Source organism: Marichromatium bheemlicum (assembly GCF_012276755.1).
GTDB classification, from domain to species: domain Bacteria; phylum Pseudomonadota; class Gammaproteobacteria; order Chromatiales; family Chromatiaceae; genus Marichromatium; species Marichromatium bheemlicum.
In genome coordinates this window covers 57,672-112,857 of record NZ_JAAXKX010000011.1, presented here as the reverse complement: position 1 = coordinate 112,857, position 55,186 = coordinate 57,672, and the positions used below count along the sequence as shown (strand labels likewise).

Annotated in this window: 56 protein-coding genes (2 of these 56 only partly in view); 36 read left to right on the top strand and 20 right to left on the bottom strand. The window is 67.6% G+C overall.

Annotated elements, in window-relative coordinates:
* The 9 genes from ispC to rnhB all read left to right on the top strand — a co-directional run.
* On the top strand, window positions 1-536 hold the final stretch of the coding sequence (gene ispC / locus HF203_RS09475) for a 1-deoxy-D-xylulose-5-phosphate reductoisomerase (RefSeq protein ID WP_168669009.1). Its footprint begins 652 nt before the window's first position; the window shows 536 of its 1,188 coding nt (coding positions 653-1,188); its start codon lies off the left edge, out of view; it ends in the stop codon at window positions 534-536.
* A 6-nt stretch (window positions 537-542) separates the two neighbouring features.
* Entirely contained in the window at window positions 543-1,904 is a 1,362-nt protein-coding gene (rseP, locus tag HF203_RS09470; protein ID WP_168669007.1) for an RIP metalloprotease RseP, read from the top strand.
* A 78-nt stretch (window positions 1,905-1,982) separates the two neighbouring features.
* Entirely contained in the window at window positions 1,983-4,313 is a 2,331-nt protein-coding gene (bamA, locus tag HF203_RS09465; protein ID WP_168669005.1) for an outer membrane protein assembly factor BamA, read from the top strand.
* A 49-nt stretch (window positions 4,314-4,362) separates the two neighbouring features.
* Window positions 4,363-4,851 (top strand): OmpH/Skp family outer membrane protein, encoded by a 489-nt coding sequence (locus tag HF203_RS09460; RefSeq protein WP_168669030.1) that lies wholly within the window; start codon window positions 4,363-4,365, stop codon window positions 4,849-4,851.
* Window positions 4,852-4,891: 40 nt separating this feature from the next.
* Window positions 4,892-5,938, top strand: a complete 1,047-nt coding sequence (gene lpxD / locus HF203_RS09455) for a UDP-3-O-(3-hydroxymyristoyl)glucosamine N-acyltransferase (protein ID WP_168669003.1) — start codon at window positions 4,892-4,894, stop codon at window positions 5,936-5,938.
* Window positions 5,938-6,438 (top strand): 3-hydroxyacyl-ACP dehydratase FabZ, encoded by a 501-nt coding sequence (gene fabZ, locus HF203_RS09450; protein ID WP_168669001.1) that lies wholly within the window; start codon window positions 5,938-5,940, stop codon window positions 6,436-6,438. The genes lpxD and fabZ overlap by 1 nt, the downstream gene beginning before the upstream one ends.
* A complete protein-coding gene (gene lpxA, locus HF203_RS09445) occupies window positions 6,435-7,205 on the top strand; it encodes an acyl-ACP--UDP-N-acetylglucosamine O-acyltransferase (protein WP_168668999.1) in 771 nt (256 codons plus the stop codon). The genes fabZ and lpxA overlap by 4 nt, the downstream gene beginning before the upstream one ends.
* 33 nt (window positions 7,206-7,238) lie before the next feature.
* Window positions 7,239-8,396 (top strand): lipid-A-disaccharide synthase, encoded by a 1,158-nt coding sequence (lpxB, locus tag HF203_RS09440; RefSeq protein ID WP_168668997.1) that lies wholly within the window; start codon window positions 7,239-7,241, stop codon window positions 8,394-8,396.
* Complete coding sequence (rnhB, locus tag HF203_RS09435) at window positions 8,393-8,977, top strand: ribonuclease HII (protein ID WP_168668995.1); 585 nt, start codon at window positions 8,393-8,395, stop codon at window positions 8,975-8,977. The genes lpxB and rnhB overlap by 4 nt, the downstream gene beginning before the upstream one ends.
* Before the next feature lie 197 nt (window positions 8,978-9,174).
* Here the strand turns inward: rnhB and HF203_RS09430 are convergent, their stop codons facing one another.
* The 6 genes from HF203_RS09430 to ubiG form a co-directional block, all read right to left on the bottom strand.
* Window positions 9,175-9,669 carry a DUF4124 domain-containing protein gene (locus HF203_RS09430; protein ID WP_168668993.1) on the bottom strand — a complete coding sequence of 165 codons (495 nt, stop codon included), beginning with the start codon at window positions 9,667-9,669 and terminating at the stop codon, window positions 9,175-9,177.
* Window positions 9,670-9,997: 328 nt separating this feature from the next.
* Window positions 9,998-11,317 (bottom strand): MFS transporter, encoded by a 1,320-nt coding sequence (locus HF203_RS09425; RefSeq protein ID WP_168668991.1) that lies wholly within the window; start codon window positions 11,315-11,317, stop codon window positions 9,998-10,000.
* A 12-nt stretch (window positions 11,318-11,329) separates the two neighbouring features.
* Window positions 11,330-12,070 (bottom strand): SDR family NAD(P)-dependent oxidoreductase, encoded by a 741-nt coding sequence (locus HF203_RS09420; protein WP_123140401.1) that lies wholly within the window; start codon window positions 12,068-12,070, stop codon window positions 11,330-11,332.
* A 117-nt stretch (window positions 12,071-12,187) separates the two neighbouring features.
* Window positions 12,188-12,997, bottom strand: a complete 810-nt coding sequence (locus tag HF203_RS09415; protein ID WP_168668989.1) for a squalene/phytoene synthase family protein — start codon at window positions 12,995-12,997, stop codon at window positions 12,188-12,190.
* Window positions 12,994-13,677 carry an HAD family hydrolase gene (locus tag HF203_RS09410; protein ID WP_168668987.1) on the bottom strand — a complete coding sequence of 228 codons (684 nt, stop codon included), beginning with the start codon at window positions 13,675-13,677 and terminating at the stop codon, window positions 12,994-12,996. Before HF203_RS09410 ends, HF203_RS09415 begins: the two co-directional genes overlap by 4 nt.
* Window positions 13,664-14,389 (bottom strand): bifunctional 2-polyprenyl-6-hydroxyphenol methylase/3-demethylubiquinol 3-O-methyltransferase UbiG, encoded by a 726-nt coding sequence (ubiG, locus tag HF203_RS09405; protein WP_168668985.1) that lies wholly within the window; start codon window positions 14,387-14,389, stop codon window positions 13,664-13,666. Before ubiG ends, HF203_RS09410 begins: the two co-directional genes overlap by 14 nt.
* 202 nt (window positions 14,390-14,591) lie before the next feature.
* On the opposite strand from ubiG, the gene glyA reads away from it, so the two are divergent.
* The 9 genes from glyA to HF203_RS09360 all read left to right on the top strand — a co-directional run bounded on the left by glyA (window position 14,592) and on the right by HF203_RS09360 (window position 22,194).
* Window positions 14,592-15,848 carry a serine hydroxymethyltransferase gene (glyA, locus tag HF203_RS09400; RefSeq protein WP_168668983.1) on the top strand — a complete coding sequence of 419 codons (1,257 nt, stop codon included), beginning with the start codon at window positions 14,592-14,594 and terminating at the stop codon, window positions 15,846-15,848.
* An 86-nt stretch (window positions 15,849-15,934) separates the two neighbouring features.
* Complete coding sequence (gene nrdR / locus HF203_RS09395; protein ID WP_168668981.1) at window positions 15,935-16,435, top strand: transcriptional regulator NrdR; 501 nt, start codon at window positions 15,935-15,937, stop codon at window positions 16,433-16,435.
* Window positions 16,419-17,558, top strand: a complete 1,140-nt coding sequence (gene ribD, locus HF203_RS09390; protein WP_246221717.1) for a bifunctional diaminohydroxyphosphoribosylaminopyrimidine deaminase/5-amino-6-(5-phosphoribosylamino)uracil reductase RibD — start codon at window positions 16,419-16,421, stop codon at window positions 17,556-17,558. The genes nrdR and ribD overlap by 17 nt, the downstream gene beginning before the upstream one ends.
* A gap of 81 nt (window positions 17,559-17,639) precedes the next feature.
* Window positions 17,640-18,296, top strand: coding sequence for a riboflavin synthase (locus HF203_RS09385; protein WP_168668978.1), 657 nt, complete (start codon window positions 17,640-17,642; stop codon window positions 18,294-18,296).
* 338 nt (window positions 18,297-18,634) lie between these two features.
* The gene (gene ribBA / locus HF203_RS09380) at window positions 18,635-19,768 is read left to right on the top strand and encodes a bifunctional 3,4-dihydroxy-2-butanone-4-phosphate synthase/GTP cyclohydrolase II (RefSeq protein ID WP_168668976.1); all 1,134 of its coding nucleotides are present in this window, start codon (window positions 18,635-18,637) and stop codon (window positions 19,766-19,768) included.
* A gap of 14 nt (window positions 19,769-19,782) precedes the next feature.
* Window positions 19,783-20,253, top strand: coding sequence for a 6,7-dimethyl-8-ribityllumazine synthase (gene ribH / locus HF203_RS09375; RefSeq protein ID WP_168668974.1), 471 nt, complete (start codon window positions 19,783-19,785; stop codon window positions 20,251-20,253).
* A gap of 1 nt (window position 20,254) precedes the next feature.
* Window positions 20,255-20,764, top strand: coding sequence for a transcription antitermination factor NusB (gene nusB / locus HF203_RS09370; protein ID WP_168668972.1), 510 nt, complete (start codon window positions 20,255-20,257; stop codon window positions 20,762-20,764).
* Window positions 20,754-21,716, top strand: coding sequence for a thiamine-phosphate kinase (gene thiL, locus HF203_RS09365; RefSeq protein WP_168669026.1), 963 nt, complete (start codon window positions 20,754-20,756; stop codon window positions 21,714-21,716). The genes nusB and thiL overlap by 11 nt, the downstream gene beginning before the upstream one ends.
* A complete protein-coding gene (locus HF203_RS09360) occupies window positions 21,694-22,194 on the top strand; it encodes a phosphatidylglycerophosphatase A family protein (protein ID WP_168668970.1) in 501 nt (166 codons plus the stop codon). The genes thiL and HF203_RS09360 overlap by 23 nt, the downstream gene beginning before the upstream one ends.
* A 51-nt stretch (window positions 22,195-22,245) precedes the next feature.
* Here HF203_RS09360 and HF203_RS09355 read toward each other — a convergent pair whose 3' ends face one another.
* Window positions 22,246-22,620 (bottom strand): PilZ domain-containing protein, encoded by a 375-nt coding sequence (locus HF203_RS09355; RefSeq protein WP_168668968.1) that lies wholly within the window; start codon window positions 22,618-22,620, stop codon window positions 22,246-22,248.
* A gap of 110 nt (window positions 22,621-22,730) precedes the next feature.
* Between HF203_RS09355 and HF203_RS09350 the strand changes: the two genes are divergently transcribed.
* Complete coding sequence (locus tag HF203_RS09350; RefSeq protein WP_168668966.1) at window positions 22,731-22,874, top strand: hypothetical protein; 144 nt, start codon at window positions 22,731-22,733, stop codon at window positions 22,872-22,874.
* On the opposite strand, the gene HF203_RS09345 is transcribed toward HF203_RS09350, so the two are convergent.
* Both HF203_RS09345 and HF203_RS09340 read right to left on the bottom strand, forming a co-directional pair.
* The gene (locus tag HF203_RS09345; protein WP_168668964.1) at window positions 22,871-24,604 is read right to left on the bottom strand and encodes a cation acetate symporter; all 1,734 of its coding nucleotides are present in this window, start codon (window positions 24,602-24,604) and stop codon (window positions 22,871-22,873) included. The two genes, HF203_RS09350 and HF203_RS09345, sit on opposite strands and share 4 nt — an antisense overlap.
* Window positions 24,601-24,909 carry a DUF485 domain-containing protein gene (locus HF203_RS09340; RefSeq protein WP_168668962.1) on the bottom strand — a complete coding sequence of 103 codons (309 nt, stop codon included), beginning with the start codon at window positions 24,907-24,909 and terminating at the stop codon, window positions 24,601-24,603. The genes HF203_RS09345 and HF203_RS09340 overlap by 4 nt, the downstream gene beginning before the upstream one ends.
* Window positions 24,910-25,528: 619 nt before the next feature.
* Between HF203_RS09340 and HF203_RS09335 the strand changes: the two genes are divergently transcribed.
* Window positions 25,529-26,602: a DUF2333 family protein gene (locus HF203_RS09335; RefSeq protein ID WP_168668960.1), complete on the top strand. Its 1,074-nt coding sequence runs from the start codon at window positions 25,529-25,531 to the stop codon at window positions 26,600-26,602.
* A 46-nt stretch (window positions 26,603-26,648) separates the two neighbouring features.
* Here HF203_RS09335 and HF203_RS09330 read toward each other — a convergent pair whose 3' ends face one another.
* Entirely contained in the window at window positions 26,649-27,059 is a 411-nt protein-coding gene (locus tag HF203_RS09330; RefSeq protein ID WP_168668958.1) for a hypothetical protein, read from the bottom strand.
* Window positions 27,060-27,137: 78 nt separating this feature from the next.
* Window positions 27,138-28,112, bottom strand: a complete 975-nt coding sequence (locus HF203_RS09325; protein WP_168668956.1) for a hydrolase — start codon at window positions 28,110-28,112, stop codon at window positions 27,138-27,140.
* A 222-nt stretch (window positions 28,113-28,334) separates the two neighbouring features.
* On the opposite strand from HF203_RS09325, the gene HF203_RS09320 reads away from it, so the two are divergent.
* The 10 genes from HF203_RS09320 (at window position 28,335) to pufA (HF203_RS09275) (ending at window position 39,684) form a co-directional block, all read left to right on the top strand.
* Entirely contained in the window at window positions 28,335-29,684 is a 1,350-nt protein-coding gene (locus HF203_RS09320) for a TolC family outer membrane protein (RefSeq protein WP_168668954.1), read from the top strand.
* 81 nt (window positions 29,685-29,765) lie between these two features.
* On the top strand, window positions 29,766-30,872 hold the full coding sequence (gene aroC, locus HF203_RS09315) for a chorismate synthase (protein WP_168668952.1): 1,107 nt from the start codon (window positions 29,766-29,768) through the stop codon (window positions 30,870-30,872).
* Window positions 30,873-30,909: 37 nt separating this feature from the next.
* The gene (locus HF203_RS09310) at window positions 30,910-32,064 is read left to right on the top strand and encodes an MFS transporter (RefSeq protein ID WP_168668950.1); all 1,155 of its coding nucleotides are present in this window, start codon (window positions 30,910-30,912) and stop codon (window positions 32,062-32,064) included.
* Between the two features lie 114 nt (window positions 32,065-32,178).
* Window positions 32,179-34,275, top strand: coding sequence for a glycogen debranching protein GlgX (gene glgX, locus HF203_RS09305; protein WP_168668948.1), 2,097 nt, complete (start codon window positions 32,179-32,181; stop codon window positions 34,273-34,275).
* Between the two features lie 798 nt (window positions 34,276-35,073).
* A complete protein-coding gene (locus HF203_RS09300; protein ID WP_168668946.1) occupies window positions 35,074-36,309 on the top strand; it encodes a polysaccharide deacetylase family protein in 1,236 nt (411 codons plus the stop codon).
* A 66-nt stretch (window positions 36,310-36,375) separates the two neighbouring features.
* Complete coding sequence (locus HF203_RS09295) at window positions 36,376-37,143, top strand: hypothetical protein (RefSeq protein WP_168668944.1); 768 nt, start codon at window positions 36,376-36,378, stop codon at window positions 37,141-37,143.
* Window positions 37,144-37,146: 3 nt separating this feature from the next.
* Window positions 37,147-38,610, top strand: coding sequence for a glycogen synthase (locus HF203_RS09290; protein ID WP_168668942.1), 1,464 nt, complete (start codon window positions 37,147-37,149; stop codon window positions 38,608-38,610).
* A gap of 321 nt (window positions 38,611-38,931) precedes the next feature.
* On the top strand, window positions 38,932-39,249 hold the full coding sequence (gene pufA / locus HF203_RS09285; RefSeq protein WP_168668940.1) for a light-harvesting antenna LH1, alpha subunit: 318 nt from the start codon (window positions 38,932-38,934) through the stop codon (window positions 39,247-39,249).
* A 90-nt stretch (window positions 39,250-39,339) separates the two neighbouring features.
* The gene (gene pufB / locus HF203_RS09280; RefSeq protein ID WP_062277812.1) at window positions 39,340-39,480 is read left to right on the top strand and encodes a light-harvesting antenna LH1, beta subunit; all 141 of its coding nucleotides are present in this window, start codon (window positions 39,340-39,342) and stop codon (window positions 39,478-39,480) included.
* A gap of 48 nt (window positions 39,481-39,528) precedes the next feature.
* Window positions 39,529-39,684 (top strand): light-harvesting antenna LH1, alpha subunit, encoded by a 156-nt coding sequence (pufA, locus tag HF203_RS09275; protein ID WP_082806275.1) that lies wholly within the window; start codon window positions 39,529-39,531, stop codon window positions 39,682-39,684.
* Between the two features lie 87 nt (window positions 39,685-39,771).
* Here pufA (HF203_RS09275) and HF203_RS09270 read toward each other — a convergent pair whose 3' ends face one another.
* The 7 genes from HF203_RS09270 to hoxE all read right to left on the bottom strand — a co-directional run bounded on the left by HF203_RS09270 (window position 39,772) and on the right by hoxE (window position 45,617).
* The gene (locus HF203_RS09270; RefSeq protein ID WP_168668938.1) at window positions 39,772-40,251 is read right to left on the bottom strand and encodes a hydrogenase maturation protease; all 480 of its coding nucleotides are present in this window, start codon (window positions 40,249-40,251) and stop codon (window positions 39,772-39,774) included.
* Window positions 40,239-41,675, bottom strand: a complete 1,437-nt coding sequence (locus tag HF203_RS09265; RefSeq protein WP_168668936.1) for a Ni/Fe hydrogenase subunit alpha — start codon at window positions 41,673-41,675, stop codon at window positions 40,239-40,241. Before HF203_RS09265 ends, HF203_RS09270 begins: the two co-directional genes overlap by 13 nt.
* A gap of 27 nt (window positions 41,676-41,702) precedes the next feature.
* A complete protein-coding gene (locus HF203_RS09260; RefSeq protein ID WP_168668934.1) occupies window positions 41,703-41,993 on the bottom strand; it encodes a hypothetical protein in 291 nt (96 codons plus the stop codon).
* Window positions 41,994-42,015: 22 nt separating this feature from the next.
* The gene (locus HF203_RS09255; RefSeq protein ID WP_168668932.1) at window positions 42,016-42,555 is read right to left on the bottom strand and encodes an NADH-quinone oxidoreductase subunit B family protein; all 540 of its coding nucleotides are present in this window, start codon (window positions 42,553-42,555) and stop codon (window positions 42,016-42,018) included.
* Window positions 42,552-43,283: a bidirectional hydrogenase complex protein HoxU gene (gene hoxU, locus HF203_RS09250; RefSeq protein WP_168668930.1), complete on the bottom strand. Its 732-nt coding sequence runs from the start codon at window positions 43,281-43,283 to the stop codon at window positions 42,552-42,554. Before hoxU ends, HF203_RS09255 begins: the two co-directional genes overlap by 4 nt.
* 16 nt (window positions 43,284-43,299) lie before the next feature.
* Window positions 43,300-44,910, bottom strand: a complete 1,611-nt coding sequence (locus HF203_RS09245) for a (2Fe-2S) ferredoxin domain-containing protein (protein WP_168668928.1) — start codon at window positions 44,908-44,910, stop codon at window positions 43,300-43,302.
* Window positions 44,911-45,068: 158 nt separating this feature from the next.
* Entirely contained in the window at window positions 45,069-45,617 is a 549-nt protein-coding gene (hoxE, locus tag HF203_RS09240; protein ID WP_168668926.1) for a bidirectional hydrogenase complex protein HoxE, read from the bottom strand.
* Window positions 45,618-45,784: 167 nt separating this feature from the next.
* Between hoxE and pssA the strand changes: the two genes are divergently transcribed.
* Window positions 45,785-46,528, top strand: coding sequence for a CDP-diacylglycerol--serine O-phosphatidyltransferase (gene pssA, locus HF203_RS09235; protein WP_168668924.1), 744 nt, complete (start codon window positions 45,785-45,787; stop codon window positions 46,526-46,528).
* Between the two features lie 22 nt (window positions 46,529-46,550).
* On the top strand, window positions 46,551-47,453 hold the full coding sequence (locus HF203_RS09230) for a patatin-like phospholipase family protein (protein WP_168668922.1): 903 nt from the start codon (window positions 46,551-46,553) through the stop codon (window positions 47,451-47,453).
* Window positions 47,454-47,469: 16 nt separating this feature from the next.
* On the opposite strand, the gene HF203_RS09225 is transcribed toward HF203_RS09230, so the two are convergent.
* Both HF203_RS09225 and HF203_RS09220 read right to left on the bottom strand, forming a co-directional pair.
* Window positions 47,470-47,847: a dihydroorotase gene (locus HF203_RS09225; RefSeq protein WP_168668921.1), complete on the bottom strand. Its 378-nt coding sequence runs from the start codon at window positions 47,845-47,847 to the stop codon at window positions 47,470-47,472.
* 197 nt (window positions 47,848-48,044) lie between these two features.
* The gene (locus tag HF203_RS09220; RefSeq protein WP_168668919.1) at window positions 48,045-48,509 is read right to left on the bottom strand and encodes an Lrp/AsnC family transcriptional regulator; all 465 of its coding nucleotides are present in this window, start codon (window positions 48,507-48,509) and stop codon (window positions 48,045-48,047) included.
* Between the two features lie 414 nt (window positions 48,510-48,923).
* Between HF203_RS09220 and leuA the strand changes: the two genes are divergently transcribed.
* From leuA to bioA, 4 genes are all read left to right on the top strand, one after another.
* Window positions 48,924-50,591: a 2-isopropylmalate synthase gene (leuA, locus tag HF203_RS09215; RefSeq protein ID WP_168668917.1), complete on the top strand. Its 1,668-nt coding sequence runs from the start codon at window positions 48,924-48,926 to the stop codon at window positions 50,589-50,591.
* A 177-nt stretch (window positions 50,592-50,768) separates the two neighbouring features.
* Window positions 50,769-53,420 (top strand): DUF2868 domain-containing protein, encoded by a 2,652-nt coding sequence (locus tag HF203_RS09210; protein ID WP_168668915.1) that lies wholly within the window; start codon window positions 50,769-50,771, stop codon window positions 53,418-53,420.
* Window positions 53,420-54,859 carry a GTPase/DUF3482 domain-containing protein gene (locus HF203_RS09205; protein ID WP_168668913.1) on the top strand — a complete coding sequence of 480 codons (1,440 nt, stop codon included), beginning with the start codon at window positions 53,420-53,422 and terminating at the stop codon, window positions 54,857-54,859. The genes HF203_RS09210 and HF203_RS09205 overlap by 1 nt, the downstream gene beginning before the upstream one ends.
* A gap of 82 nt (window positions 54,860-54,941) precedes the next feature.
* On the top strand, window positions 54,942-55,186 hold the 5' end (the start) of the coding sequence (gene bioA / locus HF203_RS09200; RefSeq protein ID WP_168668911.1) for an adenosylmethionine--8-amino-7-oxononanoate transaminase. Its footprint extends 1,045 nt past the window's final position; 245 of the gene's 1,290 nt are visible here — the first part of the coding sequence; it begins with the start codon at window positions 54,942-54,944; the stop codon falls past the right edge of the window.

Here is a 55,186-nt window from a genome sequence, read left to right as displayed (position 1 = left end):
CGACGATGATGAACAAGGGGCTGGAGGTGATCGAGGCCTGTTGGCTGTTCGGCACCGATACCCGTCACATCCAGGTGGTGGTGCACCCGCAGAGCATGATCCACTCGTTGGTGCAGTACACCGACGGTTCGGTGCTCGCCGAACTCGGCAACCCCGATATGCGTACCCCGATCGCCCAGGCCATGGCCTGGCCCGAGCGCTTCGCCTCCGGGGTTGAGCCGCTCGATCTGTTCGCCGTCGCCCGGCTCGATTTCCAGGCCCCGGACTTCGAGCGCTTCCCCTGTCTGGCGCTGGCCTTCCAGGCCGCCGAACAGGGCGGAACGGCGCCGGCGGTGCTCAACGCCGCCAACGAGGTCGCGGTGGCCGCCTTCCTCGACGGGCGTATCGACTTCCCCGGTATCGCCGCCGTGGTCGGTGGTACCCTCGAGGCCATCCCCAATGCCTCGGTCGAGGGCGTGGATGTCGCCTTCCTGCTCGAGGTCGACCGCCAGGCGCGCGAACGCGCGGAACTGTTCGTCAGACAGCGGGTCAGCTAGTCGCATATGGATCTTCTCTTCACCATCGTCGCCTTCATCGTCGCCCTCGGGATCCTGATCGCGGTCCACGAGTTCGGCCACTTCTGGGTCGCGCGACGGGTGGGGATCAAGGTGTTGCGCTTCTCGATCGGTTTCGGTCGACCCTTGTTGCGTTGGCGCGGTGGCGACGAGACCGAGTACGTGATCGCCGCCATCCCGCTCGGCGGTTATGTACGGATGCTCGACGAGCGTGAGGCGGCGGTCGACGAGGCCGAGCGGCATCGCGCCTTCAACCGTCAGCGGCTGTGGAAGCGCACTGCAGTGGTGGTCGCCGGGCCGCTGTTCAACCTGCTCTTCGCGGTGCTCGCCTACTGGGGGCTGTTCGTCGCCGGTGACACCGGGCTGCGTCCGGTGATCGGCGAGGTCGCCGCCAAGTCGGTGGCCGCAGAGGCCGGCTTTGCCCCCGGTGACGAGCTATTGCGTATCGGTGATCGCCCGGTGCAGAGCTGGGAGACGGCGCTGTTCGCCCTCACCGCCGAGGCGCTCGAGGGTAAGGCCGTGGCGGTCCAGGTGCGCGAGCAGGATGGTGCCGAGGCGATGCGCGTATTGCCGGCCGCGGCTCTGGCTGCGATCGCCGAGTCGCCCGATCTGGTCGACCGGCTCGGGCTCGAACCCGAGCGCCCGCGGGTGGCGCCGGTGATCGGTCGAGTGGTGGCCGGGGAGCCGGCCGAACAAGCCGGGTTCATGCCTGGGGACCGCATCCTCAGCGCCGATGGGGTCGTCATCGCCGGTTGGCGTGATTGGGTCGACTGGGTGCGCGAGCGCCCGCAGACACCGATCACCGTCGAGATCCTGCGTGCTGGCGAGCCGCTGTCGTTGACGGTGATCCCGCGCGCGGTGGAGGACGCCGAGGGTGGGCGCACTGGCCGCATCGGCGCCGGGGTCGAGATGCCCGAGGACCTGATGGCCGACTATCGCGTCGAGGTCCATTACGGCCCGATCGAGGCACTCGGCAAGGCTGCCGACAAGACCCTGGACACCAGCGTGATGATGCTCAAGGTGGTCGGGCGGATGCTGGTCGGCCAGGCCTCGGTGGAGAACCTCAGCGGCCCGATCACCATCGCCGAGACCGCTGGGCGGACGGCCAGCTACGGGCTCGATGCCTTCGTCAAGTTCCTTGCCGTGGTCAGTATCAGCCTCGGTGTGCTCAACCTGTTGCCGATCCCGATGCTCGACGGCGGTCACTTGGTCTACTTCCTGATCGAGTGGGTCAAGGGCAGCCCGCTCTCTGAGGGTGCGCAGCTACAGGCGCAGAAGTTCGGGTTGGTGGTGTTGGCGGGGCTGATGTCGCTCGCCTTCTATGTCGATCTGTCCCGGCTCTTTGGCTAGATCCTCGCGATCCCTTATACTAGCGCCCCTCGACCGTCGACTGCGTCGCACACTCGGCTCGATCCAGAGGACTCTCTCTTGCGCGCGATATCTCCGAATCCACGCGGCCGCGTCCGGCGACCGATCCTGCTGCTCGTCCTGCTGCTGACGACTCCCGTCTCGGCGTTGGCCGAGGTGTTCCAGATCGCTGACATCCGTGTCGAGGGGCTGCAGCGTATCGCCCCGGGAACGGTGTTCAACTACCTGCCGGTGCAGGTCGGCGACACCGTCGGCGACGGCGTCACCGGCGGCATCATCCGCTCGCTCTATCGCACCGGCTTCTTCGACGACGTCCGCGTCGAGCGCGACGGCAACGTGCTGGTGCTGTGGGTGCGCGAGCGTCCGGCGATCGCCGAGATCGAGATCGTCGGTAACAAGGACATCGAGACCAAGGCGCTCGATGCCGCGCTCGCCGACATCGGCCTCAAGGAGGGGCGGGTGTTCAACCGCTCGGTGCTCGATCGTATCGAGCAGGAACTCGAGCGTCAGTACTTCGCGCGTGGCAAGTACGGCGTGTTGGTACAGTCGACCGTCTCACCGCTCGAGCGCAACCGCGTGGCGGTGCGCATCGAGATCACCGAGGGGCTGACCGCGCGCATCAAACAGATCAACATCATCGGCAACGCCGCCTTCAGCGAGAAGGCGTTGCGCCAGCAGTTCGAGCTGGGGCCGACGCGTTGGAGTTCGTTCTACTCGAAGAACGACCAGTACTCCAAGCAGAAGCTCGCCGGTGACCTGGAACGGCTGCGCGCCTTCTATCTCGATCGCGGCTACATCAAGTTCGAGATCAAGTCGACCCAGGTCTCGATCAGCGCCGACAAGCAGGAGATCTATGTCACCGTCGTCATCGACGAGGGTGAACCCTACCGCATCAGCGACATCCAGCTCGCCGGCGAGCCCTCGGTCCCGACCGAGAAGCTCTTCCCGCTGATCGAGCTTAAACGCGGCGCGTTGTTCTCGCGCAAACACGTCACCGAGAGCGCCGAGCGCATCTCTAACCTGCTCGGCGACGAGGGCTATGCCTTCGCCAACGTCAACACCGTGCCCGAGATCGACGAGGAGGCGCACGAGGTGGCGGTAACCTTCTTCGTCGACCCCGGTAAGCGTGTCTATGTTCGTCGCGTCAACATGAAGGGCAATACCCGCACCCGCGACGAGGTGCTGCGGCGCGAAATGCGACAGCTCGAGACCGCCTGGTTCTCCGCTGACCTGGTGCGCAAGTCGCGCGAACGGCTGCAGCGGCTCGGTTACTTTGACGATGTCAGCATCGAGACCCCGCCGGTCCCTGGCTCGCCCGATCAGGTCGACGTCGACGTCACCGTCGAGGAGAAGCCCGCGGGCAACCTCGCCGCCGGTATCGGCTTCTCGCAGTCGCAAGGCATCTTGCTCAACGCCAGCGTCACCCAGAACAACTTCCTCGGTACCGGCAAGCGCGTGGCGCTCGCCTTCAACACCAGTACCGCCAACCGTCGCTATCAGCTCGCCTACACCAATCCGTACTACACGGTCGATGGCATCAGTCGCGGCTTCAACCTCTCCTACCAGGAGACCGACTACGACGAGCTGATCGGCGCTGACTACTCCACCGACGTCGGTGTCGCCGGTTTCTCCTTCGGGTTGCCGATCTCCGACACCAGCCGTGCCGGACTCGGCATGCGCTACCAGTACACCGACTTCTCGCCGGGCGAGTCCGACCTCGCCCAGGACTTCGTCGCGCGTAACGGCAACACCTTTAACGACCTCGTGATCTCGGCGAGTTACTCCAACGATTCGCGTGATACGGCGCTGTTCCCGACCCGTGGGTCGTTACGCACCCTGCGCGCCGAGGTCGCCCTGCCGGGCAGCGATCTGGAGTACTACAAGCTGACCTATCGCGATCAGCTCTATATCCCGCTGACCTCGCGCTTCGTCTTCTCGCTCAGTGGCGACATCGCCTATGGCGACGGCTATGGCGATGTCGATGTCCTGCCCTTCTTCGAGAATTTCTACGCCGGTGGTCCGCGCTCGGTGCGTGGCTGGCAGGCCAACACCCTGGGACCGCGCGAGCTGAGGACCAACGACCCGGTCGGCGGTAACCTCAAGCTGGCCGGTAGCGTCGAGCTGTTCGCCCCGCCACCGGTCGGTGGCGAGTTCGAGAAGACGCTGCGACTCGGCGCCTTCTTCGATTTCGGCAACGTCTGGCTGACCGACGACTCCTCGCTGGTCGACAACACCGGTTTCGACCTCGGCGACCTGCGCTACTCGGCAGGCTTGTCGGTGAGCTGGCTCTCACCGGTCGGGGCACTGTCGGTGAGCGTGGCCTATCCGCTCAACGAGAAGGATGGCGACGAGACCCAGGTGTTCCAGTTCGGGTTCGGCCAGACCTTCTGATCCAAAGGAGGGTAGCGTGAATTTGCGTCTCATCGTCTCGCTCGCCTTGTTGCTGGGGACGGCCCAGCTCCAGGCCGAGGAGGATCTCGAGGGCTATCGCATCGCGGTGGTCGATCCCAACCGGGTGGTCGAACAGTCGCCCCAGTACGATGCCGCGGGTGATGCCCTGCAGCGCGAACTCGAGGAGCGCGAGCGTACCCTGCGTGAGCAGCAGGAACAGATCGCTGCGCTGCAGCGCAAGCTCGAGCGCGACGGTCCGCTGATGAGTGAGAACGAGATCCAGCGGCTGCAGAACGACATCCGCAGCCGCACCCGCAAGCTGAAGTATGCCCGCGACGAGTTCCAGGAGGACTTCGTGCTGCGCCAGAACGAGCTGCGTACCAAGCTGGCCCGCCAGGTCCAGGAGGTGGTCGTGGAGCTGGCCAAGGAGCAGGAGATCGACCTGGTGATCACCGAGGGCGTGGTCTACTTCAGCGATCGTATCGATATCTCCGATCTGGTCATCGAACGCCTCAAGGCGGAGTTCGAGCAACGGTGACCGACGCCTAGCGCGCGCCGGCCGCCCAGAGGTGAACCCCTTGGAAATCAGTTTGAAAGAACTCGCGGCGCGCCTCGGCGCGTCGCTGCGTGGTGATGGTGAGATCCGTCTCACGCGCGTCGCTCAGCTGACCGACGCGACCCCGGACAGCCTGAGCTTTCTCGGCGATCCGAAATATCGTCGACACCTGGCCGAGACCCATGCCGGCGCGGTGATCCTCACCGCCGCCGACGCCGAGCATGCCCCCGGCGCGGTGTTGGTCAGCGACAATCCCTACCTCACCTTCGCCCGTGCCGCGCGCATCCTCCACCCGCGTGATCCGGTCGTCGGTGGTGTACACCCCAGCGCCGTCGTCGACCCCACCGCGCGGATCGATCCCAGCGCCTGGATCGGCCCACTCTCCGTGGTCGAGGCCGAGGCCGAGATCGGCCCCGGGGCATTCGTCGGTCCGAGCTGCGTCATCGGGCGCGGAGTCCGGATCGGTGCCGAGTCGCGTCTGGTGGCGCGGGTGACCCTGTGTGAGGGCACGGTGGTCGGCGCGCGCGCGCTGCTCCACCCTGGCGCGGTGATCGGTCGCGAGGGCTTTGGTTTTGCCAAGGACGGCGAACGTTGGGAACGTCTCCCCCAGATCGGGCGGGCGGTGCTCGGCGATGACGTCGAGATCGGCGCCAACACCTCGGTCGATCGCGGTGCGATCGGCGATACCCGGATCGGCGACGGGGTCAAGCTGGACAACCACATCCAGATCGGCCACAACGTCGAAATTGGCGACAATACCGCCATCGCCGCCAACACCGGGATCTCGGGCTCGACGCGGATCGGGCGTAACTGCACCATCGCCGGGGCTGTCGGCATGGCCGGTCATCTCGAGATCGGCGACCATGTCCACTTCACCGGGATGGCCATGGTGACCCGCTCCTTCCCCGAGCCCGGGCTCTACAGCAGCGGCATCCCGGCGATGCCGAGCGCGGAGTGGCGGCGTAATGTGGCGCGCTTCAGACACCTCGACGAGCTGACGCGCCGAGTCAAACAGCTAGAGGCAAGCATCAAAACAATGAAACAGACAACAGGGCAGGGGGATTGCTGATGGCGGGATCTCAGGTTGCGCCGGTGGATTCCGCGCAGATGCAGGACGCAGGCAAGACGATGGACATCCACAAGGTGATGAGTCTGCTGCCGCATCGCTATCCCTTCCTGCTGGTCGATCGGGTGCTCGACTACAAGGTCGAGGAGTATCTGATCGCGATGAAGAACGTCTCCTTCAACGAGCCCTTCTTCACCGGCCATTTCCCAGTGCGTCCGGTGATGCCGGGTGTGCTGATCGTCGAGGCCATGGCCCAGGCCACGGGGCTCTTGGCGATGGCCTCGCGTCCCGAGGAGGTCAGCGAGAAGTCGCTCTACTACTTCGTCGGCATCGACAAGGCGCGTTTCAAACGACCGGTCGAGCCTGGTGATCAGCTGATCATGGAGGTGCGGCTGGGGCCGGTGCGCCGCGGTATCTGGAAGTTCGACGGCGAGGCCCGGGTCGATGACCAGGTGGTCGCCACCGCCGAGATCATGTGTACCGCCCGGGACTTCACTGCTTGATCCATCCCAGCGCCCTCGTTGACCCGGGCGCCCGCCTCGACCCCGGGGTCGAGGTCGGCCCCTTCGCGGTGATCGGCCCCGAGGTCGAGATCGGCGCCGGGACCCGGATCGGTCCGCACGCGGTGGTGCGCGGGCGGACCCGGATCGGGCGCGACAACCGCATCTTCCAATTCACCTCGATCGGCGAGGATCCGCAGGACAAGAAGTACGCCGGCGAGCCGACCCGGCTGGAGATCGGCGATCGCAACCAGATCCGCGAGTTCGTCACCATCCACCGTGGCACCATCCAGGATCAGGGTGTGACCCGGATCGGCGACGACAACCTGCTGATGGCCTACACCCACGTCGCCCACGACTGCCGTATCGGCAACGACGTGATCATGGCCAACGCCGCCTCGCTCGGTGGTCACGTCGAGGTGCAGGACTGGGCGATCCTCGGCGGCTTCACCATCGTCCACCAGTTCAGTCGGCTCGGTGCCCACAGTTTCTGCGCGATGGGGACCGTGCTCGGGCGCGACGTGCCGCCCTATGTCACCGTCGGAGGGCATCCCGCCGCCCCGCACGGTATCAACAGCGAGGGGCTGCGTCGGCGTGGTTTCGAGGCAGCGGCCATCCAGGCGATCAAGCGCGCCTATCGCACCCTCTATCTCGCCGGACTCAGACGCGAGGAGGCGCTCGAGCGCATCGCCGCGATGACCACCGAGACCCCTGAGCTGCGCCCACTGATCGACTTCATCGCCGCCAGCGCGCGCGGCATCGTGCGCTGACCTCGGGTCGCGCCCCCCTGCGGAGCCTCTGTCATGCTGACCATCGGCATCGTCGCCAACGAACCCTCGGGCGACCTGCTCGGCGCCGCCGTGGTGCGTGAGCTGCAACGCCAGCTCGGTGACACCCGGGTGCGCTTCGTCGGCGTCGCCGGACCACGGATGCAGGCGCTCGGCTGCGAGAGCCTGTTCGAGATGGAGCGGCTCTCGGTGATGGGCCTGACCGAGGTGCTCGGCCAGCTGCGTGAGCTGCTCGGGCTGCGCCGCGAGCTGCTGCGCTTCATGCTGCGCGAGCGCCCGGCGGTGCTGATCGGGGTCGATGCCCCGGACTTCAACCTCGGGCTCGAGCGGCGCGCGCGGCGTGCCGGCATCCGTACCGTGCACCTGGTCAGCCCCACTGTCTGGGCGTGGCGACCGGGGCGGGTCAAGGGGATCCGCCGCGCCGTCGACCTGATGCTCAGTATCTTCCCCTTCGAGGAGCGCTTCCTGCGCGAGCACGGGGTGCCGGCGCGCTATGTCGGCCACCCGCTGGCCGACGAGATCCCCTTCGAGGTCGATCGCGCGGTCGCCCGCGCCGAGCTTGGGCTCGACCCCGAGGCGCCGCTGGTGGCGCTGCTCCCGGGCAGCCGCATGGGCGAGGTCGAGCGCCTCGCCGCGCCCTTTATCGAGACCGCCCGCGCGGCCCACGCCGCACGGCCCGGGCTGCGGTTCGTGGTGCCGTTGATCAACACCCGGGTCGGTGAGCGCTTCCGCGCCGAGCTGCGACGCTGCGCCCCGGAGCTTCCGCTGACCCTGCTCGAGGGCCAGGGACGCGAGGCGATGAGCGCCGCCGATGTGGTGCTCACCGCCTCGGGGACTGCGACCCTGGAGGGACTGCTGCTCGGACGGCCGATGCTGGTCGGCTACCGTCTCCATCCGCTGACCTATCACCTGGTCAAGCAGCTCGGGCTGGTCAAGGTGCCGCACATCGCCATGGCCAACCTGCTTGCCGGGCGCGAACTCGCCCCCGAGTTCGTGCAATCGCGCTGTCGCGCCGAGCTGCTCGCCCCGGCGCTGCTCGAGCTGCTCGACGACCAGGCGCGTCGCGCCGAGATCGAGCGCGAGTACGCGCGTATCCACCGTGACCTGCGCTGCGACGCCGCCCGTGAGGCCGCGCGCGCAGTGCTCGACCTGATCGGAGAGACCCCGAGATGACCGCCCCCGTCCTCACCGCCGGCGTCGACGAGGCCGGCCGCGGCCCGCTCGCCGGCCCGGTCGCCGCCGCCGCGGTGATCCTCGACCCCAGCCGCCCGATCGCCGGACTCGACGATTCCAAACGGCTCAGCGCCAAGCGTCGCGAGGTGCTCTATGACGCTATCCGCGAACGTGCCCTGGCCTGGTCGCTGGCCTGGGGTAGCGTCGAGGAGATCGAGACACTCAACATCCTCCACGCCTCGATGTTGGCGATGCGCCGCGCCGTCGAGGGGCTGGCCATCGCGCCCGAGCTGGTGCTGGTCGACGGCAACCGCTGTCCAGAGCTGCCCGCGGGGCTGGAGGTGCGCGCCGTGGTCGGCGGTGATGCACTGGTGCCCGAGATCGCCGCCGCCTCGATCATCGCCAAGGTCGCTCGCGACCGGCTGATGCTCGACTACGAGCGTGATTACCCCGGCTACGGCTTCGCCGGCCACAAGGGCTATCCCACCCGCGCCCATATCGAGGCCCTCCAGCGCCTCGGCCCCTGTCCCACCCACCGCCGCGGCTTCGGCCCGGTCAAGCGACTGCTCGAGGCGGGGTAATCGGGGTGGGGCGGGAAAGCCGCCAGCGGATTGAACCGCAAAGCTGCAAAGGACGCAAAGGGGAATAAGCCGCCAGCGATCAGCCGCCAGTGGGTACAGACCCGCGCTGCCTGTGGCCTCACGCCGACATCACACATCATGCACTTTGCGCGCTTCGCGCCTTTGCGGTTCAATCCTGGCGGCTTCGTCCCGTCGTACTATCCCGGGTGCGGGGTCAGCCGGAAGCCCGGTTTGGTCTCGGGTTCCGGTTCGGGCGGTTGCGGTCGGGGGTGGGGTGGTCGCACCCAGGGTGGTGGGCGACGCGGCGGTGGGGTGAGGTAGATCGCCGGTGGGGCCGTCGGACGTGCCGCCTCGATCTCGGCGCGGCGCTCGGCCGCCGCCGCGCGGCGTTCCTCGGCCTCGACGCGCCGCTCCTCGAGTTCGCGCGCCCGGCGTGCCTCGGCCTCGGCGCGATCGCGCGCGCGTTCCTGCTCCAGTTGCGCGCGGATGCGTGCGGCGCGTGCCTCGGAGGCCTCGGCCTCGGCGCGGTCGACCGGCTCGGTCTCGACCCGGCGCGCGTGCTCGCCACGCTCGCAAGGCGATTGCTGATAGCGCACCCCGGTTGCGTCCTCGCAGCGATAGACCTCCGCCCGTACCGGCGCGCAACAGCATGCTGCGATCACCAGCAGTCGCAGATGACGGGATTGGGACATGATGTCCTCCAGCGCTCCGATGACGGTCCGTCGAGCATAAGGGATTTTTCAGTCGCCAGCCGCCAGCCGCCAGCCGCCAGCTATCAGCCTCCAGTCGCCAGCGGATTGAACCGCAAAGCCGCGAAGAACGCGAAGAGGTTCAGGTTGACGGCGACCAGCCGCCAGCGGCTGTCTGTCCTCAAACACTGGCGCCCAAGCCGTGCTGTTGTCGATGGCGCTCGCCCGTGGCGACTGGAGGCTGACTGCTGGAGGCTTTTTTCTCCTTCGCGCTCTTTGCGGCTTTGCGGTTCAACCTTTGCGGTTCAACCTTTCCAGCCGGCGACCTTGTTCAGCCCGGCTCCGAGACCTCGCGCAGTCGCATGACGTAGAGCGCGGCGAACAGTGCGCCGAGGGCGAGGACGAGGATCACGCTGGCGGCGCCGTAGTGGTCGCCGAGCACGCCGATCAGGCCGCCGGCGAGCATCACCACGCCGATCACGGTGTTGCTGACCGCGACCATGGCCGCACGGGTCTCGCTGGTGGCCATGTCGACCAGATAGACCTTGCGACCGAGTCGCACCCCGGCGTGGGCGATGCCGAGCACCAGGAAGAGTCCGGCGAAGGCCAGCGGGTCGGCGAGCAGCGGGCTGGCGCTGGCCGCCAGCGCCCAGGTCAGCAGCCCGATCGCGCCGGCCAGGGCGGCGGCGAGGGCCATCGCCAGACGCGCCGAGCGGTCGCCGAGCCGGCCCCACAGCGGTGCGCTGAGGCTGCCGGCGATACCGTTGGCGATGATCAGCAGCCCGAGGCCGGAGAGGTCGCCGCCGCTCTGCGCCTGTGCCAGCAGGACATAGAAGGGCGGGGCGAGGGCGACGCTCAGCAGCGCCGAGCGGGCGATCACGAAGCGACGGAAGTCAGCATCGCTGCGCAGTAGACCGATGCTCTCGAGCGCGGTCGCGATGGCGTTGCCGCCACCCTCGGTGGCGCCCGGCTGTTCGCGGATCAGGCTGAACACCAAGGCGCCGAGCAGGAAGCAGAGCGCCCCGCCGAGCAGTAGGGCGACAAAGATCAGGATATTGGCGTGGGCGTCGGCGACGAACTGCAGATAGAGACCGAGCGCCAGGGTGGCGAGTCCGGCGACCCCCGCCGAGAGCCCCATCAGGTTGCCGCGCCTGGATTTGGAGACGGTCTTGCCGAGGACGTCCTTGGCCGAGACCGAGCACAGTCCGCGCGCCAGGCTGAAGACCACCAGCAGGGCGATGATGGTCCAGCCGGCGAGCGCGCCCTCCAGGGTCAGCGCGGCGACGGCCATCAGCGCCAGGGCCAGCGCCGAGAGCACCGAGCCGAGGATCCACACCCCCTTGCGCAGCGGCAGGCGGCGGATGTAGGCGGCCACTGCCAGCTGTGGCAACAGCACCCCGGCCTCGCGGATCGGTACCAGCAGGCCGACCAGCAGCCCGGGGGCGCCGAGATAGCCGAACAGCCAGGGCAGGATCAGCTTGGCGCTGGAGAGTTCGTCGGCGACCTTGCTCATCAGGTTGGCGCCGAGATAGACGAAGAAGTTGCGCGGCTGATCGTTGCACGAGGCGCTGGGGATGTCCTTGCAGACACGGGCGTCCTCGTCGCCGGTGATCAGGTCGTAGAGTCCCTCGATCGGGTGGGCCTTGCTCATCACCGCGTCCCGTCAGGCCGTCGGCTGGGCCTGGATGCGCTGCCCGGTGATGCCGCGCCCGGCGGGGCCGAGCAGACGCAGATAGGGCTCGACCACGCTCTCCGGGGCGGGGTGCTGCATCGGGTCCTCGCCGGGATAGAGGGTCGCGCGCATGGCGCAGCGCACCACCCCGGGATCGATGCTGTTGACGCGGATCTGGCCGGCCTCGCTGGTCTCCTCGGCGAGCACCTGCATCAGCCCCTCGAGGCCGAACTTGGCGGCGGCGAAGGCGCCCCAGTAGGCCTTGCCGGTCTGGCCGACGCGATCGCTGGTGAACACCACCGAGGGGTCGGCGGCGGCGCGCAGCAGCGGCAGGCAAGCCTGGGTGAGCATGAAGGGGGCGGTGAGGTTGACCTTGAGCACCCGCTCCCAGTCCTCGGCGTCGTAGTCGTCGATGCGGCTGAGGTAGGGGGTGAAGGCGGCGCAGTGGGCGAGCCCGTCGAGCCGCCCGAAGGTGTCGCCGAGGATGTTGGCCACGGCGATGTAGTCATCCGCGGTGGCCGCCTCGGGGTCGATCGGCAGGATCGCCGGCTGTGGGTGCCCGGCCGCTTCGATGGCGTCGTAGACGGGATCGAGTTCGTGCTCGTCGATCGCCGAGAGCACCACGGTGGCGCCGGCCTCGGCGGCGGCCATGGCGACGGCGCGACCGATGCCCTCGAGCGCGCCGGTGACCAGGATGACGCGGTCCTGGAGTGGTTGGTTCTGTTGTTCCATGGGTCGTGTCTCTCGCTGACTGTTTGGGTCCGACCCGAGTGCTCGCGGCGCCCGGGTCGATGGGTGCGAATGATGCGACAAGACGCCGCCCGTGGCATTGCGTCTTGCCGATATGGCTCAGCGTCGTTGCTCGCGCCAGGCGTGCCAGAGCTTGCGCAGCGGGGGCAGGGCGATGCGCTGGTCGACCACGGCGTAGTCGCTGGCGGCAAGCTCCGCGGCGAGCACCCGGGCGAGCCGGGTGCGGATGCGCACGCTGCGGGCGCGGCAGGCGCCGCGCTGGGCCTCGGTGCGCAGCTGCTCGGCGCGTGCGGCGGTGGTCGCGAGCAGCGCCGGCAGCCGTTCGGGCAGCCGCTCCAGGTCGCTCGGCAGCAGGTCGGCGCTGATGAAATCGAGCTGGCCGCGGCGCCACCACCAGCCGCCGTCGCGGATCCCGGCGATCAGCCGGCAATAGGTGCCGAGTGTGCGTGCCTCGCGCAGTGACTCGGGCGAGCGCTCGCCCTCGCAGCGGGCGAGCAGCTCGAATAGCGCACCGAGGTCGGTCTCGGCGTGCGCGGCCAGGGCCTCGAAGTCTGGCGGAGAGGGCGTGGCGAGGCGCGCGTCCTGGTGGTCGATCACCTCGATGAAGGGCGCGAGCGGCAGCGTCTGCTCGGCGATCAGCGCCGCTAGCGGTGCGCCGAGCGGGTGGGTCGGCGCGCCGCTGGCGCAGCGCTCGATCTCCTCGCGCCACCAGTCGAGCTTGGCCGCACCGATCCTTGCCTCGGAGACCGCGCCGGGGATGACGCGCAGCCGCGCGTGCCACAGCACCAGCAGCGCCAGGGCATCGCGCTGCGGCGTCGGGGCGAAGCGCAGGGCGTAGTAACGGGCGCTTCCGAGCGGGGTGGCGTCGTTGGGGAAGCGCCACGTGGTCTCTGCGGTGGTCGTGCTCATGCCGGGGTCCCAGGCAGCCAGTCGAGCAGTGCGAGCGGGTGGTCGATGGCGCCGTGCGCGTCCCAGCCGCTCGGGTCGTCGTGCGCCCCGAGATAGCCGAACAGGGCGATCAGGGTGCCCATGCCGGCGGCGCGCCCGGCCTGGATGTCGCGCTCGGCGTCCCCCAGGTACCAGCAGCGTTCGGGGTCGACCCCGAGCAGCTCGCAGGCGTGGAGCAGGGGGCGTGGGTGGGGTTTGGGTGTGGGGGTGGTGTCACCGCAGACTACGCAGGCGGCGCGCTCGGCATAGCCGATGCCTTCGAGCAGCGGTCGGGTGAGATAGCCTGGCTTGTTGGTGACGATCCCCCAGGGGATGGCGCGCGCCTCCAGGGTAGCGACCAGCTCGGCCATCCCCGGGAAGGGGGCGGTGTCGCGCACCAGGTCCTCGGCATAGCAGGCGAGGAAGGCGTGGCGCACCGACTCGTAGTCACTGTCACCGGGGCGCAGCCCGAAGCCGACCTCGAGCATGCCGCGCCCGCCGTGCGAGACGAAGGGGCGGATCTCGGCCAGTGGTAGCGGCGCCCGGCCATGGGCCGCGCGCAGTCGGTTGAGCGCGGCGGCCATGTCCGCAGCGGTGTCGGCGAAGGTGCCGTCGAGATCGAACAGCACCGCCGCGTCACGTACCGGCTCAGGCATCGGCATCGTCGCGCACGCAGCTCACCAGATAGTTGACGCTGAGGTCGCTGGCATCGAGCTGGTAGGTCTTGGTCAGCGGGTTGTAGGTCATGCCGCTGAGGTCGGTGGTGCGCAGCGCGGTGCGCCGTACCCAGGCGTCGAGCTCGGAGGGGCGGATGAAGCGCGCGTAGTCGTGGGTGCCGCGCGGCAGCATGCCCATCACGTACTCGGCGCCGACGATCGCCAGCAGATAGGCCTTGGGGGTGCGGTTGAGGGTGGAGAAGAACACCTGGCCGCCGGGGCGTACCAGCCGGGCGCAGGCGTCGATCACCGAGGCCGGCTCGGGGACGTGCTCGAGCATCTCCATGCAGGTGACCACATCGAAGCTCGCCGGGCGCTCGGCGGCCAGGGTCTCGACCGGCACCTGACGGTAGTCGACCTCGACCCCGGTCTCGAGGGTGTGGAGGTCGGCCACGCGCAGCGGCATCGCGCCCATGTCGATGCCGGTGACCTTGGCGCCGCGCAGCGCCATGCTCTCGGAGAGGATGCCGCCGCCGCAGCCGACGTCGAGCACCTCCTTGTCGGCTAGCCCGCTGGCGCCGCGCTCGATGTAGTCGAGGCGCAGCGGGTTGATGTCGTGCAGGGTCTTGAACTCGCTGTCGGGATCCCACCAGCGCGAGGCGAGTTCCTCGAACTTGCTGATCTCGGCTTGGTCGACGTTATGGATGGTATCGGTCATGGTCTTTTCTGGTCCCGGGGTTGGGTGAGACGGGCGCGGGTATCCGGCGTTTGGTCGCCCATCATTCTAAACGACGCGGCAGCGATCTGGCCGAGCCCGGCCGACGCGTCTGCGGGCAGGTGATTTGTCTGCATCCAAGGCGCGACGCGCGTGCCGATCATCCGTTAAACTAACGCGTTTTGCATTGCCCGGAATAATCATCATGTTTGACACCAACATGCAGATCAGCGATTACGACCCAGAGCTCTGGGCTGCCATCCAGGACGAGGAGCGTCGTCAGGAGGACCACGTCGAGCTCATCGCCTCGGAGAACTACACCAGCCCGCGGGTGATGCAGGCGCAGGGCGGGGTGCTCACCAACAAGTATGCCGAGGGCTATCCGGGCAAGCGTTACTACGGTGGTTGCGAGCACGTCGACGTGGTCGAGCAGCTGGCCATCGATCGCGCCAAGGCGCTGTTCGGCGCCGATTACGCCAACGTCCAGCCGCACTCGGGCTCGCAGGCCAATGCCGCAGTCTTCCAGGCGCTGTGCCAGCCCGGCGACACCGTGCTGGGGATGAGCCTCGCCCACGGCGGTCACCTCACCCACGGCGCCAAGCCCAACTTCTCGGGCAAGATCTACAACGCGGTGCAGTACGGCCTCGACCCGGCCACCGGCGAGATCGATTACGCCGAGGTCGAGCGTCTGGCCCAGGAGCACAAGCCGCGGATGATCATCGCCGGCTTCTCGGCCTATTCGCGCGTGGTCGACTGGCAGCGTTTCCGTGACATCGCCGATGCCGTCGGCGCCTACCTGATGGTCGACATGGCCCATGTGGCCGGTCTGGTCGCCGCCGGCGTCTACCCGAGCCCGGTCGCAATCGCCGACGTCACCACCACCACCACCCATAAGACCCTGCGTGGTCCGCGTGGCGGTCTGATCCTTGCCAAGTCCAACCCCGAGATCGAGAAGAAACTCAACTCGGTGGTCTTCCCCGGCACCCAGGGCGGTCCGCTGATGCACGTGATCGCGGGCAAGGCGGTGGCCTTCAAGGAGGCGCTCGAGCCGGCCTTCAAGACCTACCAGCAGCAGGTCGTCGATAACGCGCGTGCCATGGCCGAGGTGTTCATCGCGCGTGGCTTCGACGTCGTCTCCGGTGGTACCGACGACCACCTCTTCCTGGTCAGCTTCATTGCCCAGGGGCTCACCGGCAAGGACGTCGACGCCTGGCTCGGTGCGGCCAACATCACCGTCAACAAGAACGCGGTGCCCAACGACCCGCAGTCGCCCTTCGTCACCAGCGGCATCCGCGTCGGTACCCCGGCGATCACCACCCGTGGCTTCGGCGTCGCCGAGGCGCGTGACCTGGCTGGTTGGATGTGCGATCTGATCGATGCCCGTGGTGACCAGGCCACGACCGAGACGGTTAAGGGGCAGGTGGTCGAACTGTGTCGCCGTTTCCCGGTCTACGGTCGTTGAGGGGCGCGTGTGATGCGGTGGCGAGCGTTGTGAGGACGCGCGCCGCGTGCCGCGTCTGCCCCCCGCCGACGCTGGAGGGCTAGAGCGTGCGCTGTCCATTCTGCGGGGCCCAGGACACCAAGGTCGTCGACTCGCGTCTGTTCGACGAAGGTGACCAGGTGCGCCGCCGGCGCAAGTGCGTGGTCTGCGAGGAGCGCTTTACCACCTACGAGCGCGCCGAACTCAACCTGCCTCGGATCGTCAAGCGCGACGGTACCCGGGTGCCCTTCGATCCTGACAAGCTGCGCTCGGGGATGATGCGGGCGCTGGAGAAGCGCCCGGTCGGTACCGCCGAGATCGAGGCGGCGCTCTCGCGCATCCGTCGTACCCTGATGTCCTGTGGCGAGAGCGAGGTCGACTCGATGCGCCTCGGTGACCTGGTGATGGATGAGCTGCGTGGGCTCGATCAGGTCGCCTACGTACGCTTCGCCTCGGTTTATCGCAAGTTCGAGGACGTGGCCGCCTTCCGCGCCGAGATCGAGCGGCTCGAGCGCGAGCCGGTCGGCACGACGACGGCAGCGGATGATGATGATGGCGACCCCGATTGAGGCCACGCCCACGGACCAGGCCTGGATGGCGCGCGCGCTGCGCCTAGCCGAGCAGGGGCGCTATAGCACCGCGCCCAACCCGCGCGTCGGCTGTGTGATCGTGCGTGACGGCGTGTTGGTCGGCGAGGGCTGGCACCGGCGCGCCGGCGGCCCGCACGCCGAGCGCCACGCCCTGGCCGCCGCCGGTGAGCGCGCGCGCGGGGCCACCGTCTACGTCACCCTCGAGCCCTGTAGCCATCACGGTCGCACCCCGCCGTGCGCCGAGGCGCTGGTCGAGGCGGGGGTCGGTCGGGTGGTCTGCGCCATGGTCGATCCCAACCCCCGGGTTGCGGGTCGCGGCATCGCCCGGCTCGAGGCCGCCGGCATCGCCACCCTGGTCGGGGTGCAGGCCGCCGCCGCCGAGGCGCTCAACCCGGGGTTCGTGCAGCGGATGCGCGCGGGCCGTCCGCTGGTGCGCTGCAAGCTCGCCGCGAGCCTCGATGGTCGCACCGCGATGGCCGACGGCGAGAGCCGCTGGATCACCTCCGAGCAGGCACGCGCCGACGTGCAGCGGCTGCGTGCGGGCAGCGGCGCGATCCTCACTGGGGTTGAGACCCTGCTCGTCGACGACCCCAGTCTCAACGTCCGGCTGGCACCCGAGGCGCTGCCCGGGCTGATGCCCGACGACCCGGTGCTGCAGCCGCTGCGGGTGGTGCTCGACAGTCGCTGGCGCACGCCGCCGACGGCGCGGATGCTGGGGCTGCCCGGCACCACCCTGGTGGTCGGCGCGACGCCAGACTCGGTGCGCCAGCGCGCGCTTGTTGCCGCCGGTGCCGAGACCTTGGTCTGCGGCGGTGCTGACGGGCGCGTCGATCTCGCCGCGCTGCTCGCCGAGCTGGGACGACGCGAGGTCAACGAGGCGCTGATCGAGAGCGGTCCGACCCTGGCCGGGGCGGCGCTCGCCGCCGGGCTGGTCGATGAGCTGGTGGTCTATCTCGCCCCGCACCTGATGGGTGACTGCGCCCGCGGGCTGGCGCGCCTGCCCGGTGTCGAGCAGATGGCCGACCGGCTCGCGCTGGCCTTCGTCGATGTCCGTCGCATCGGCCCTGATCTGCGCCTGTTGCTGCGTCCGTCGGCGCGCTAGCGGCGGCCTTGGTCCGCACCGGCGCCCCCGTCCCCCGATCCAATCTCGACGCCGTCGCGCGTCATCGCTGAGGAGTCCGTCATGTTCACCGGAATCATCCAGGCCGTTGGGCGTATCGCGCGCCAGGAGTCGCGCGGCGGCGATGTCAGGCTGCACATCGATACCGCCGATCTCGATCTCTCGAGCACCGCGCTCGGCGACAGCATCGCGGTCAACGGCGTCTGTCTGACCGCAGTCGAGCTGGGGGCCGCGCGCTTTGCCGCCGATGTCTCGCGCGAGACCCTGTCGCTGACCACCTTGGGCGCATTGGGGCAGGGCGGCGCGGTCAATCTGGAGCGCGCGCTCACCCTCTCGACTCCGCTCGGCGGTCATCTGGTCAGCGGTCATGTCGACGGCCTGGGCGAGGTGCTGGAGGTCGGCGCCGATGGCCGCTCGACCCGACTTCGGATCCGCGCCCCGGACGCGCTGGCGCGCTATATCGCGCCCAAGGGCTCGATCTGCATCGACGGCACCAGCCTCACCGTCAACCGTGTCGAGGGTGCGGTGTTCGAACTCAACATCGTCCCCCACACCTTGGAGGAGACCATCATCGGTGGCTATCGCGCCGGCAGCCGGGTCAACCTCGAGGTCGACCTGATCGCCCGCTATCTCGAACGCCTGGTGCTCGGCGAACAGGCCGCCGCACCCGAGGGCGAGCGCATCACCCGCGACTTCCTCAGTCGTCACGGGTTCGGCTGAGACCGCCTTCGCCGGCCGCCAGAAGATTGAACCGCAAAGCCGCAAAGGGCGCAAAGAAGACAAAGGCCTCCAGCGATCAGCCTCCAGTCGGCTACTGGGCGTGCACCTTCGACAGCAGCATGGCTTGCCATCACCAGCGCACCCGTCCTTGGCGCCAGTGTTTGAGAACAGGCCGCCACTGACGGCCGAACGCTGGCAACTTGAACCTCTTCGCGGCCTTTGCGGCTTTGCGGTTCAATCTGCCAGCCGCTGTCGGCTGGTCCGCGACCGCTTCCGTCCACGCAAGCGCTTGACCGTCTGTTAAACTTATCGGCTTCGCTCGAAAAGACCCATTTGCTATGAGCCATACCGGCCTGAACACGACCGAGGAGATCATCGCCGAGCTGCGCGCCGGGCGCATGGTGGTGATCATGGACGACGAGGATCGCGAGAACGAGGGCGATCTACTGCTTCCGGCCGACTGCGTGACCCCGGAGGCGATCAATTTCATGGCCAAGTACGGTCGTGGCCTGATCTGTCTGACCCTCACCCACGAGCGCTGCGAGCAGCTGCGCCTGGCACCGATGGTCAGCGACAACCAGGCCCCGCACGCGACCGCCTTCACCGTCTCGATCGAGGCCGCCCGGGGTGTCACCACCGGGATCTCCGCGGCCGATCGCGCCACCACGGTGCGTGCCGCAGTGGCCCCCGAGGCGACCGAGCGCGATCTGGTGCAGCCGGGACACATCTTCCCGCTGATGGCCCAGCCCGGCGGGGTGCTGGTGCGTGCCGGTCATACCGAGGCCGGGTGCGATCTCGCGCGGCTCGCCGGCTTCACCCCGGCGGCGGTGATCGTCGAGGTCCTCAACGAGGACGGCACCATGGCGCGGCGCCCCGATCTCGAGCGCTTTGCCGCGACCCATGGGCTGAAGATCGGCACCATCGCTGATCTCATCCAGTATCGGGTGCGCAACGAGCGTGCGGTGGTGCGCGAGGGCGGCTGCGACCTACCCACGCCCTATGGCACCTTCAAGCTGCATGCCTATCGCGACAGCATCGATCACGAGTTGCACCTGGCGCTGACCCTCGGTGAGATCGAGCCGGAGCGCCCGACCCTGGTGCGGGTACACCTGCAAAACAGCCTCTGCGACCTGTTCGAGGCCGATCACGGCGCCTGCGGCTGGCCGTTGCGCGATGTGATGCGTCAGATCGCCGAGGCCGGCGAGGGCGTGATCGTGGTGTTGCGCAATCGTGACCGGGCCGAGGATCTGTTGGCGCGGATCAAGGACTTCCATTTTCACGACCGTGACGACGAGGTGCCGCCGCGTCGGCAGCAAGACGGTCATGCGCTGCGCACCTTCGGTATCGGCGCGCAGATCCTCGCTGACCTGGGTGTGCGCAAGATGCGTGTGATGAGCGCGCCCAAGTCGATGCATGCCATCTCCGGGTTCGATCTGGAGGTGGTCGAGTACACCGGTGGTCGCCAATCCTGAGAGGACAAACCGAGATGACCATTCATACCATCGAAGGCACCATGCGTGCCGATGGCGCGCGCTTCTGTCTGCTGGTGGCGCGCTGGAACAACTTCGTCGTCGACAGCCTGGAGCGAGGCGCGATCGATGCGCTGCGTCGTCACGGGGTCGAGGAGTCGGACATCACCATCGTGCGCGTACCCGGCGCCTTCGAGATGCCGGTGGCCGCTGAACAGATCGCCGCGCGCGGTGGTTTCGATGCCATCGTCGCCCTCGGTGCGGTGATCCGCGGTGGTACGCCGCACTTCGAGTATGTCGCCAACGAGTGCGTCAAGGGGCTCGCCCAGGTCGGTCTCGGCCACCGGTTGCCGATCGCCTTCGGTGTGCTCACCGTCGATAGCATCGAGCAGGCGATCGAGCGTGCCGGCACTAAGGCCGGCAACAAGGGTGCCGAGGCCGCGCTCTCGGCCTTGGAGATGGTCTCGCTGGCACGGCAGTTCGACTGAGATGGTGAGTCCACGCACCCAGGCGCGTCGTTATGCGGCGCTGGCCCTCTATCAGTGGCGCCTCACCGGTGAGGACCCGATGGCGATCAAGCGCCACATGCTCGACGACCCGACCTGGCTCGATGCCGTCTCGGCCTCGCTGCAGGGCATCGAGGAGGATGAGGCGTTGGCCTCGGCCCAGCGCTTTCGCTTCAACCTTGAGCTGTTCGAACAGTTGCTCGCCGGGGTTCCCGAGCGCATCGAGCCGATCGACGCCCAGCTCACCCGTTTTCTCGATCGCCCGATCGAGCAGGTCGATCCGGTGGAATTGGCGATCCTGCGCATCGGTGCCTTCGAGATCCTGTTCTCGGCGTCGATCCCCGACGGGGTGGCGATCAACGAGGCCGTCGAGCTGACCAAGCTGCTCGGTGCCCACGAGGGACACAAGTACGTCAACGGCGTGCTCGACAAGATCGCTCGTCATCAGGCGGTGGCGCGCCGCGCCGCCGAGCGCCCCGGTGGTGAAGGCTGAGCCCGGCGCCGAGTTCGCGCTGATCGGGGCGCACTTCGCCGGGCTCGGTGCGGCACGCGAGGACGTGCTGCTCGGGGTCGGTGACGACTGCGCCCTGTTGCGGGTGCCGCCGGGGCAGTCGTTGGCCGTCAGCCTCGACACCCTGGTCGCCGGCGTCCACTTCTTCCCCGACTGTGATCCCCATGCCCTCGGTCACAAGACCCTGGCGGTGAGCCTCAGTGATCTCGCCGCGATGGGGGCCGAGCCGGCCTGGGCAACCCTGGCGCTGACCCTGCCCGAGTCCGATCCGGCGTGGCTCGCGGCCTTCGCCGCCGGGCTCGGCGAGCTGGCCCGTGCCCACGGGGTGCGGCTGGTCGGTGGCGACACCACCCGGGGGCCGTTGACCATCACCTTGCAGCTCCAGGGGCTGGTGCCGCCCGAGGCGGCGCTGCGACGCGATGGCGCGTGCGCGGGCGATTGCATCTGGGTCAGCGGCACCCTGGGCGATGCGGCGCTGGCGCTCGCCGAGCTGCAGGCCGGTCGCGATCCCGATGCGGCGCTGCGCGCGCGGCTCGAACGCCCGACCCCGAGGGTCGCGCTCGGGCGGGCGTTGCGCGGCATCGCCAGTGCCGCGATCGACCTCTCCGACGGGCTCGTCGCCGATCTCGGGCACGTGCTCGCCGCCTCCGGCGTCGGTGCCGAGCTGCGGCTCGATGCGCTGCCGCTCGGCGAGGCGGTGGCTGCGCGTACGGACTGGTCACTCGCGCTCGCCGGTGGCGACGACTACGAGCTCTGTTTCTGCGCCTCGCCCGGTCGCGACGGCGAGATCCTGGCGCTGGGGCAGCGTCTCGGCTGTCGCCTGACCCCGATCGGCACCATCCGCGGCGATGACGACGCGCTGCGCTGCCTGCTGCCCGACGGCACCGAGCTGAACCCCACGAGGAGGGGCTATGACCACTTCGCCGGCGTCTGAGCGCTCGGCGCGCGCGGGCTTCGACCCGCGTCGTGCACATCATTGGATCGCCTTCGGGCTCGGCTCTGGGCTGGCGCCGCGCGCGCCTGGTACCTTCGGCACCCTGGCGGCGATCCCGCTCTATTTGCTGTTCGCCGGGCTGTCCTGGCCCTTCTATCTCGGCGTGCTGGTGCTCGCCACTGGCATCGGCATCTGGGCCTGTGGGCGCACCGCGCGCGAGCTGGGGTTGCATGATCCCTCGGCAATCGTGTGGGACGAATTCGTCGGCTTCTGGCTGACGATGGCGGTTGCGCCGGCCGGGTGGGGCTGGATCCTCGCCGGGTTCCTGTTGTTCCGGCTGTTCGATATCTGGAAGCCCTGGCCGGTGCGTCTCGCCGATCGACATGTGGAGGGCGGGCTCGGCATCATGCTCGATGATCTGATCGCCGGCGCCATGGCCGCGCTGGTCCTCGTCGTCGGCGCGGCCTGGTTGGGCTGAGTGGGTGGGGACGTCGGGTGGCGCGCCGTCCTGCTGGCGCGTGCAGTGGGGTCAGTGGGTGGCGTGGACGCCGGTGCCGTTGTAGCGGTCGAGCCGTGCCGGATAGGCCGGCGGCTCGCAGAAGGCGATGCCGATCACCCAGTGCTGGGCGTCGGGCGCGGCCTCGACCCAGACGACGGCGCCGATCACCTGTACCGGCTCGAGCGCATCCTCCAAGGCCATCTCCAGCAATAGGCGCGAGCGGATGGCGAAACGCTCGCCGGCGCTGACGCACATCCCCCCTTCACCGATATCACGTCCGTTGACATGATGGATGTGCTGGCGCAGTTCGACGCGTTCTCCAGAGAGCGGGATCAAGCGGGCCGGCCCGCTCCAGTCGCGGCGTTCGTATCGGCGTCGCTCTGCATTCTCACGATCTGCATACATGATCTCTTCATCCTCCTCGGTTCCGTCGGTTCAATCCGCTGTTTTTTATTGTTTTTATAAAGTATAGACGGTGCCTCGCCGAGTGCGCGGGCAGGGGAGGATGCGGGTAGGTGCCCCACACTTGGCCGCAGGCCTGGGCGAGGCTCGGTGGTGGAGGCAGTCCGGGACTGCGCCCGGACGTGTTCGGTTGGAGCGTGGTGGCGCGTCCCTGCGCCCTGGTCGCCGCCCGTGAGGGCGGCGACCACTTCCTCTAGTGGCTTGCGGCCCCCTCGGCGCCGATTCCAGTCTCGCAGCGGATACGCTGGGCACGGTAGGCAATGCGTTCGCGCTGGGCCTGCTCGGAGTTGTCGAGTAGCGAGACCAGCCAGATGAAGAAGAAGGCGACGGGGATGGAGACGATCGCCGGGTTGTCGAGTCCGATCAGGCCGATCGGGACCGGGGCACCGTCCGGGCCGGGTGCGGTGTGACCGAGCACGTCGCCCCACACCGCCTTCGACATCACCGTCAGCACCACCGCGCTGAACAGACCGGCGAAGCCACCGGCCAGCGCCCCCCTGGTGGTCATCCGTCCCCAGAAGATCGAGGCGACCAGGACCGGGAAGTTGGCGCTAGCGGCGATGGCGAAGGCCAGTCCGACCATGAAGGCGACGTTCTGGCTCTCGAAGGCGATGCCCAGGCCGATGGCGACCAGCCCCAACCCGAAGGTGGCGAAGCGCGAGATGCGGATCTCGGTGGCCTCACTACCACGCCCGCGCGCGATCACGCTAGCATAGAGGTCGTGGGAGATGGCCGAGGCGCCGGCCAGGGTCAGCCCGGCGACCACCGCGAGGATGGTGGCGAAGGCCACCGCCGAGATGAAGCCGAGGAAGAGGTTGCCGCCGATGGCCTCGGCAAGTCGGACCGCGACCATGTTGGTCCCACCGTCGACACCGCTGATCAGGCGTTCGCTGAGTACCGCACCCTCTGCGCTCAGGGCCTCGGGCTTGAAGAACTCGGGGTGCTGGGCGAGCAGCACAATCGCCGCGAAGCCGATGATGAAGGTGAGGATGTAGAAGTAGCCGATGAAGCCGGTGGCATAGAACACCGACTTACGTGCCTCCTTGGCGTCGGGAACGGTGAAGAAACGCATCAAGATGTGCGGCAGGCCGGCAGTTCCGAACATCAGCGCCAGCCCCAGCGAGATGGCATTGATCGGATCCTGAACCAGCGATCCCGGCCCCATGATGTCGAGCCCCGTGGGGTGGATCTCGGTGGCCTGACGGAACATCTCCTCGGGTGAAAAACCGAAGGCCGAGAGCGCGGCGAAGGCCATGAAGGTGGTGCCTGAGAGCAGCAGTACCGCCTTGATGATCTGCACCCAGGTGGTGGCAGTCATGCCGCCGAAGATGACATAGATCATCATCAGCACGCCGACGGCGACCACCGCCATCCAGTAATCGAGCCCGAACAGCAACTCGATCAGTTTGCCGGCGCCGACCATCTGTGCGATCAGGTAGAAGGCCACCACCACCAGCGAGGAGAGCGCCGCCATGGTGCGGATCTGGGTCTGACCGAAGCGGTAGGAGGCGACATCGGCGAAGGTGAACTTGCCGAGGTTACGAATCTGCTCGGCGAGCAGGAACATGATCACCGGCCAACCGACGAGGAAGCCGATTGAGTAGATCAGGCCGTCGTAACCGGAGGCGAAGACCAGTCCGGAGATGCCGAGGAAGGAGGCGGCGGACATGAAGTCACCGGCGATTGCCAGGCCGTTCTGCATCCCCGAGATCCCGCCGCCGGCGGTATAAAAGTCCTTAGCGCTGCGGGTGCGGCGCGCCGCCCAGTAGGTGATGCCGAGGGTGGCGACCACGAAGGTCAAGAACATGCTGATGGCGGTGATGTTGACCGCCTGGCGCTCCACCGGTCCGCTCATGGCGGGGGCGGCGGCGAGGGCGAAGGGAACGAGCAGGGCGCCGAGTACACCCCAGGGTGCGAGACGTCTCATCGTGCCTCCTCCTGAATGGTCTTGGTCAGGCGGTCGAAGCGACCGTTGGCGCGGGCGACGTAGAGCCCGGTGAGCAAGAAGGCGCTGAGGATGATCAGGATCCCGAGCGGCATGCCGACGGTGGTGATCGCGCCCTCGGCGACGGGGACGGCCAGCAGCTCGGGGGCAAAGGCGATGGTGAGGATGAAGCCGTAGTAGATGGCCAGCATCAGGAGGGTCAGTACCCAGGCGAAACGCTTGCGTGACCTGACCAACTCCTGGTAGTGCGGATTCGCCTCGATGGCGTCGATCGTTTTTCGTTGCATGGGTCTACCCGAACACGATGAATGGGGTTGTGCGCTGACTCGGCGCCGCGTGCCGCCACCACCGGCCCCAGACTCGGCCGTATGGCACTCAGCGTCTGTGTCACGGGTCCACTGGCAGGGCGTGCGGCGCGGTTGTCGCTATCCGCACAAAACAAAGGGGAGTGACCGATTCTCTTGGTCGTTCACTGTGGGTGTCAACAAAAAGTTGATGCGTTATCTCAATCGCATGGATTGCGAAACCCTTGGCAGGCACCCAGTCTCGAACACATCGAATTCGGTGGGGACGCTTCGAACGGCGCTGTCACCGGGCGCGCGGGCCGGTGGGGAGAGGCCGCGCGTCGCAGACCGCGGGGGAACGTTTGTCGCTTCGGAGAGTCTTTAGCCAACACCGCATAGACCCGGGTCGGCATCGAGTGGAGAATGGGGCGGTCGGGAACGCCGGCCTGCCTCGCACCTGCCCCGCCGGGTGGCATCGCGCAGGTCGCTGGTGCGCGCGGACCCTGTTGGTCGAGGGGTGCGCACGGCCCGGGTCGCGGTACGACGACTTTTTGGACGACGTCCCCGTGTCGCTACGGGGATGGCGTCCTCAGCAGACTTTCAGTCAGTAAGGAGTAAAGCGATGGACCTCAACCTATCCAACCTCAGGGCTGGACTCAATCGCCGGGTCAAGCACCTGATGAACCTCTATGACCCACGTATCTGGCGCGAGAAAGGCATCTGGTGGACCAGTGGTCTGTTCCTGTTGACCTATCTGTTGGTGGTGCTGGTGCTCGGCATCGTCTGGTCACGCTCCCCGGCTGAGTTCGATGTGCGCGAGAGCACTCTGGAGATGGTCGGTGGCGACGAGGCCAAGCTGGTCCCGGGCAGCCTGACCACGGCCACCGCCATCCGCATCGTCGAGACCCTGCTCGACAAGCCCGGCGGCTATCTCAGCAACGACATCATGCCGCCCGGGGTCTATCTCGACAACATGCCTAGCTGGGAGTTTGGCGCCCTGACCGAGGTGCGCGACCTGGTCGACTCGTTGCGTAACCATCTCAGTCGCGCCCAGTCGCAGTCGATCGAGGACGTCGATCTGCAGATCGCCCAGCCGCAGTTCAACTACAACGCCAGCTCCTGGATCCTGCCCTCGAGCGAGTCCGAATACCGCAAGGGTGTCGATGCCCTGTATCGCTATCTCGAACGGCTCACCGATGATCGTGCACAGGACGGCCAGTTCTTCGCCCGCGCCGATAACCTGACGATGTATCTGGGGCTGGTGGAGAAGCGCCTGGGGAGTCTGGCGCAGCGTCTGTCCTACGCCGTCGGTCAGCGTCAGCTCAACACCGACCTGGCTGGTGATCCAAGTGCGCGCCAGGCGACGGCGGCCCCGGAGGAGCGGCTGCAGAAGACCCCGTGGAACCAGATCGACGACGTCTTCTTCGAGGCGCGCGGCTATACCTGGGCGTTGCTCCATACCCTCCAGGCGATCGAGGGTGACTTCAAGCCGGTGCTCGAGAACAAGAACGCCCTGGTCTCGCTGCGTCAGATCATCCGCAAGCTCGAGGAGACGCAGAGTCCGATCTGGAGCCCGCTGATCCTCAACGGCACCGGGTTCGGCCCGATGGCTAATCACTCGCTGGTGATGGCTTCCTATATCTCGCGAGCCAACGCGGCGATCATCGAGCTGCGCACCCTGCTCGAACTCGGCTGATCGCAAGGGCGGCGAGACGCCGCCCGCTCATCCGGCGGCCGGGGGATCAGTCCTCGGCCGCTGTCGTCGCCCTCGTCTGCGGGGCGTCATCGTCAGCCGGCTGGACGGCGCCGGGGCGGTAGCGCGCCTCACACACGGCCACGCACTCCCCGTACTGGATGCGGCAGATGCGCAGGTCGGCACCGAGGCAGGTGTCGGGCTTCAGACAGCCGATGCCACGGTTGGCGACACAGGTCTCGTAGTCCTCTCCGACCATCTCGATATGGGTCTGGCACTCGCGTTCGCGCAGCTGCTGGCGCTGTTCGCAGTGGGTGCGGGTGATCTCGCAGCGTGCCAGACAGGTCCGCGACTGCGGGTCATGGGCCTTGAAGTCGGTGCTGGTCGTGGTGGTGGCGCAACCACCCAGGCTCAGTACGAGCAAGGCGGCGGCGAGGGCAGGGGCGAATGCTAGCGGCATCGGCGGGGTTCTCCTTCGAAAATGGGCGAAGACTACCATATCGGTCTCGGGGCAAAGAGGGTGTCGCGACACTCGGGATCAGCCGTCGGCGGCGCCTGCGCGCAGGGCGATGAGTTGGTCGAGGATACGCTGCTCGAGCCAGTAGACCGGGCGCCAGGGGTGTCTGCCAGAGACGAAGCCGACGTGACCGCCGTGGCGGCTTAGCTCCAGGGTGACGCCCGGCCCGAGTTCATGCGCCATCGGGACCGTGGAGGGATACATGAAGGGGTCGTCGGCGGCATGGATGATCAGCGTCGGGGTGGTGATCCCGCGCAGATAGCCGCGGCAGCTCGAACGGCTGTAGTAGTCGAAGACCCCGGCAAAGCCGTTGAGCGGCGCGGTGATCCGGTCGTCGAAGTCGTTGAAATCACGGATTCGATCGAGGTCGGTCGACAGCGGCAGGGGGCGCCCGGCGAACTTGCGTCGCAGGTTGGCCTTGAGCCGGTCGAGCAGATGGCGGCGATAGACCCTCGAGAGCCCCCGATTGAAACGCAGCATACCGTCACGCAACACGAAGGGGACGGAGACGGCGATCGCCGCGCCGACCCGCGTGGAGTCGCGTTCGCCGAGATATTTGAGCAACAGATTGGCGCCGAGCGAGAAGCCGACGGCCGCCAGTGGCTCGCCCTCGGGGTCGGCGGCGAGCTGCTCGAGCACCTCGGCGAGGTCCTCCGAGGCCCCCGAATGATAGGAGCGATCGAGCCGGTTGGGCTCCGCCGAACAGCCGCGCAGGTGCATGAACACCGGCTGGAAGCCGGCGCCCTCGAGGGCGCGGATCAGCGAGCCGGCGTAGTGCGACTCGAGGTTACCCTCGAGCCCGTGGATCAGGACCACCCGTGGACCGACGGGGCGACCGATGGCGAGGTCGATGAAATCGCCGTCACTGAGTTCGATGCGCCGTGGGGTCAGGTCGAGCGTCGGGCGCGGTCGCAGCAGCGCCGGCCAGACGGTCTGCAAATGGGGCCCGGGCAACCACCAGGCGGGACGGAAGTCGCTAGCGACGAGACGTGCCATCGTTGGGGAATCCTCGTGAGCGGGGAGCGGCGGGCGGTCTGCGCGGGGCGGGGGCGTCCGGTCGGGGCAGGGCGCCGACACATTGAGGGCGGGCCCGCTTCTCCCCTATACTGCAACGCAAGCATGATGACGGAATCCCGTCTCGATTGGAACCATCGCCTCCGGATCCAAACACGATGTCCTGCCATCGTGCGCGGGTCTGCACCCAGGAAACCAAATCCGATGCGGAAAACCCTTCCGACTTTGATCGCGGCTCTTCTGTGCGGGATCGCGCCGCTGAGCCAGGCCGAGGATCTGTTGCAGATCTATGACATGGCCGCGCAGAGCGCGCCCACCCTGCGTGAGGCCGAGCAGCGTCTGTTCGCCTCCCGCGAGGCCCGTCCCCAGGCTCAGGCCCTGCTGCTGCCGAGCCTGAGCGTGCAGGGCGACGTCGACTACCAGAGCGTCGACAGCAGCGGTACCAGCACCTTCGGCAGCTTCGATCGCTATGACAAGTACGGCACCCAAGGGCTGCAGGCGGTCGTCAACCAGACCGTCTACGACCGTGCCAGTTGGATGACCCTGAAGCAGTCCGATCACGTCATCGCCCAGGCCGAGGCGGAGTTCCGCGACTCCCAGCTCGAACTCATGGTCCAGACCACCGAGGCCTACTTCAACGTGCTGCGCGCCGCCGACGCGGTGACCGTGCAGGAGGCGTTGCTGCGTGCCAACGAGCGTCAGCTCGAGCAGTCGCGCCAACGCTTCGAGGTCGGCCTGGTGGCGATCACCGACGTCAATGAGAGTCAGGCCGCCTACGACCGCTCGCGTGCCGACCTGATCACCGCGCGCAACGACCTCGACAACGCCTGGGAGGCATTGCGCACCATCGTCGGCCCGATCCAGGTGCCGCTGGCGCGCCTTGGTGACCGCCTGCCGCTCTCGCCGCCTGAGCCCAACGAGATCGAGGTCTGGGCCAAGACCGCGGTGCGCAGTAACTACGGCATCATCGCCGCGAGCGAGGCGGCGAACGCCGCGCGCAAGGCCATCGAGATCGAGCGTTCCGGTCACTACCCCTCGGTCAACCTCCAGGCCGGCTATGATGTCTCGCGCTCCGATGCCAACTTCAACACCGACTCCGATACCGGCTTCGTCGGTCTGAGCGTCAACATCCCGGTGTTCCAAGGCGGGGCGGTGAGTTCGCGGACCCGCGAGGCCGGTTACAACTTCCGCGCCGCCCAGGACCGACTCGACCAGACCCGCCGCCAGGTCAGCCAGCAGGTCAAGGACGCCTACCGCGGTATCCTCTCGAGCATCGAGGACGTCAAGGCCCGCCAGGCCTCGATCGTCTCGGCGCGCTCGGCGCTGGAATCGACCCAGGCCGGGCTCGAGGTCGGCACCCGCACCCAGGTCGACGTGCTCAACGCCCAGCGTAATCTCTTCCAGGCCGAGTTCGAGTACCTGAGCGCGCGCTACAACTACATCGTCAACGGGGTCAAGCTGCACCAGGCCACCAGCACCCTGAGCCGCGAGGTCCTGGCCAAGGGCAACGCCTGGCTCAATCCCGATGACGTGGTGGCCCCGCCGCGCTATTGATCCGTCGGGCCGTACCGGTGTCCCCGGTGCGGCCCCTTGCCCGAAACCCTCAACCTTGCTCAAGTCGTCTGGATCCCGATCATGTCTGGAAGCAGTCTCGGTAAACTGTTCGTCGTCTCCGGTTTCGGCGAGAGCCACGGGCCGGCCATCGGCGGTATGGTCGACGGCTGTCCGCCCGGGCTGGCGCTGTGCGCGGCCGACCTGCAGCGCGATCTCGATCGGCGCAAGCCGGGGCAGTCGCGCCATACCACCCAACGGCGCGAGTCCGACACCGTCGAGATCCTCTCCGGGGTGTTCGAGGGCCGCACTACGGGCGCCCCGATCGGGCTGCTGATCCGCAACGAGGACCAGCGCTCCAAGGACTACTCCGAGATCGCCACTCGCTATCGCCCCGGTCATGCCGACTACTGCTACGACCAGAAGTACGGTCATCGCGACTATCGCGGTGGCGGGCGTTCCTCGGCGCGCGAGACGGCGGTGCGGGTCGCCGCCGGGGCGATCGCCAAGAAGTACCTGGCCGAGCAGGCCGGGGTACGGATCCGCGGTCACCTCTCCCAGCTCGGACCGATCCGCCCGCGCGGCTTCGACTGGGCGGCGGTCGAGTCCAACCCCTTCTTCTGGCCGTGCCGCGAGAGCGTGCCGGAGCTCGAGCGCTTCATGGATGAGCTGCGCAAGTCCGGCGACTCGATCGGCGCGGCGCTCACCGTGGTCGCCGAGGGCATGCCCGTCGGGCTCGGCGAGCCGATCTACGACCGGCTCGACGCCGACATCGCCCACGCGATGATGGGGATCAACGCGGTCAAGGGGGTCGAGATCGGTGACGGCTTCGCCTGTGTCGAACAGCGCGGCAGCGAGCATCGCGACGAGATGACCCCGGAGGGCTTCCTCTCCAACCACGCCGGCGGGGTGCTCGGTGGCATCTCCTCGGGCCAGGATCTGGTGGTGCGTATCGCCCTCAAGCCGACCTCGAGCATCCGCATCCCCGGGCGCTCGATCGATCGCGATGGCAATCCCGTCGAGGTCGTCACCAAGGGGCGCCATGATCCCTGCGTGGGGATCCGCGCCACGCCGATCGCCGAGGCGGTGCTGGCGATCGTGCTGATGGACCACCTGCTGCGCCACCGCGCCCAGAACGCCTCCACCCAGGCGCCGCTGCCGCCGATCGCCGCCCGCGCCCCCGAGGTCTGAGTCGGTGCGCGGCGCCAGGCCGGCGCGCGCCCCAGTCATGCCCTACTGGCGCCTCTCCGGTTTCTATTTCTTCTATTTCGCCTCGCTCGGGGCGTTGGTGCCCTATTGGGGGCTGTATCTGCAGGCCCAGGGGTTCGATGCCCTGGCCATCGGCCAGCTGATGGCGATCCTCTATGCCACTAAGATCGTCGCCCCGCTGGTCTGGGGACAATTGGCCGATCGCAGCGGCCGGCGGATGCCGCTGGTACGGCTCGCGGCGCTGCTCTCGATCGTGCTCTTCGGTCTGATCTTCATCGGCGAGGGGTTCTGGGCCACGGCGCTGGCGATGGCGCTGTTCAGCTTCTTCTGGAACGCCTCGTTACCGCAGCTCGAGGCGGTGACCTTCAATCATCTCCGTCACCGCCCGACCCGCTATGCGTTGGTGCGGCTGTGGGGCTCGGTCGGTTTCATCCTGGTGGTGCTCGGCCTGGGGCTGGCGCTGCATGCCCACTCGCTCTCGATCCTGCCCTGGTGGGTGCTGGCGGTGTTCGTCGGTATCTGGCTGAGCAGCCTGCTGATCCCCGACAGTGCGCCGGCGCGCCCCGAGGCGTCGACGCCTCGGCTCAATGCCCTGTTGCGCCGTCCCGAGGTGCTGGCCTTCTTCGCCGCCTGTCTGCTGATGCAGCTCGCCCATGGGATCTATTACGCCTTCTATTCGATCCATCTCGAGGCCAACGGCTATGGTACCGATGCCGTCGGGGGGCTGTGGGCGCTCGGGGTGATCGCGGAGGTGGCTATTTTTCTGGTCACGCATCGGCTGCTCGAGCGCTTTGGGGCGCGACGGGTGTTGCTCTGGAGTCTGGGGTTGGCGGTGGCGCGTTGGCTGGTGATCGGTGCTTGGGTCGAGCTGGTATGGCTGCAGGCGTGCGCCCAGCTGTTGCATGCGGCCACCTTCGGTACCTTTCATGCTGCGGCGATCCATTGGGTTCACCATGCCTTCCCAGGGCGTACCCAGGGGCGTGGTCAGGCGCTCTACAGCGCCTTGAGCTTCGGCGCCGGTGGTGCCGCCGGGAGCCTGATCGGTGGGGTGTTGTGGGAAGACGCCGGGGCGCTGCTGACCTTTGGGGTCGCAGCCCTGGCCTCGCTGTTGGGCTGGTGGCTGGCTTGGCGCTGGCTCACCCCGGCGCTGCCGCAGACCGTCTCGGCCGATTGAAGCAGGGTGCTCTGGCGCCCATGCTATGATCACAGCCCGTGTGATGCGCCGTGGTGCGTCACGTCCTTTGCCACCCGTTCGGTGGCCTCCGCCATTCAGGGCCGCGCATTCGTCATGGCCGCTCGCAATGCTCCGTTTCACACCCTGCCCGGACATCGTCATCCGCCCGGGGCGACCGTCGAGGACGCAGGGGTCAACTTCTCGGTCTTCAGTCGCCATGCCACGGGGGCCGAGCTGTTGCTCTATGCCGGTGCCGAGAGCGCCGAGCCTTTCCAGGTCATCCGACTCGACCCCGAGGTCAATCACACCTTCTTCTCCTGGCACGTGCTGGTGGTCGATCTGCCCCCGGGGACCTACTACACCTGGCGTATGGATGGCCCCTTCGATCCGCAGGGCAATGGCTGGCGCTTCGACCCGGAGGTCGAGCTGGTCGACCCCTGGGCGCGCGCGGTCAACGTCTGTGGCTGGGACCGCTGGCGCCGTCAGGTCGAGGGTGTGTGTCCCCACGACTCGCCGCGTGGCGTGGTGCTCGCCGAGGAGTACGACTGGGAGGGCGACACCCCGCTGCGCCGTCCCTGGGAGGAGACCATCATCTACGAGCTGCACGTCGGTGGCTTCACCAAGCACCCGAGCGCCGGGGTCGCGCACCCGGGGACCTTCCTCGGGCTGATCGAGAAGATCCCCTATCTGCGTGCACTCGGGATCAGTCACGTCGAGCTGATGCCGGTGATGGCCTTCGACGAACAGGACGTGCCGCCGGCGGTGTGGCAGGCGGGGCTGCGCAACTACTGGGGCTACAGCAGCTACGGCTTCTTCTCGCCGCACCCTGGCTATTGCGTCGACCCCGAGGCCGGTTGTCATCGCCGCGAGTTCCGTGACCTGGTCAAGGCGCTGCATCGCGCCGGGATTGGGGTCATCCTCGATGTGGTCTTCAACCACACCAGTGAAGGTGGGGCGGGGGGACCGACCCTGACCTTCAAGGGCTTCGGCAATGAGACTTTCTACTGTCTCGATGTGCTCGATCGGCGCATCTATCTCGATTTCACCGGCTGTGGCAACACCGTCAACGCCAATCACCCGTTGGTGGCGCGCTATATCATCGACGCGCTCGAGTACTGGGTGCGCGAGATGCACGTCGACGGCTTCCGCTTTGACCTGGCCAGCGCCATGGCACGCGACGCCGACGGCCAGCCGCTGGCCAATCCGCCGGTGCTGTGGGGGATCGAACTCTCCGATACCCTGGCCACCAGCCGGATCATCGCCGAGGCCTGGGATGCCGCCGGGCTCTATCAGGTCGGCAGCTTCCCGGGGTATCGCTGGATGGAATGGAACGGTCACTATCGCGATGTGATCCGCCGCTTCGTGCGTGGTGATCGTGGGCTGGTGGCCGAGGTCGCCACCCGGCTCGCCGGCAGCAGCGATCTCTACCAGGCCAATCTCCGTCACCCGCTCAACAGCGTCAACTTCGTCACCTGTCACGACGGCTTCACCCTCTGGGACCTGGTCTCCTACACCCACAAACGCAATCTCGCCAACGCCGAGGACAACCGTGACGGCACCGACGACGACCTGAGCTGGAACTGCGGCATCGAGGGCGAGACTGACGATCCCGAGGTATTGGCGCTGCGGCGGCGTCAGGCCAAGAACCTGCTCGCGCTGCTACTGCTCAGCCAGGGTGTGCCGATGTTGCTCGCCGGCGACGAGGTGCTGCGCACCCAGGGTGGTAACAACAATGCCTGGTGTCAGGACAACGCCGCCAACTGGTTCGATTGGTCGCTGGTCGAGCGCAATGCCACCATGCTGCGCTTCGTGCGTGGATTGGTCGCGTTGCGCCGACGTCATCCGAGCTTACGGCGGCGCCATTTCCTCACCGGTCAGCCGCGTCCGGGGAGCAGTCTTGCGGACATCAGCTGGCACGGGCTCGAACCCGATCAACCGCCCTGGGACGATCCAGAGGCGCGGGTGCTGGCCTTTACCTTGGCGTCGCTGTGCGAGACCGAGCCAGCGCTCTATGTGGCGATCAACATGGACCCCGAGGCGCGGCGTTTCACTGTCCCGCAATTGCCCGGTGGGGCCTGGTATCGTGCCCTCGACACCGCTCGTGCGGCGCCCACCGACCTGATCGAGCCCGAGCTGCAACCCTGCCATCGCGCCTCGGTGTTGTTGGTGCGTGGCCGTAGCCTGGTGGTACTCGAGGGACGGAGCGAATAGGGGCCGCTAGCGGCCAGGGGATTGAACCGCAAAGTCGCCAAGGACGCGAAGGGGAATAGCGCCCGGCTGTCAGCGTCCAGCTCCCAGTGGGTGTAATTCCTCCTGCCATCGGCGCAAGACGTCAGTCGCTGCCGCCTGTATCTCCCTGCTGTTGGCTGTTGGCTGATCGCTTTCTTTGCGTCCTTCGCGGTTCAATCCGCTGGCGGCCGCCTGGTGGCGATGTTGGGTTGCCCGTCCTGGAGTCCCGAGGATTCGTCGATCGGTGGTGTATGGGCAACCCAACCTACGGGCTGCTATCGGCGCAAGACGTCAGTCGCTGCCGCCTGTATCTCCCTACTGTTGGCTGATCGCTTTCTTTACGTCCTTCGCGGCTCAATCCGCTAGCGGCCGCCTGGTGGCGATGTTGGGTTGCCCGTCCTGGAGTCCCGAGGATTCGTCGATCGGTGGTGTATGGGCAACCCAACCTACGGGCTGCCATCGGCGCAAGACATCAGTCGCTGCCGCCTGTATCTTCCCACTGGTGGCTGTCGGCTGAAGGCTGATTGCTTTCTTTGCGTCCTTCGCGCCTTCGCGGTTCAATCTTCTGGCCGCTGGCCGCTGGCCGCTGGCCGCTGGCCGCTGGCCGCTGGCCGCTGGCCGCTGGCCGCTGGCCGCTGGCCGCTGGCCGCTGGCCGCTGGCCGCTGGCCGCTGGCCGCTGGCCGCTGGCCCGCGCTTTACCCATCCCGCCCCATTGTTTAATGTGGGTTGGCTGGGCCCATGGATGTCATGGCGCCCGTCGACCCGCTCTTCAGACCCGGATGACCGTCACCAAGATCGCTCACGCCCTCGGGCTCCACATGCATCAGCCCCCGGGCAACCTGCGTCAACTCATCGAGACCCGCCCCGGGGAGGCCGAGCGGATCATCCGCTGTTATGAGCGGGTGGTGCGCTATGCCGAGCGCTTTCGCGATGTCGCGGTGTTCCACGTCGGGTTCTCCGGGGTCTTGCTCGAGCAGCTGCTCGATCCCGAGGTGGTGGTGCGCTACGGTGCCCTCGTCGACATCCCGGCGATGCTCGAGGGGTATCGGCGTGCGCCCAATATCGAGCTGGTCGGGATGGGCTATTCGCACCCGATCTTTCCGCTGATCGCGCGCGCCGACTGGTCTGAACAGCTGGCGCGTGGTCGTGGCCTGGTTGAACGTGTCTTCGGGCGCGCGCCACGGGGTTTCTGGCCGCCGGAACTGGCCTTCACCATGGAGATGATCCCGGCGCTGGTGAAGGCCGGTTACGATTATGTGGTGGTCGATGGCGCCCAGGTGCGCCCGGCCGATGGCATGAGTGATGTATTGCGGCCCTATCTGGCCTGTCACCATGGCGCCTGTATCCGTGTCGTACCGCGCGATCGCGCGCTCTCTGCCGCTCAGCGGTCGGGATTGGATCCGGACTGGTTCGAGCGGGAGGTGGTCGGCCGGGTGGCAGGTTCACCACGTCCGCAGGCGATGCGTTTGCTCACCACCTGGTGCGATGGCGAGAATGGGGACTGGCTGCGCCAGCTCCACGAGCCCTCAGGGTTCTTCGGTCATTTCGTCGCGCCGCAGCTGGCACGTTGGCGCGATGGCGAGAGTGTGATCCGGCCGGTGTCGCTGGGTCGTTATCTCGATGACTTCCAGCCGCGTGTCCATGCCCGGGTCCAGGCCGGGTGCTGGAATGTCGATGCCGAGATCGGAGACGAGCTCTCGCGCTGGACCGCCAGCGCCGGACAGCGGGCGGCGGTGGCCGAATTGGCGCGGCTGAGCGAGCGTTATTGGGCCTTGGTACGTGAGTCGGCGCGGGATCGCTGGGATGATGCCCTGATCGCCGCCCGTCAGCAGATCCTCGAGGCCGAGACCAGCTGTTATCTGTACTGGGGCGAGGCCTGGTTGCCGTATCTGCGCCACCGCCTGGAGACCACGGCGTGTGCCCTCGCGGCGCTCGAGCGCGGACGCGGGTGTTGCGAGATGCCGCCACTGGCGAGCACTCGCCACGCCCCGGGGTTGGCCGAGGCCGAGGTCTGAGCAGTCCCATCTCGAAGAGGAGCGCAGACGATCGATATCCAGCAAGAGGCCGAGCTCGATATGGCCATGCCGACGGCGGGCGGTGTGGCGCCGACCCCGGACCTGCGGCCTGCGCCGCACCCGCTCGCCCCTGAATTTCCCGCGCCGTGGCCTGGTACCGAGGTGGTGCTGTTCGAGACCGCCGCTGGCGGTATCGGCGCGAGCTGGTCACTGGCTGCGGCGGACGTGGCGCGTGTGGTCTCGCTCTTTGGGGCCACGGGCGCGCACCCGCGACTGCGGTTGCTGCGTCGCGAGGCCGATGGCGACACCTCGCTGGTGGTGGAGCGAGTGTTGCGTGAGCGTGCCCCGAGGGGCACGGTGGTGCTGGCCGAGGCGCTACCGAGCGCTGATTACCATGCCGAAATCGGTCTCGCCGATGGCGCCGCCGGTTGGGTGATGCTCGCTCGCTCCGAGTCCTTCCTCCATGGCCGCGGTATCGAGGTCGAGCGCGTACGCCGCCGTGCGATGATGCGATCGGGGAACGTACCCGAGACGGGGGCCGGACCGGTGGCGACGGAGACCGGGGAGGTGGCGCGGTTGTCGTTGCCCGGGGTGATCCCGAGGCTCGACTACGCCACCCCGGCGCCACCGGCCGCGGGGGTGGTGATCGAGGCGCGATTGTGTGTCTCGGGATGGGCGCCACCGGGGTGTGAGATCGACCTCTTCGGTCAACCCTATCGGGTGGGGCCCGGTGGCCGCTTCCAGCTCGATTGCGTGGTCGACGACCCTGCATTGTTGCGCGCGGCACTGGCGCAGCATCCACCGGCCCTGCCGCCGCGTCCCGAGGAGGAGTAAGCGATGCGTGTGGTCATGGTCGCAGCCGAGTGTGCCCCTATCGCCAAGGTCGGCGGGCTCGGCGACTTCATCCACGGGTTGTCGCGCGCGCTGGTCGCCGCCGGGGCCACGGTCCAGGTACTGTTGCCCTACTATCGGGGGTTGTTGTCGGAGCGCTGGGTGTCGCTGCTCGAGCCCCTCGACGAGGGGGTGTCGATCCCGTTCGACGGTGGCACACTCGCCTGTGCCTGCTGGCGTCTGCGTGTCGAGGGACTCGAGTGCATCCTGATCGATCCGGCGGGTGACTGGTTCCGTCGCGCGCGTCTCTATGGCGAGCCCGACGACGGTTTGCGCTTCGCGCTGTTCGCGCGCGCGGCCGACGCACTGTTGCGGCGCCCCGGTTGGCGACCCGACATCATCCATTGTCACGATTGGCAGAGCGCGCTGTTGCCGGTGTTGCGGTCAGCGCCAGGGGCTGACATCGACGCACCTGCCCGTGTCTGTATCACCCTGCATAACCTCGCCCATCAGGGGGTGATCGAACCCGCGCTGCTGACTCGGCTCGGTGTCGATGTCGAGGCGCTGCTCGCGCCTGGACCATTCGATGATCCGGGCGCGCCTGGACGGGCCAATCTGTTGCGTGGCGCGATCGATCGTGCCGATTTCGTCAACACCGTCTCTCCGCGTTATGCCTGGGAGGTACTGCACACCGAACAGGGGATGGGGCTACAGGGGTTGTTGCAGGCGCATGCTGACAAGTTCGGGGGCATCCTCAACGGTATCGATGACGCGGTCTGGGATCCTGCGCAGGATCCACTGATCCCGACCCACTACGGTACTGACACCTTGGCCCTCAAGGCCCATGATCGGCTGGCCTTGCGTCGTCGTTTGGGGTTGTGTGCGCGCACCGCGCCGATCCTTGCCTTGATTGGCCGGCTCGATGCCCAGAAGGGTGTCGAACTGATCCTCTCCGGTATCGACAGTGCGCTTGCACTTGGCTACCAGGTGGTCCTGCTCGGCTCAGCGCCGGATCCGGTCGTGGCGACACGCTTTGCCGCCAAGCGCGCTGCCCTGGCCGATTGTCCTGATGCCCATCTCGAGCTCGGCTTCGACGAGGGGTTGGCGCATCTCATCTATGCCGGTGCCGACATGATCCTGGTGCCGAGCCGCTACGAACCCTGTGGGTTGACCCAGTTGATCGCGATGCGCTACGGCACCGTACCGTTGGTGCGTCGGGTCGGCGGCCTGGCCGATACCGTGATCGATGCCAACCACAGCGATCACCCCGTCGCGGAGCGTAATGGCTATCTGTTCGAGGCGCCGACCTGCACCGCCGTGCATGCGGTGTTGGCGCGCGCCGCCTGGCTGTGGCACCACCATCCCCACCACTTCCATCGCCTGCGGGTGAACGGGATGTCTGCCGATCATAGTTGGCGTCGGCCGGCGGCGCGTTATCTCGCACTTTATCGAGGTTTGCTCGGCGGGTGAGGCGGTGGGCCGGTGTTGGGTCGGCGGCGGTATTCAGTGGATTCGTGTCTTGCGAAAAGGAGGCGTTTGCTTGCCATAGGAGTCAAGCAACAACTGGGCCGATTATTGGATAGATTATTGAAAAAAGCCTGTATTCAGAGGCTTGAGCGGTGATGAAAAACAGTTGTCAAACTTTATTGACATCAGTGTGCGTCAAGCTAATATGACACCTGGGATCCCCAAGGGATTCTGAGGAATTTCACGATTGGTCCGTTGGATTGCGGGCCATTGCAGTCGCTCGATCACCGAGTCTCTATTCGTCATCCGCTGAGGAGGAGAATCATGCAGGTATTCGACTACAAGCCGAAGGAACAGGATTATCGGATCTGGTTGGTCGTCAATCCCTCGACTTGGCTGATTCCGATCCTGGCGGCGGTGCTGGTCGTCGCGCTCGCGGTTCACGTCTATGCCTTCTCGCTCCCGGGGCAGGGTTGGGAGGCGCCGGAGGCGGCCGTCTCCGAGGAGATGGCGGTGACCGAGGAGGCTGCACCGGCCGAGGGCGCCGCACCCGCCGAAGAGGCCGCTCCTGCCGAAGAGGCTGCACCCGCCGAAGAGGCTGCACCCGCCGAAGAGGCCCCGGCCATGCCCGAGACCGCTTGATCCGTCTCCGTCGTGACGGTGCCGTCAGTAACCGTTGCGACACCATCACCGCGACTGCGGTCGCGGTAATCCATGACCCATCGTTGGAGGATGACCCCAATGAGTCTTTCCGGACTGACCGACCAGCAGGCAAAGGAGTTCCACGAGCAGTTCAAGGTGACCTACACCGCGTTCGTCGGGCTTGCTGCGCTTGCCCACCTGTTCGTCATCGCGGCCAATCCCTGGTTCTGATCCCACGCCCACCGGCGTCCCTGACCATCACTCACAGAGAGAGTTGTCATGAGCGATATCGCAAAGCCGAAAAACCCCGATGACGATTGGAAGATCTGGCTCGTCGTCAATCCTGCCACTTGGCTGATGCCGATCCTGTTCGCCGTGCTGGTCGTCGCGCTCGCGGTGCATGCAGTGGTGTTCTCGATCGGTCTGGGCTGGTAACGGCCACCGATCCGGTGTCACCGACCGGCCCTTGACGGCCGTCGGTGAACCAGATCAACGGGGATGCGTTCGCGCATCCCCGTTTTGTTATGTGCGTGATGCGTCGTGCTCGGTGTCGCTCGGCGCTGATTCGAGCAGGCACTCGATGCGGGCGCGCACCGCTGGGATCATCCGCGCGACCTCGGGCGAGAGCCGGTAGCTGGCGTAGTCGAGCGAGGCGGCACCGACCGAGAGCAGCCAGGCCGTCGGGCGGTGCTCGTAGAGCGCCTCGCACCAGGCGAGCAGCTCACGCGGGTCGAGGAAGTGGGCCATGCTCGATCCGCCGGAGCGGCTCGGGTCGAGACGCTGACAGCGGATCTCGCCGGGCGCGGTATCGAGCGCGGCGTCGAGGAAGATCACCCGGTCGCAGTCGAGCAGCTCCGGGATCAGGTCGGCGGTGAGGATGTGGCGGGCATGGATCCGCAGGCGCGGATCGCTCGTCTCCGCGCCGAGCTGTTCGGCGAGCAGCGGGCCGAAGGCGTCGTCGCCGCGGATCGGGCTGCCGTAGCCGAGGATCAGGACTGGCATGTGCGCTCCAGGCGGTCGAGCAGCCGCTCGCGCTGATCGCGCAGCTCGATGACCATTGGCATCTGGCCGACGGCGTGCGAGGCGCAGGACAGGCAGGGGTCGTAGCAGCGGATCACCGCCTCGACCCGGTTGAGCATGCCCTCGTTCAAGTTGTCGCCGTCGACATAGGCCGCGGCGACCTGGCGGATGCTCTGGTTCATCGCCAGGTTGTTGTGACCGGTGGCGATCACCAGGTCGACCCAGGTGATCAGCCCCGTCTCGTCGATACGGTAGTGGTGCATCAGGGTGCCGCGCGGGGCCTCGGCGACACCGATCCCTTCGTCGCGATTGCTGCGCGCGCGGGCACGGACCCGAGTGTCGAGGATCTCGGGGTGCTTGAGCAGTCGCTCCATCATCTCCAGGGCGTAGATGATCTCGACCAGCCGCGCGTAGTGATAGTGGAAGCTGCTGCTCACCGGTCCGGACTCCTGCAGCATGCGGAACTCGGCGAGGGCGACGTCGGCATAGGGGGTGCCGCAGGCGTCGGCGTTGTTGAGCCGCGCCAGCGGGCCGACGCGATAGACCCCCTGGGGATAGCCGTGCGGCTTGTAGTAGGGGAACTTCATGTAGCTGAAGTCCTCGACCGCCTCGCCGATCAGTCGGGGGTATTCGTGTGGCGGCACCTGATCCTCGAGGATCCGGCCCTCGGCGTCCTTTACCCGCAACAGCCCGTCGTAGTGCTCGAGTCGTCCCTCGGGGCTGACCAGGCTGAGGAACAGGGTGGGGAAGTTGCCAAAGCGCGTCGCCTCGTCGCGAAAGCGCGGCAACAGTCCCTTGTAGAGGTCGTAGGTGCGCTTGGCGATCTCCAGGCCCTCGGGGAGCAGGGCGAGGATGGCGTCGCGTTGCTCGGCGCCGAGCGGCGTGCTCACCCCGCCCGGCACCACCCAGGTCGGGTGGATCTTCTTGCCGCCCAGGGTCTCGATGATCTGCTGACCGATCTGGCGCAGCCGGATGCCGTCGCGCGCGAGTTCGGGGTGCTGGCGCATCACCCCGAAGATGTTGCGGCTGGCCGGGTCGGCGTCCCAGCCGAGCAGCAGGTCGGGCGAGGAGAGGTGGAAGAAGGAGAGCGCATGCGACTGTGCCAGTTGGGCGAGGTTCATCACCCGGCGTAGCCGCTCGGCCGCCGGCGGGATGCTCACCGAGAGCAGGTGGTCGCAGGCCTTGTTGGAGGCGAGCAGGTGACTGACCGGGCAGATCCCGCAGGTGCGCGCGGTGAGCGCCGGCATCTCGCGATAGGGGCGGCCTTCGCAGAACTTCTCGAAGCCGCGGAACTGGGTGAGATGGAAGCGCGCGTCGGCGACCTCGCCCTGGTCGTCGAGCTGGAGGCTGATCCGGGCGTGTCCCTCGATGCGGGTGACCGGCTCGATGGTGATGGTGCGGCTCATGGTGTCCTCTCTCTCGGAGCGGCCGGCTCAGGCCTCTGGTCCGCGCCCCTGCTCGTTGGCGAGCGCCCGGGTGGTGATCTCGTGGTAGAGATGGATCATCGAGGCGATGATCGCGCCCAGCTCGGGGTGGTCGCGCCAGCGCGGTTGCAACCTCTGGGCGTCGGCGAAGACCTCGTCGAGAAAGTTCAGCTCGAAGGTGTCGAGCGCCTCGCCGCGTTCGACCTTGGCCTTGATGTCGAGCGCGCGCGGCAGGCGCTGGGTGCGCAGGCGTTCGAGCAGCGCGGTGATCACGCCTTGTTCGTTGTCGGGGTCGGACATGATCGATGATCTCCTGGTGGGCTCAGGCGCCGAAGCGGGTGACGGCGCTGGGGTCGGGATCGCGCCCCTCGAGCAGGGCGGTGAGCACCTGCCAGATCGCCTCGGCGCTCGGGGGACAGCCGGGGACGAAGACGTCGACGGCGACCTCGCCGTGGATCGGTACCACGCGCTGGCGCAGCGCCGGTACCCCGCGTTCGGGGAGCTGTGGTTGTAGGGTGACGTTCTCGCGATAGGCGCGGGCGAGCACCTGTTCGAGCGGGAAGTGGTTGCGCATCGCCGGCACGTTGCCGTTGACCGCGCAGTCGCCGAGGCTCACCAGCACCCGGCAGTGCTCGCGGAAGCGGCGGGCGAGCGCGAGGTCGTCGGCGTTGCTGATCGAGCCCTCGAGGAGACCGACGTCGACCCGTTCGGGCAGCGCCTTGGCGTCGACCAGCGGGCTGTAGACGATGTCGATGCGCTCGCTCAGTTCGATCAAGCGCTGGTCCATGTCGAGCAGCGACATGTGACAGCCCGAGCAGCCGTCGAGCCAGGCGGTGGCGACCGTGAGTCTGGGGGTGTTCATCGTGGCTGTCTCCGACGCGCGAGGATCGGCAGGAAGTGCTGGTCCTTGACCATCTCGCCGACCGAGGTGCCTTGCTTGACCAGTGCCCCGGTGGGACAGACCTGGACGCACTTGCCGCAGCTGGTGCAGGTCTCGCTCTCGGCCCAGGGTTGGGCCATGTCGGTGATCACCCGACAGTCGCTGCCTCGCCCCATCACATCCCAGGTGTGGGCGCCCTCGATCTCGTCGCACACCCGCACGCAGCGGGTGCAGAGGATGCAGCGGTCGTGATCGAGCCGGAACATCTCGTGCGAGCTGTCGACCGGGTAGGAGACGGGGCGCCTGGGCATGCGCATGTGGTCGACCCCGCAGCGTTGTGCCAGGGTCTGCAGCTCGCAGTGACCGTTGGAGACGCACACCGAGCAGACATGGGCGCGCTCGGCGAACAGTAGCTCGACCAGGATGCGGCGGTAGCGGCGCAGCCGCTCGGTGTCGGTGCGCACCTCCATGCCCTCGATCACCCGCGTCGAGCAGGCGGCGGCCAGGCGTGGCTGGCCGACGATCTCGACCATGCACAAGCGACACCCGCCCCACACCGAGAGTCCCTCGAGGTAGCAGAGGCTGGGGATCGGGATACGGTGCTCGCGACAGACCTCGATCAGGGTCTCGTCCTCGCGGGCGGAGAGGTCCTGGTCGTCGACCCGGAAGGTGACGACGCGGACCTTGGGCTGGCTGGCTGGACCTGGCATGCTCCCTCCCGTGCCGTCAGTCGACGAGTCGCGACTCATACTCGTCGCGGAAATAGCGTAGCGTGCTCAGCACCGGATTGGGCGCGGTCTGACCCAGTCCGCACAGGCTGGTGGCCTGCACCACCTCGCACAGCTCCTCGAGCAGCGCCAGCTCGGCGCGCCCGGCCTCGGCGGCGGCGATGCGCTCGAGCAGGGCGTGCATCTGCTGGGTGCCGGTGCGACAGGGGACGCACTTGCCGCACGACTCGGTCATGCAGAACTCCATGAAGTAGCGCGCGACATCGACCATGCTCGAGCGCTCGTCCATCACGATCATCCCGCCCGAGCCCATGATGGTACCCAGCCCCTTGAGGCTGTCGTAGTCGACCGGGGTGTCGAGATGGGCGCGGGGGATGCAGCCGCCCGAGGGGCCGCCGGTCTGTACCGCCTTGACTCGGCCGCCGCCGGGGATGCCGCCGCCGATGACCTCGATGATGTGCGCCAGGCGGGTACCCATGGGCACCTCGATCAGTCCGGTGTTGACGATGGTGCCGGCGAGCGCGAAGACCTTGGTGCCCTTGGAGCCCTCGGTGCCGAGGGCGGCGAACCAGGCGCCGCCCTCGCGCACGATGGGGGCGATGTTGGCGAAGGTCTCGACGTTGTTGATCAGCGTCGGGCAGCCCCACAGCCCGGCCTCGGCGGGGTAGGGGGGGCGTGGTCGTGGCTGGCCGCGCAGCCCCTGGATCGAGGCCATCAGCGCGGTCTCCTCGCCACAGACGAAGGCGCCGGCGCCGAGGCGGAGCTCGATCTCGAAGCTGAATTGGGTGTCGGCGATCTGGCTGCCGAGGAAGCCGGCGCGCTTGGCCTTGCGGATGGCGTTGGTGAGACGCTCGACGGCCAGTGGGTACTCGGCGCGGACATAGACATAGCCCTTGCTCGCGCCGACGGCGTAGGCGGCGATCGCCATCCCCTCGATCACCCGGTGGGGGTCGGATTCGAGCACCGCGCGGTCCATGAAGGCGCCGGGGTCACCCTCGTCGGCGTTGCACACGATGTATTTCTGTGGCCCTGGCATCTTCGCCACCGTCGACCACTTCAGCCCGGTCGGGTAGCCGCCGCCGCCGCGCCCGCGCAGCCCACTGGTGGTGATCTCGCGGATCACCTCGCCCGGGGTCAACTCGGTGAGGGCATGGACCAGGGCGCTGTAGCCGCCGACGGCGATGGCGTCGTCGAGGCTGTCGGGGTCGATCTGCCCCGAGTGCTCGAGGACGATACGGTGCTGGGCGGTGAAGAAGGGTTGATCGGTGGGGCAGTGCAATCGCTCGATCGGGTCGGGCTTGCCGAGGTTGTCGAGGATCGCCGGGGCGTCGGCGGGGGTGACGTCGCGATAGAGACGCGAGGCGTTCAGCGTGTCGCCGGGCGCGGCCACTGCTACCAATGGGCCGGCCGAGCACAGCCCCATGCATCCGACCCCCTTGACGCGGCAGCTGCTCGACTGCGGTTCGACCCCGGCACGCAGTGCGTCGAGGACCTGGCCTGAGCCCGAGGACTGACAGCTCGCGGCCATGCACACCCGGATCTCGTGTGCGGTCTCCGCGTCGCGGGCGCGGATGGTAGCGGCCTGTTCGGCGAGATCGTCCAGATGCATCGCGACGTGGCGGGATGCCCGGCCATGGCCGGGTGGGATAGCACGGCTTGTTGGCAAGCCCCGGTCCCGCTCTCCTCTTGAGGTTGGCTATCTCGGTGGCTGACTGGTCGGTGGCACCCTCGATGATGCCTGCCGTTGCCGCTGTTGGCCCCCTTGCTTCAGGCCGGCGCCCGGGGGCGTGACGATGCGGGGAGACCGGGTGGTGCGGGTGCGGCGTCGAGCCGATCGAGCCGTGCGAGCAGCGCCTCCGGGGCGAGCTTGCCGACGACCTCGCCGTCGACCACCGCCGCCGGGGCCAGTCCGCAGGCGCCGACACAGCGCGCGGTGAGCACCGAGAGTGCGCCATCGGCGGTGGTCTCGCCGGGCTCGACCTGGTGGTGCGCACGTAGCGCATCGACCAGCACGCCCGCCCCCTTGATATAGCAGGCGGTGCCGGTGCATACCACGCAGGTGTGGCGCCCCTTGGGCTTGAGCCGGAACAGGTGGTAGAAGGTGGCGACGCCGAAGACCTTGCTCAGCGGGACGTCGAGTGCGGCGGCGACGAACCTGAGCGCGGTCTCGTCGAGATAACCGAAGGCATTCTGGATACTGTGCAGGGTCTCGATCAGGGCGTGATCGGCATAGCCGTTGCGGCGCATGGTGGCATTGACCAGCTTCCAGCGGGTATCGTCACTGGGTAGCGCTGGCTTGGGTCGGTGCAGGCTCATGTCCCCTCCGTCCGTCTGGCGACGGTGCGTGGATTCGAGCGCGTTCGGTGTCTGTCCCCCGGACGATCGCACCCGGATGCGCGTATCCTGCTCGCTTTCGGAGGCGGTCGGCTCCCGGCTATACTCGACCAGTGCAAGTCCTGCCGCGCATCCAGACAAAGGAGACTATGGACGAAACGCTCGCATCCCGCAAACGGCCTCGCGGTATCTATCTGCTGCCGAACCTGTTCACCACCGCCGCGCTGTTCGCCGGCTTCTACGCCGTGCTCTCAGCCACCCACGGGCGTTTCGAGGCCGCCGCGCTGGCGGTGCTCGCGGCCATGGTGCTCGATGGTTTCGATGGCCGTATCGCGCGGCTGACCCACACCCAGACCGACTTCGGTGCCGAGTACGACAGTCTCTCGGATATGGTCGCCTTCGGTGTCGCCCCGGCGCTGGTCGCCTATCATTGGGCGCTCTCGGGGCTGGGCAAGGTCGGCTGGTTGGCCGCCTTCGTCTACACCGCCGCCGCCGCGCTGCGGTTGGCGCGATTCAACACCCAGATCGGCATCGCCGACAAGCGTTACTTCCAAGGGCTGGCGAGCCCGGCCGCAGCGGCTGTCATCGCCAGTGGTGTGTGGCTGGGAACCGATCTGGGGATCGATGGGGCGAGCCTGTCGTGGCTCGCGGCGCTGCTCACTGCCGGGGCCGGTCTGCTGATGGTGAGTAATTTCCGCTACCTGAGTTTCAAGCAGGTCAATCTGCAGGGTCGGGTCCCCTTCCTGCTCGCCGTGGTCATCATGCTCGGATTTGCGGTGGTGTATATCAACCCGCCGCTGGTGCTTTTCGTGCTGTCGGTCGGCTACGCGCTCTCGGGGCCGGCCTGGACCCAGCTCCGGTTGCGTCAGCGTCGCGCTCGGCGCCGGCAGTGAACGGCGCCGTGGAGTGACGACGGTGTCGGGACAACGCGTTTCTTTGGTGCTCGGCAGCGGTGGCGCGCGCGGGCTGGCGCATATCGGGGTCATCGAGTGGCTCAATGCCCACGGTTATCGGATCGCCTCGATCAGTGGTGCCTCGATGGGGGCGCTGGTCGGTGGCATCCATGCCGCCGGCGAACTCGATGCCTACAAGCACTGGGTGTGCGCGCTGCGTCGCCCGGATGTGTTGCGTTTCCTCGACTTCGCCTTCAGCGGCGACGGGCTGATCAAGGGTAACCGCATCATGGACACCCTGCGGGCGATGGTCGGTGACTTCGCCATCGAGGACCTGCCGATCGTCTTCACCGCGGTGGCTACCGACCTCGATCGACAGCGCGAGGTGTGGATCTCGCGCGGTGCGCTGTTCGACGCCATCCGCGCCTCGATCTCGATCCCTGGGGTATTCCGCCCGCACTGCTATCTGGGCAAGACCCTGGTCGACGGTGGACTGCTCAATCCGGTACCGATCGCCCCGACCTTCCGGGATCTCACCGATTTGACCATCGCCGTCAATCTCAACGCCCAACCCGTGCCCGAGCCGCCCCCGCCGCCGCCCGGGGGGCGGCAGGGTGACACCGCGGTTGCGGCGCCGGTCAGCGGTGGGGGGTACGAGCAGCGGATTCGTCAGTTTCTCGACGCCATCGGGCTCGATCTCGCGCGTGAGGACGAGGACAAGCTCGGTATGTTCGAGCTGATGAACCGGTCCTTCGAGACCATGCAGAACAGCATCGCCGCGGTGCAGTTGGCGGCCTATCGCCCCGACGTGGTGATCGAGGTGCCGCGTGATACCTGCGCCGCCCATGAGTTCCACCGCGCCAGCGAGCTGATCGAACTCGGTTACGCCCTCGCCGAGCGCGCGATCCGTCCCCCCCGCCACTGAACCTCTCTCGCTGCCTTCAGCACAGCGCCAGCATCGCCTCCTCGCGGGTGTAGAAGAGTCCGTTGCGGATGAATCCAGAGATGATCCCCGGTCGGGTCTGGACCACGTTGCCGGCCGCGTCGCGACGTGCCACCCAGGTCGGGGGCAGGCCGTCGAGGACGTGGACCGGGGCCGGGGTGCCGTCACGGAATCGTGATAACACCCACTCACCGCTGTGGCTGTTGAGATAGCCGGGGACGAAGTTGGCGCTGCGGTTGTGCTCGCTCACCCCTGGGGTTGCGGCGAATCGGACATTCTCGTCATGCAGTGACAGGGCTGTCAGGCCATTGCAGCGTCCCGAAATCGGCTGACGCGGCTGGAGGCGCTCGCCACGGCTCGATGTTTCGTTACACATGATGTTCGCTCGTTCGACGGATACGGATTGGGTGCCCACCCTGGCGGCGTGGCAGAACCCGGTGTGGCGCCCGTTCGCGTTGACCGCGAGGGTGTGACGCCCGTTGTCTTGCCGATCCTTCAGCACGGACCATGCCTTGTTATCGGCGTACCTGGCCGCTCAATGCATTGGGAAAATGCGGGATTTTCTCCGTCCCTCTAGACCATGGGGAGCTGGGTGCGCTCAAAGACCCGGCGCAATACGAAGCTCGAGTGCACCCCGGAGACCCCCTCGATACGCGTGATGCGCTCGAGCAGCAGTGCCTGATAGGCCTCCATGTCGGGCACGATCACCTTGAGTTGGTAGTCGGCGTCGCGACCGGTGATCAACAAACACTCGAGCACCTCAGGCATCTCGGCCACCGCCTGCTCGAAGCGCTCGAAGCGCTCCGGGGTGTGGCGATCCATCGAGATGCTGATGATCACCAGCAGGTTGAGTCCGAGTGCCTGGGGGGAGACCAGGGTGCGGTGGCCGAGGATGATACCTGCGGCCTCGAGCGCGCGCACCCTGCGCAAACAGGGCGAGGGTGAGAGACCGACCCGCTCGGCGAGATCCTGGTTGCTGATACGGCCGTTGTCCTGTAGTTCGGCGAGGATCCGGCGGTCATAGCGATCGAGTTTCATCAAATGTCCCTTGTCGCGTTTTCTGTTGTCTCTGTTTTTTGAGTTTTGGAATTTTATTGCGCAAAAGGGCGTTATGCGGCGCGAATTCGCAATCCTCTGCCTGGGGCTGCGGCGTAGACTAATACCCGTCGACCAACCAGCCGACACCATCGGTACACGCCCACCAGGCGCACGCCGAACTCAGCGCAGGATCCCAACCAGGACACGCGCAGCCGAGGGTTCTTACCGGAACCGGGCAATAGCCGACGACACTGCTGTCAGTGCGACAGCACAGGGTCGTCACTTCACAGGCCCTCAGGGTTGACTGCCGGGAAAGACCGGCCCCGAATCACCTCGGGCCGTTGTCCCACGGCCCACAATCTCGCCCCGCCGCCGCTCGCGGCGGGGCTTTCTCGTCTGCAGGAGTAGAGCCGCATGACCCGCTTCGATCATCGCCGCTACCGACCGGCCCCGGCGGTGGCCATGCCCGATCGCCAATGGCCGAACCGTACCGTCGAACAGGCCCCGCGCTGGGCCAGCGTCGATCTGCGTGACGGTAACCAGGCGCTGCTCGAGCCGATGGATGTCGCGCACAAGCAGCGGTTGTGGCGATTGCTGGTCAAGCTCGGCTTCAAGGAGATCGAGGTCGGGTTCCCGGCCGCCAGCCAGCCCGACTACGACTTCGTGCGCTGGTTGATCGAGCACGACGAGATCCCCGAGGACGTCACCATCCAGGTGTTGGTGCAGGCGCGCGAGGCACTGGTCGAGCGTACCTTCGCCGCGCTCGCCGGGGCGCCGCGAGCGATCGTCCATGTCTACAACTCGACCTCGCCGGTACAGCGCGAACGCGTCTTCGGGCGCGATCGCGCTGGGGTGATCGAGATCGCCCGCGACGGTGCACGGCTGTTGCGCGAGGCTGCGGCGCGTCATCCCGAGACGCGCTGGACCTTCGAGTATTCGCCGGAGAGCTTCACCGCCACCGAGCCCGACTACGCCCTGGAGGTGTGCGAGGCGGTGCTCGCCGAGTGGGCGCCGACGGTCGATCGCCCCTGCATCATCAACCTGCCGGCCACCGTCGAGGTCGCCAGCCCCAACGTCTTCGCCGATCAGGTCGAGTACATCTCCACCCGGCTCTCACGACGCGAGGCGGTGGTGCTCTCGGTGCACCCGCACAACGATCGTGGCGGTGGCGTGGCCGCCGCCGAGCTGGCGCTGCTCGCCGGCGCCGATCGTGTCGAGGGCACCTTGTTCGGCAACGGCGAGCGCACCGGCAACGCCGATCTGCTCACCCTGGCGATGAACCTCTACAGCCAGGGCATCGACCCGCAGCTCGATCTTTCCGATCCGGCCGAGATCGTCGCCGTCTGCACCGAGTGCACCGGGTTGCCGGTGCATCCGCGTCACCCCTGGTTCGGCGAGCTGGTCTATACCGCCTTCTCGGGGAGCCATCAGGACGCGATCCGCAAGTGTCTCGCCCGGCAACGGCCCGACGCGCCCTGGGACGTCGCCTATCTGCCGATCGACCCGCAGGACCTGGGCCGCGACTACCGCGCGGTGATCCGCGTCAACAGCCAGTCGGGCAAGGGCGGGGTGGCCTTCGTGCTCGAACAGGACTACGGCTTGCGCCTGCCGCGCTGGTTGCAGGTCGAGTTCGCCCAGGTGGTGCAGCGCGAGAGCGAGCGTCGCGGCGGGGCGCTCGCCGCCGCGACCCTCTACGCGCTGTTCCGCGAGCACTATCTGTGCGAGCAGGGGCCGGCGCGGCTGATCGGCTACCAGCTCGATCACCCCGGCCACGATCGCGTCGAGGCGCGGATCGATGCCGGCGAGGGCGAGCAGCGCTGGTGTGGCGAGGGTGATGGCACCATCGCCGCCTTCGTCGATGCCTGTGCGCGGCGCTTCGAGCGTGGGTTGCGGGTGTTGGACTACCAGGAGCACGCCCTCGACGGTGGCACCGAGGCCGAGGCGGTGGCCTATGTCCAGCTCGCGGTCGACGGCACGGCGATCAGTGGTGTGGCGGTCGATCGAGACACCGTGACCGCCTCGTTGCGCGCCGTGCTCCAGGCGCTCAACCGTGCGGCCTTGCCGCAGGTCGAGGCCGCCTGATCGAGACCGCGCCCGTCATCGATATGACGGGCGCGGTACGCGCGGGTTATGATCCGCCCCCGGTGGCGGGATCGGAGTCGCTCCGCCGAGGCGGTGCATGGGGCACCCCCTGTATGGATCTCGCCGTGCAACCGACGTAGAGTAGCCGGTTGGACTACGGAGCGGCAGTCTGAGCCCATGGATCTCCGACATCACTCAAGCGAATCCCCGACCGATCACGCCGACACCCCGGATGCCGCCGCGCGCTGGGACGTCCCGGACCTGATCGACCTCGAATACTATCTCGACGCCGACGAACGCACGCTGCGTGATGATCCGTCGGCCCGACAGCGCCTCACCGAGCGTGATCGCGCCCTCTATCTCGAGCATATCCAGGGGCGTCTCGAGGAGGCCGCCCCCCATACCCCCGAGCACCGTCGCGCCAGCCTGCGCCACTGGCTCGCCGCACGCCGCACGCGCGAGCCGGCCGGGGTGCGTGCGCTGCTGCCGGGTGCGGCCTTCGCCGCCGCGCAACGCCTGGGCAACCTGGTGCTCGGGAGCGCCGGGTTCCTGCTCGGTGTGGCGGTGGCCTCGGCGCTACTCAACTACGACGGCCTGAAGCCGGTTAGTGTCACCTGGTACTTGTTCCTGCTGGTGTTCGTGCAGTTCGGTCTGGTCATCGCCCTGGTCTCGACCTGGGTGACGCGCCGACTGCGTACCGGCGCGGCTGTCGGCCAGGATCTGTCGCTGCTGACCCGGCTGATCCAGCCATTACTCAACAAGGGTGCCGACTGGCTACAACAGCAACGTCTGGCGCACAGCAGCGACGAGGTTCGCGAGCGCGTGCGCACCAGCCAGGGGCAGTTGCGCGCGCAACACGCCCTCTATGGTCCGATCGCCTATCTGCCACTGCTGATCCCGGCGCAGCTCTTCGGGGTGGCCTTCAATCTCGGGGTGATCCTCACCACGGTGATGCTCGAGTGGTTCACCGACATCGCCTTCGGTTGGGGCTCGGCGCTCGCCGTGCACCCGCAGACCATCCATGACCTCGCGCGCCTGGTCGCGACCCCGTGGGGCTGGCTGTTCGGTGAGGGTGTCGGCTACCCGACCCTGGAGCAGATCGAGGGCTCGCGCATCTATCTCGAGCAATGGGCGATGACCTCGGCGGCGCGTCCCGAGCCCGAGCACCTACGCTCCTGGCGTTGGTTCCTGGTGCTGGCGGTGATCACCTACGGGCTGGTGCCGCGACTGTTGCTCTACTGGGCCTCGCGACTGACCCTGCGCCTGTCGCTGGCGCGGCTGCCCTTCACCCATGGCCGTACCCAGGCGCTCTATGCGCGGATGCTCAATCCCCGGCTCGATTTCACCGGGGTCGGTGGTGAGGGTGGCAGCGAGATGCACATCCCTGCGCCGGTCGCCCCGGGTGAGGTCAAGCCCAAGGGCCAGGGGCCGGATGAGCCGCGCGCCAAGGTGCCGCTGCACGTTGCCCGACCTTGGCGCGATCCGGCACGCCGGCGTGTCCAGGTGCCGCCGCGGCCGACCCCGGCCGAGGCGCCTGCATCGTCCCCGACTGCCGTCACGCCGGCGCCCGAGACCGCCGCTCGGCCGGCGGTGCCCGCGGTCCCGGCCATGCGGGTGACGCCGGTCGCGCCGAGCGCGGCGCCGTCCGTGCCCGAGGCTGCAGCGGTCTCGAGCGCCGAGGCAGTGGAGGGTTCGCCCGAGACCCGAATGCTGCCGCCGGGCCCCGAGCCGCTTGCCGAGGCCCCGGTCGAGGAGCCGACAGCGATCGTCGAGTCCGTCACCGAACCCAGGCCGGGCGAGCCGGTGTCGTGCGCCGAGCCCACGGCGGCGAACGCTCCCGAGTCCCGAGCGACAGACGCCGGGATAGAGGCTGAGCCCGAGCCCGAGTCGCTGTCGGAGGCAGTGCCTGACGCGACTGCACAAGAGGGGCAGGTTGACGAGACCGCGCCCGAACGCGTCGCTGAGCCGGGGGCGGTGTTGATGCTCGACCCCGCCGAGCGCCAGGCCGAGGCATTGTCGTCGTCGATCGAGTCTGATACCCCGACGTCGGGCGAGGCCTCGACCCCGGCTGCGGTGTCCGATGTGGATGATCGCGTCGTCGAGGACGAGGTGTCCGCACCCGCCCTCGAGCCGGCGTCAGGGGTGAGCGTCGATCCCGAGGTGACCGAACACGAGCCGCCGAGCGAGGAGAGGCCACCGGTGCCTGCGTTCGAGCGGGAACCCGAGCCCGACCCGACATCCCAACCTGAGCCTGAGCCTGAGCCTGAGCCTGAGCCTGAGCCTGAGCCTGAGCCTGAGCCTGAGCCTGAGCCTGAGCCTGAGCCTGAGCCTGAGCCTGTGGTGCCGGTGGCGACAGGCTCCGGGTCGCGTTTCGCCCCGGACGGTTGCCTGCTGTTGATCCATGTCGATGTCGACGACGTGCTCGAGCCCGAAGACCAGCCTCGGTTGGCCGCGCTGATCGGTCAGCACAGTGGTTGGCGCATCGCGGCCCAGGCGCCCTTCGGCGCCGGTAGCCAGATGACCGAGGAGGCCTTGGCGCTGGTCACCGACGGGGTCTGGGAGGCCCCACCGGCGCGGGTCGTCGTCATCCAGGACGGCTCGCAGCCGCCGATTACCGAGAACCTGGTGTTCCTGCGCGAGCTGCGCGCCGTCGCCGGTACCCAGGCGCAGCTGTTGCTCGCGCTGGTCGGCGACCCCGAGGACGAGGATCGGCTGCCGCCGCTCAGTACCTTTGATTACACCGACTGGCAGCGCAAGATCGAGCAGATGGCCGACCCCTATCTACGCCTCGAGATGCTGGCGCCACAGCTGCAGGATGGAGAAGATTGATGGCGGTGAAGATTCCGCGCCTGGCGATCATGGGACACCCCAACGCGGGTAAGTCCTCGGTGGTCGCTACCCTCACCGAGAACGACCGGATCGCGATCGACAAGCGCGCCGGCACCACCACCGAGTCGACCAGTTATCCCGTGGTGATCGATGGTCGCACGGTGATCGAGTTCATCGATACCCCTGGGTTCCAGAACCCCAACGCCATCCTCGAGTGGTTCCAGGCCAACGAGTCGCGCGGCGACCTGGCGCGCGCCTTCGTCGACAGCCATCGCGACGATCCGTTGTTCGCCCACGACTGTGCGTTGTTGCAGCCGGTGGCCGAGGGCGCGGGGATCATCCTGGTGGTCGACGGCTCCAAGCGCATCAAGGAGAAGGATCGGGTCGAGATCGAGCTGTTGCGGCTCACCGGCCGTCCGCGCATGGCCATCCTCAACAACCTCACCAACCAAGATCGCCACATGGCACAGTGGCAGGACGCGCTGAGCAAGGCGTTCAACTCGGTGCGTGAGTTCAATGCCCACCGCGCCACCTACAGCGAGCGGATCAAGCTGCTCGAGGCGCTCAAGAGCATCGATCAGCGCTGGGAGGAGCGTGTCGAGGAGGCGATTGCTGCCTTCGCCTGCGACTGGGAGCGGCGCACCGATCAGGCCGTCGACACCATCCTGCGCCTGCTCGAGGAGGCGCTCTCCTATCGCGTCACCCGTACCGTAAAGAGCGGCAAGCTGGTCTTCAAGAGTGGGCGTGATCGCATCCGCGACGAGGTTGCCGCCGAGTTCGAGCAGGGGCTGCGCCAGCTCGAACTCGACGCCCAGGAGCAGATCCGCGCCAACTTCCGTCATCACGTCTGGAACCTGCCGCCGGACTCCATCCTCAACCAGGACCTGTTCTCCGACGAGGTCGGGCATGCGCTGGGGCTGTCGCGGCGCCAGCTGGCGATGGTCGGGGTGGCCGCCGGCGCTGCCTCCGGGGCCACCGTCGATCTCGCCGCCGCCGGGCATTCGCTCGGTGCCGGGGCGCTGATCGGTGCCTTCACCGGCGGTGTGCTGGGGCTGGTCGGCGGCAAGGCGCTGGCCCGGCTCGATATCGAGCGCGCCCCCGGCACCCAGCGCTTCATCATGGGACCGGTCTCCGACCCGCGCTTTCCCTTCGTGCTGCTCGATCGCATCGTGCTCTATAGTGCACGGGCGATGAACTGGGCGCACGGGCGTCAGGCCGCCGACGAGGAGGCCGCCAACAAGGTCCCCGAGCGTGTCGTCGAGCGTCGTGGTTTTGCCGAGGCGCTTGCCCAGTCGCAGCAACGCGAGCTGGCGCGTCTGTTCCAGGCGGCCCGGCGCGGGCGTGACGTGACCGAGCGTGAGGCGGCCTGTCGCGAGATCATCAAGGAGATCCTCACCGGCGTAGCCACCAGCAGGATCGACAGTCGCGCCGACATGTAATGGCCTCATCCCGTCCGCGAGCAGGGCCGCGCGCGGGCGGTGTGTTCTCCCCACCCAAGGCGGCCCGTACGATCGACGAACCATGCAAGCCAACGATATCCTCGCCATCGACCAGGCCCACGCCTGGCACCCCTACACCTCCACTCGCGATCGCGATCCGGTCTATCCGGTGCGTGCCGCGCGCGGCTGCCGCATCGAGTTGATGGACGGGCGCGAGTTGATCGACGGCATGTCCTCGTGGTGGTGCGCGATCCACGGCTACAACCACCCGCAGCTCAATCAGGCCGCGCACGCTCAGCTCGAGCGCATGGCGCACGTGATGTTCGG

Excerpts from the sequence above, each read along its gene's own strand:
- glyA (WP_168668983.1), top strand. The coding sequence starts at position 14,592 with ATGTTTGACACCAACATGCAGATCAGCGATTACGACCCAGAGCTCTGG.
- HF203_RS09410 (WP_168668987.1), bottom strand. The coding sequence starts at position 13,677 with ATGCCGATGCCTGAGCCGGTACGTGACGCGGCGGTGCTGTTCGATCTC.
- rnhB (WP_168668995.1), top strand. The coding sequence starts at position 8,393 with ATGACCGCCCCCGTCCTCACCGCCGGCGTCGACGAGGCCGGCCGCGGC.
- HF203_RS09430 (WP_168668993.1), bottom strand. The coding sequence starts at position 9,669 with ATGTCCCAATCCCGTCATCTGCGACTGCTGGTGATCGCAGCATGCTGT.
- pufB (WP_062277812.1), top strand. The coding sequence starts at position 39,340 with ATGACCCCAATGAGTCTTTCCGGACTGACCGACCAGCAGGCAAAGGAG.
- ribH (WP_168668974.1), top strand. The coding sequence starts at position 19,783 with ATGACCATTCATACCATCGAAGGCACCATGCGTGCCGATGGCGCGCGC.
- hoxU (WP_168668930.1), bottom strand. The coding sequence starts at position 43,283 with ATGCCAGGTCCAGCCAGCCAGCCCAAGGTCCGCGTCGTCACCTTCCGG.
- HF203_RS09265 (WP_168668936.1), bottom strand. The coding sequence starts at position 41,675 with ATGAGCCGCACCATCACCATCGAGCCGGTCACCCGCATCGAGGGACAC.
- fabZ (WP_168669001.1), top strand. The coding sequence starts at position 5,938 with ATGGCGGGATCTCAGGTTGCGCCGGTGGATTCCGCGCAGATGCAGGAC.
- HF203_RS09255 (WP_168668932.1), bottom strand. The coding sequence starts at position 42,555 with ATGAACACCCCCAGACTCACGGTCGCCACCGCCTGGCTCGACGGCTGC.
- HF203_RS09290 (WP_168668942.1), top strand. The coding sequence starts at position 37,147 with ATGCGTGTGGTCATGGTCGCAGCCGAGTGTGCCCCTATCGCCAAGGTC.
- HF203_RS09420 (WP_123140401.1), bottom strand. The coding sequence starts at position 12,070 with ATGGAACAACAGAACCAACCACTCCAGGACCGCGTCATCCTGGTCACC.
- pufA (WP_168668940.1), top strand. The coding sequence starts at position 38,932 with ATGCAGGTATTCGACTACAAGCCGAAGGAACAGGATTATCGGATCTGG.
- aroC (WP_168668952.1), top strand. The coding sequence starts at position 29,766 with ATGTCTGGAAGCAGTCTCGGTAAACTGTTCGTCGTCTCCGGTTTCGGC.
- HF203_RS09360 (WP_168668970.1), top strand. The coding sequence starts at position 21,694 with ATGACCACTTCGCCGGCGTCTGAGCGCTCGGCGCGCGCGGGCTTCGAC.
- HF203_RS09260 (WP_168668934.1), bottom strand. The coding sequence starts at position 41,993 with ATGTCCGACCCCGACAACGAACAAGGCGTGATCACCGCGCTGCTCGAA.
- HF203_RS09345 (WP_168668964.1), bottom strand. The coding sequence starts at position 24,604 with ATGAGACGTCTCGCACCCTGGGGTGTACTCGGCGCCCTGCTCGTTCCC.
- ribBA (WP_168668976.1), top strand. The coding sequence starts at position 18,635 with ATGAGCCATACCGGCCTGAACACGACCGAGGAGATCATCGCCGAGCTG.
- HF203_RS09425 (WP_168668991.1), bottom strand. The coding sequence starts at position 11,317 with ATGAGCAAGGCCCACCCGATCGAGGGACTCTACGACCTGATCACCGGC.
- HF203_RS09210 (WP_168668915.1), top strand. The coding sequence starts at position 50,769 with ATGGATCTCCGACATCACTCAAGCGAATCCCCGACCGATCACGCCGAC.
- HF203_RS09270 (WP_168668938.1), bottom strand. The coding sequence starts at position 40,251 with ATGCCAGTCCTGATCCTCGGCTACGGCAGCCCGATCCGCGGCGACGAC.
- HF203_RS09320 (WP_168668954.1), top strand. The coding sequence starts at position 28,335 with ATGCGGAAAACCCTTCCGACTTTGATCGCGGCTCTTCTGTGCGGGATC.
- HF203_RS09220 (WP_168668919.1), bottom strand. The coding sequence starts at position 48,509 with ATGAAACTCGATCGCTATGACCGCCGGATCCTCGCCGAACTACAGGAC.
- HF203_RS09205 (WP_168668913.1), top strand. The coding sequence starts at position 53,420 with ATGGCGGTGAAGATTCCGCGCCTGGCGATCATGGGACACCCCAACGCG.
- HF203_RS09355 (WP_168668968.1), bottom strand. The coding sequence starts at position 22,620 with ATGTATGCAGATCGTGAGAATGCAGAGCGACGCCGATACGAACGCCGC.
- HF203_RS09245 (WP_168668928.1), bottom strand. The coding sequence starts at position 44,910 with ATGCATCTGGACGATCTCGCCGAACAGGCCGCTACCATCCGCGCCCGC.
- hoxE (WP_168668926.1), bottom strand. The coding sequence starts at position 45,617 with ATGAGCCTGCACCGACCCAAGCCAGCGCTACCCAGTGACGATACCCGC.
- ubiG (WP_168668985.1), bottom strand. The coding sequence starts at position 14,389 with ATGACCGATACCATCCATAACGTCGACCAAGCCGAGATCAGCAAGTTC.
- HF203_RS09225 (WP_168668921.1), bottom strand. The coding sequence starts at position 47,847 with ATGTGTAACGAAACATCGAGCCGTGGCGAGCGCCTCCAGCCGCGTCAG.
- HF203_RS09295 (WP_168668944.1), top strand. The coding sequence starts at position 36,376 with ATGCCGACGGCGGGCGGTGTGGCGCCGACCCCGGACCTGCGGCCTGCG.
- glgX (WP_168668948.1), top strand. The coding sequence starts at position 32,179 with ATGGCCGCTCGCAATGCTCCGTTTCACACCCTGCCCGGACATCGTCAT.
- pufA (WP_082806275.1), top strand. The coding sequence starts at position 39,529 with ATGAGCGATATCGCAAAGCCGAAAAACCCCGATGACGATTGGAAGATC.
- lpxB (WP_168668997.1), top strand. The coding sequence starts at position 7,239 with ATGCTGACCATCGGCATCGTCGCCAACGAACCCTCGGGCGACCTGCTC.
- ribD (WP_246221717.1), top strand. The coding sequence starts at position 16,419 with ATGGCGACCCCGATTGAGGCCACGCCCACGGACCAGGCCTGGATGGCG.
- HF203_RS09330 (WP_168668958.1), bottom strand. The coding sequence starts at position 27,059 with ATGCCGCTAGCATTCGCCCCTGCCCTCGCCGCCGCCTTGCTCGTACTG.
- HF203_RS09310 (WP_168668950.1), top strand. The coding sequence starts at position 30,910 with ATGCCCTACTGGCGCCTCTCCGGTTTCTATTTCTTCTATTTCGCCTCG.
- HF203_RS09335 (WP_168668960.1), top strand. The coding sequence starts at position 25,529 with ATGGACCTCAACCTATCCAACCTCAGGGCTGGACTCAATCGCCGGGTC.
- HF203_RS09415 (WP_168668989.1), bottom strand. The coding sequence starts at position 12,997 with ATGAGCACGACCACCGCAGAGACCACGTGGCGCTTCCCCAACGACGCC.
- HF203_RS09340 (WP_168668962.1), bottom strand. The coding sequence starts at position 24,909 with ATGCAACGAAAAACGATCGACGCCATCGAGGCGAATCCGCACTACCAG.
- HF203_RS09385 (WP_168668978.1), top strand. The coding sequence starts at position 17,640 with ATGTTCACCGGAATCATCCAGGCCGTTGGGCGTATCGCGCGCCAGGAG.
- HF203_RS09325 (WP_168668956.1), bottom strand. The coding sequence starts at position 28,112 with ATGGCACGTCTCGTCGCTAGCGACTTCCGTCCCGCCTGGTGGTTGCCC.
- HF203_RS09300 (WP_168668946.1), top strand. The coding sequence starts at position 35,074 with ATGACCGTCACCAAGATCGCTCACGCCCTCGGGCTCCACATGCATCAG.
- leuA (WP_168668917.1), top strand. The coding sequence starts at position 48,924 with ATGACCCGCTTCGATCATCGCCGCTACCGACCGGCCCCGGCGGTGGCC.
- nusB (WP_168668972.1), top strand. The coding sequence starts at position 20,255 with ATGGTGAGTCCACGCACCCAGGCGCGTCGTTATGCGGCGCTGGCCCTC.
- pssA (WP_168668924.1), top strand. The coding sequence starts at position 45,785 with ATGGACGAAACGCTCGCATCCCGCAAACGGCCTCGCGGTATCTATCTG.
- rseP (WP_168669007.1), top strand. The coding sequence starts at position 543 with ATGGATCTTCTCTTCACCATCGTCGCCTTCATCGTCGCCCTCGGGATC.